The 57,671-nt window shown below is 75.5% G+C and carries 52 protein-coding genes (1 of these 52 running past the window's edge); 21 read left to right on the plus strand and 31 right to left on the minus strand.

The features are described from left to right. The first annotated feature begins 408 nt into the window (after positions 1 to 408). Positions 409 to 4,353 (plus strand): ABC transporter ATP-binding protein, encoded by a 3,945-nt coding sequence (locus PGB27_RS00005; RefSeq protein ID WP_408629994.1) that lies wholly within the window; start codon positions 409 to 411, stop codon positions 4,351 to 4,353. A gap of 4 nt (positions 4,354 to 4,357) precedes the next feature. Here PGB27_RS00005 and PGB27_RS00010 read toward each other — a convergent pair whose 3' ends face one another. Together PGB27_RS00010 and PGB27_RS00015 are read right to left on the minus strand one after the other, a co-directional pair. Further along, on the minus strand, positions 4,358 to 4,999 hold the full coding sequence (locus tag PGB27_RS00010; RefSeq protein WP_274198284.1) for a class F sortase: 642 nt from the start codon (positions 4,997 to 4,999) through the stop codon (positions 4,358 to 4,360). Positions 5,000 to 5,016: 17 nt separating this feature from the next. Continuing rightward, entirely contained in the window at positions 5,017 to 5,730 is a 714-nt protein-coding gene (locus tag PGB27_RS00015; protein ID WP_274198285.1) for a CHRD domain-containing protein, read from the minus strand. A 242-nt stretch (positions 5,731 to 5,972) separates the two neighbouring features. On the opposite strand from PGB27_RS00015, the gene PGB27_RS00020 reads away from it, so the two are divergent. From PGB27_RS00020 to PGB27_RS00035, 4 genes are all read left to right on the plus strand, one after another. After that, on the plus strand, positions 5,973 to 6,539 hold the full coding sequence (locus PGB27_RS00020; RefSeq protein ID WP_274198286.1) for a sigma-70 family RNA polymerase sigma factor: 567 nt from the start codon (positions 5,973 to 5,975) through the stop codon (positions 6,537 to 6,539). Continuing rightward, positions 6,536 to 7,321, plus strand: coding sequence for a zf-HC2 domain-containing protein (locus tag PGB27_RS00025; protein ID WP_274198287.1), 786 nt, complete (start codon positions 6,536 to 6,538; stop codon positions 7,319 to 7,321). Before PGB27_RS00020 ends, PGB27_RS00025 begins: the two co-directional genes overlap by 4 nt. Before the next feature lie 217 nt (positions 7,322 to 7,538). Continuing rightward, complete coding sequence (locus PGB27_RS00030; protein ID WP_274198288.1) at positions 7,539 to 11,471, plus strand: multifunctional oxoglutarate decarboxylase/oxoglutarate dehydrogenase thiamine pyrophosphate-binding subunit/dihydrolipoyllysine-residue succinyltransferase subunit; 3,933 nt, start codon at positions 7,539 to 7,541, stop codon at positions 11,469 to 11,471. An 18-nt stretch (positions 11,472 to 11,489) separates the two neighbouring features. Further along, positions 11,490 to 11,666 carry a DUF6104 family protein gene (locus PGB27_RS00035; protein WP_274191560.1) on the plus strand — a complete coding sequence of 59 codons (177 nt, stop codon included), beginning with the start codon at positions 11,490 to 11,492 and terminating at the stop codon, positions 11,664 to 11,666. A gap of 9 nt (positions 11,667 to 11,675) precedes the next feature. Here PGB27_RS00035 and PGB27_RS00040 read toward each other — a convergent pair whose 3' ends face one another. Further along, complete coding sequence (locus tag PGB27_RS00040) at positions 11,676 to 13,487, minus strand: sigma-54-dependent Fis family transcriptional regulator (protein WP_274198289.1); 1,812 nt, start codon at positions 13,485 to 13,487, stop codon at positions 11,676 to 11,678. A 128-nt stretch (positions 13,488 to 13,615) separates the two neighbouring features. On the opposite strand from PGB27_RS00040, the gene PGB27_RS00045 reads away from it, so the two are divergent. Together PGB27_RS00045 and PGB27_RS00050 are read left to right on the plus strand one after the other, a co-directional pair. After that, complete coding sequence (locus tag PGB27_RS00045) at positions 13,616 to 14,560, plus strand: alpha/beta hydrolase (protein ID WP_274198290.1); 945 nt, start codon at positions 13,616 to 13,618, stop codon at positions 14,558 to 14,560. 35 nt (positions 14,561 to 14,595) lie between these two features. Next, positions 14,596 to 16,230 carry a flavin-containing monooxygenase gene (locus tag PGB27_RS00050; RefSeq protein WP_274198291.1) on the plus strand — a complete coding sequence of 545 codons (1,635 nt, stop codon included), beginning with the start codon at positions 14,596 to 14,598 and terminating at the stop codon, positions 16,228 to 16,230. 62 nt (positions 16,231 to 16,292) lie between these two features. On the opposite strand, the gene PGB27_RS00055 is transcribed toward PGB27_RS00050, so the two are convergent. The 8 genes from PGB27_RS00055 to PGB27_RS00090 form a co-directional block, all read right to left on the minus strand. Beyond that, a complete protein-coding gene (locus PGB27_RS00055; RefSeq protein WP_274198292.1) occupies positions 16,293 to 17,291 on the minus strand; it encodes a CobW family GTP-binding protein in 999 nt (332 codons plus the stop codon). 104 nt (positions 17,292 to 17,395) lie between these two features. Further along, a complete protein-coding gene (locus tag PGB27_RS00060) occupies positions 17,396 to 18,322 on the minus strand; it encodes an ABC transporter substrate-binding protein (protein WP_274198293.1) in 927 nt (308 codons plus the stop codon). After that, positions 18,319 to 19,056, minus strand: a complete 738-nt coding sequence (locus tag PGB27_RS00065) for an ABC transporter permease (RefSeq protein WP_274198294.1) — start codon at positions 19,054 to 19,056, stop codon at positions 18,319 to 18,321. The genes PGB27_RS00060 and PGB27_RS00065 overlap by 4 nt, the downstream gene beginning before the upstream one ends. Positions 19,057 to 19,059: 3 nt before the next feature. Continuing rightward, complete coding sequence (locus PGB27_RS00070) at positions 19,060 to 19,695, minus strand: ABC transporter permease (RefSeq protein ID WP_274198295.1); 636 nt, start codon at positions 19,693 to 19,695, stop codon at positions 19,060 to 19,062. Then, complete coding sequence (locus PGB27_RS00075; RefSeq protein WP_274198296.1) at positions 19,692 to 20,807, minus strand: ABC transporter ATP-binding protein; 1,116 nt, start codon at positions 20,805 to 20,807, stop codon at positions 19,692 to 19,694. The genes PGB27_RS00070 and PGB27_RS00075 overlap by 4 nt, the downstream gene beginning before the upstream one ends. A 137-nt stretch (positions 20,808 to 20,944) precedes the next feature. Continuing rightward, positions 20,945 to 23,665 (minus strand): putative bifunctional diguanylate cyclase/phosphodiesterase, encoded by a 2,721-nt coding sequence (locus PGB27_RS00080; protein WP_274198297.1) that lies wholly within the window; start codon positions 23,663 to 23,665, stop codon positions 20,945 to 20,947. Positions 23,666 to 24,149: 484 nt separating this feature from the next. After that, positions 24,150 to 25,397, minus strand: coding sequence for an NAD(P)-dependent malic enzyme (locus PGB27_RS00085; RefSeq protein ID WP_274198298.1), 1,248 nt, complete (start codon positions 25,395 to 25,397; stop codon positions 24,150 to 24,152). Positions 25,398 to 25,635: 238 nt separating this feature from the next. Then, positions 25,636 to 25,998, minus strand: coding sequence for a S26 family signal peptidase (locus PGB27_RS00090; protein ID WP_274198299.1), 363 nt, complete (start codon positions 25,996 to 25,998; stop codon positions 25,636 to 25,638). A gap of 92 nt (positions 25,999 to 26,090) precedes the next feature. Here PGB27_RS00090 and sodN point away from each other — a divergent pair, with 92 nt between their 5' ends. Together sodN and PGB27_RS00100 are read left to right on the plus strand one after the other, a co-directional pair. Beyond that, positions 26,091 to 26,504 carry a superoxide dismutase, Ni gene (sodN, locus tag PGB27_RS00095; protein WP_274198300.1) on the plus strand — a complete coding sequence of 138 codons (414 nt, stop codon included), beginning with the start codon at positions 26,091 to 26,093 and terminating at the stop codon, positions 26,502 to 26,504. Between the two features lie 120 nt (positions 26,505 to 26,624). After that, on the plus strand, positions 26,625 to 27,263 hold the full coding sequence (locus tag PGB27_RS00100; RefSeq protein WP_274198301.1) for a histidine phosphatase family protein: 639 nt from the start codon (positions 26,625 to 26,627) through the stop codon (positions 27,261 to 27,263). A gap of 24 nt (positions 27,264 to 27,287) precedes the next feature. Here the strand turns inward: PGB27_RS00100 and PGB27_RS00105 are convergent, their stop codons facing one another. Then, positions 27,288 to 27,845, minus strand: coding sequence for a class I SAM-dependent methyltransferase (locus PGB27_RS00105; RefSeq protein ID WP_332843723.1), 558 nt, complete (start codon positions 27,843 to 27,845; stop codon positions 27,288 to 27,290). A 68-nt stretch (positions 27,846 to 27,913) separates the two neighbouring features. Continuing rightward, positions 27,914 to 28,261, minus strand: a complete 348-nt coding sequence (locus PGB27_RS00110; protein WP_274198303.1) for a hypothetical protein — start codon at positions 28,259 to 28,261, stop codon at positions 27,914 to 27,916. Positions 28,262 to 28,372: 111 nt separating this feature from the next. On the opposite strand from PGB27_RS00110, the gene PGB27_RS00115 reads away from it, so the two are divergent. Both PGB27_RS00115 and PGB27_RS00120 read left to right on the plus strand, forming a co-directional pair. Then, the gene (locus PGB27_RS00115) at positions 28,373 to 29,293 is read left to right on the plus strand and encodes a diacylglycerol/lipid kinase family protein (RefSeq protein WP_274198304.1); all 921 of its coding nucleotides are present in this window, start codon (positions 28,373 to 28,375) and stop codon (positions 29,291 to 29,293) included. A gap of 482 nt (positions 29,294 to 29,775) precedes the next feature. Beyond that, positions 29,776 to 30,030, plus strand: a complete 255-nt coding sequence (locus PGB27_RS00120) for a WhiB family transcriptional regulator (RefSeq protein WP_274198967.1) — start codon at positions 29,776 to 29,778, stop codon at positions 30,028 to 30,030. 187 nt (positions 30,031 to 30,217) lie between these two features. Here the strand turns inward: PGB27_RS00120 and PGB27_RS00125 are convergent, their stop codons facing one another. Continuing rightward, entirely contained in the window at positions 30,218 to 31,735 is a 1,518-nt protein-coding gene (locus PGB27_RS00125) for a sensor histidine kinase (protein ID WP_274198968.1), read from the minus strand. Between the two features lie 124 nt (positions 31,736 to 31,859). Here PGB27_RS00125 and PGB27_RS29385 point away from each other — a divergent pair, with 124 nt between their 5' ends. Then, the gene (locus tag PGB27_RS29385; RefSeq protein ID WP_378034828.1) at positions 31,860 to 31,934 is read left to right on the plus strand and encodes a 50S ribosomal protein bL37; all 75 of its coding nucleotides are present in this window, start codon (positions 31,860 to 31,862) and stop codon (positions 31,932 to 31,934) included. 72 nt (positions 31,935 to 32,006) lie between these two features. On the opposite strand, the gene rsrA is transcribed toward PGB27_RS29385, so the two are convergent. Together rsrA and PGB27_RS00135 are read right to left on the minus strand one after the other, a co-directional pair. After that, positions 32,007 to 32,345, minus strand: coding sequence for a mycothiol system anti-sigma-R factor (rsrA, locus tag PGB27_RS00130; RefSeq protein ID WP_274198305.1), 339 nt, complete (start codon positions 32,343 to 32,345; stop codon positions 32,007 to 32,009). Further along, positions 32,342 to 33,019, minus strand: coding sequence for a sigma-70 family RNA polymerase sigma factor (locus PGB27_RS00135; protein WP_274198306.1), 678 nt, complete (start codon positions 33,017 to 33,019; stop codon positions 32,342 to 32,344). The genes rsrA and PGB27_RS00135 overlap by 4 nt, the downstream gene beginning before the upstream one ends. 318 nt (positions 33,020 to 33,337) lie before the next feature. On the opposite strand from PGB27_RS00135, the gene PGB27_RS00140 reads away from it, so the two are divergent. After that, complete coding sequence (locus tag PGB27_RS00140; RefSeq protein ID WP_274198307.1) at positions 33,338 to 33,868, plus strand: aminoacyl-tRNA deacylase; 531 nt, start codon at positions 33,338 to 33,340, stop codon at positions 33,866 to 33,868. On the opposite strand, the gene PGB27_RS00145 is transcribed toward PGB27_RS00140, so the two are convergent. Continuing rightward, entirely contained in the window at positions 33,865 to 34,992 is a 1,128-nt protein-coding gene (locus tag PGB27_RS00145; protein ID WP_274198308.1) for an epoxide hydrolase family protein, read from the minus strand. The genes PGB27_RS00140 and PGB27_RS00145 overlap by 4 nt on opposite strands. Before the next feature lie 63 nt (positions 34,993 to 35,055). Here PGB27_RS00145 and PGB27_RS00150 point away from each other — a divergent pair, with 63 nt between their 5' ends. Further along, positions 35,056 to 36,015, plus strand: coding sequence for a helix-turn-helix transcriptional regulator (locus PGB27_RS00150; protein ID WP_274198309.1), 960 nt, complete (start codon positions 35,056 to 35,058; stop codon positions 36,013 to 36,015). A 33-nt stretch (positions 36,016 to 36,048) separates the two neighbouring features. Here PGB27_RS00150 and PGB27_RS00155 read toward each other — a convergent pair whose 3' ends face one another. After that, complete coding sequence (locus PGB27_RS00155) at positions 36,049 to 37,083, minus strand: NAD(P)-dependent alcohol dehydrogenase (protein WP_274198310.1); 1,035 nt, start codon at positions 37,081 to 37,083, stop codon at positions 36,049 to 36,051. 93 nt (positions 37,084 to 37,176) lie between these two features. Between PGB27_RS00155 and PGB27_RS00160 the strand changes: the two genes are divergently transcribed. Next, positions 37,177 to 37,752, plus strand: a complete 576-nt coding sequence (locus PGB27_RS00160) for a TetR family transcriptional regulator (protein ID WP_274198311.1) — start codon at positions 37,177 to 37,179, stop codon at positions 37,750 to 37,752. A 4-nt stretch (positions 37,753 to 37,756) separates the two neighbouring features. Here PGB27_RS00160 and PGB27_RS00165 read toward each other — a convergent pair whose 3' ends face one another. Then, complete coding sequence (locus tag PGB27_RS00165; RefSeq protein ID WP_274198312.1) at positions 37,757 to 38,398, minus strand: alpha/beta hydrolase family protein; 642 nt, start codon at positions 38,396 to 38,398, stop codon at positions 37,757 to 37,759. Then, on the minus strand, positions 38,395 to 39,183 hold the full coding sequence (locus PGB27_RS00170) for an SOS response-associated peptidase (RefSeq protein WP_274198313.1): 789 nt from the start codon (positions 39,181 to 39,183) through the stop codon (positions 38,395 to 38,397). The genes PGB27_RS00165 and PGB27_RS00170 overlap by 4 nt, the downstream gene beginning before the upstream one ends. A 59-nt stretch (positions 39,184 to 39,242) precedes the next feature. Between PGB27_RS00170 and aroA the strand changes: the two genes are divergently transcribed. Together aroA and rsgA are read left to right on the plus strand one after the other, a co-directional pair. Continuing rightward, positions 39,243 to 40,559, plus strand: coding sequence for a 3-phosphoshikimate 1-carboxyvinyltransferase (gene aroA, locus PGB27_RS00175; protein WP_274198314.1), 1,317 nt, complete (start codon positions 39,243 to 39,245; stop codon positions 40,557 to 40,559). A 6-nt stretch (positions 40,560 to 40,565) separates the two neighbouring features. Continuing rightward, positions 40,566 to 41,591 (plus strand): ribosome small subunit-dependent GTPase A, encoded by a 1,026-nt coding sequence (gene rsgA, locus PGB27_RS00180; protein ID WP_274198315.1) that lies wholly within the window; start codon positions 40,566 to 40,568, stop codon positions 41,589 to 41,591. A 37-nt stretch (positions 41,592 to 41,628) separates the two neighbouring features. Here rsgA and PGB27_RS00185 read toward each other — a convergent pair whose 3' ends face one another. Beyond that, positions 41,629 to 42,240, minus strand: coding sequence for a nucleoside/nucleotide kinase family protein (locus tag PGB27_RS00185; RefSeq protein ID WP_274198316.1), 612 nt, complete (start codon positions 42,238 to 42,240; stop codon positions 41,629 to 41,631). 36 nt (positions 42,241 to 42,276) lie between these two features. Between PGB27_RS00185 and PGB27_RS00190 the strand changes: the two genes are divergently transcribed. Next, positions 42,277 to 43,527, plus strand: a complete 1,251-nt coding sequence (locus PGB27_RS00190) for an FAD-binding domain-containing protein (protein ID WP_274198317.1) — start codon at positions 42,277 to 42,279, stop codon at positions 43,525 to 43,527. 87 nt (positions 43,528 to 43,614) lie between these two features. Next, the gene (locus PGB27_RS00195) at positions 43,615 to 44,661 is read left to right on the plus strand and encodes a DUF5710 domain-containing protein (RefSeq protein ID WP_274198318.1); all 1,047 of its coding nucleotides are present in this window, start codon (positions 43,615 to 43,617) and stop codon (positions 44,659 to 44,661) included. A 4-nt stretch (positions 44,662 to 44,665) separates the two neighbouring features. Here the strand turns inward: PGB27_RS00195 and PGB27_RS00200 are convergent, their stop codons facing one another. The 9 genes from PGB27_RS00200 to PGB27_RS00240 form a co-directional block, all read right to left on the minus strand. Further along, positions 44,666 to 45,427, minus strand: coding sequence for an SDR family oxidoreductase (locus PGB27_RS00200; RefSeq protein ID WP_274198319.1), 762 nt, complete (start codon positions 45,425 to 45,427; stop codon positions 44,666 to 44,668). Between the two features lie 32 nt (positions 45,428 to 45,459). Next, positions 45,460 to 46,605: an RNA polymerase sigma factor gene (locus PGB27_RS00205; RefSeq protein ID WP_274198969.1), complete on the minus strand. Its 1,146-nt coding sequence runs from the start codon at positions 46,603 to 46,605 to the stop codon at positions 45,460 to 45,462. 136 nt (positions 46,606 to 46,741) lie between these two features. Next, positions 46,742 to 47,149: a YciI family protein gene (locus PGB27_RS00210; protein ID WP_274198320.1), complete on the minus strand. Its 408-nt coding sequence runs from the start codon at positions 47,147 to 47,149 to the stop codon at positions 46,742 to 46,744. 115 nt (positions 47,150 to 47,264) lie between these two features. Continuing rightward, entirely contained in the window at positions 47,265 to 47,702 is a 438-nt protein-coding gene (locus PGB27_RS00215; protein WP_274198321.1) for a VOC family protein, read from the minus strand. Positions 47,703 to 47,930: 228 nt separating this feature from the next. Continuing rightward, positions 47,931 to 49,946 carry an HNH endonuclease signature motif containing protein gene (locus tag PGB27_RS00220; protein ID WP_274198322.1) on the minus strand — a complete coding sequence of 672 codons (2,016 nt, stop codon included), beginning with the start codon at positions 49,944 to 49,946 and terminating at the stop codon, positions 47,931 to 47,933. A gap of 100 nt (positions 49,947 to 50,046) precedes the next feature. Then, positions 50,047 to 50,841 carry a hypothetical protein gene (locus tag PGB27_RS00225; RefSeq protein ID WP_274198323.1) on the minus strand — a complete coding sequence of 265 codons (795 nt, stop codon included), beginning with the start codon at positions 50,839 to 50,841 and terminating at the stop codon, positions 50,047 to 50,049. Between the two features lie 73 nt (positions 50,842 to 50,914). Continuing rightward, positions 50,915 to 51,418, minus strand: a complete 504-nt coding sequence (locus PGB27_RS00230) for a DUF6912 family protein (RefSeq protein ID WP_274198324.1) — start codon at positions 51,416 to 51,418, stop codon at positions 50,915 to 50,917. Continuing rightward, positions 51,415 to 52,371 (minus strand): patatin-like phospholipase family protein, encoded by a 957-nt coding sequence (locus PGB27_RS00235; protein WP_274198325.1) that lies wholly within the window; start codon positions 52,369 to 52,371, stop codon positions 51,415 to 51,417. The genes PGB27_RS00230 and PGB27_RS00235 overlap by 4 nt, the downstream gene beginning before the upstream one ends. Continuing rightward, positions 52,368 to 53,807, minus strand: a complete 1,440-nt coding sequence (locus tag PGB27_RS00240) for a WS/DGAT/MGAT family O-acyltransferase (protein ID WP_274198326.1) — start codon at positions 53,805 to 53,807, stop codon at positions 52,368 to 52,370. The genes PGB27_RS00235 and PGB27_RS00240 overlap by 4 nt, the downstream gene beginning before the upstream one ends. 66 nt (positions 53,808 to 53,873) lie before the next feature. Here PGB27_RS00240 and PGB27_RS00245 point away from each other — a divergent pair, with 66 nt between their 5' ends. Both PGB27_RS00245 and PGB27_RS00250 read left to right on the plus strand, forming a co-directional pair. Then, on the plus strand, positions 53,874 to 54,677 hold the full coding sequence (locus PGB27_RS00245) for a TrmH family RNA methyltransferase (protein WP_274198327.1): 804 nt from the start codon (positions 53,874 to 53,876) through the stop codon (positions 54,675 to 54,677). 112 nt (positions 54,678 to 54,789) lie between these two features. Further along, positions 54,790 to 55,488 (plus strand): Rv3235 family protein, encoded by a 699-nt coding sequence (locus tag PGB27_RS00250; RefSeq protein WP_274198328.1) that lies wholly within the window; start codon positions 54,790 to 54,792, stop codon positions 55,486 to 55,488. A gap of 12 nt (positions 55,489 to 55,500) precedes the next feature. Here the strand turns inward: PGB27_RS00250 and secA are convergent, their stop codons facing one another. Continuing rightward, positions 55,501 to 57,671 carry the 3' portion of a preprotein translocase subunit SecA gene (secA, locus tag PGB27_RS00255; protein ID WP_274198329.1) on the minus strand. It continues 1,006 nt past the right edge of the window, so the window shows 2,171 of its 3,177 coding nt (coding positions 1,007-3,177); the start codon falls outside the window, past its right edge — the gene reads right to left on this strand; its stop codon occupies positions 55,501 to 55,503.

Consider the following 57,671-nt stretch of genomic DNA (forward strand, 5'->3'; position numbering starts at 1 on the left):
GGGGGGGGGGGGGGGGGGGGGGGGGGGGGGGGGCGGGGGGGGCGCGGGGTGGTCGACCACGGCGGTCACGGGACTGGTCCTCCGGAGGTGCGGGCGTCCGCGCACGCACGTCACCGGCCGGCGTCGGGGCCGACCTGGAGGAGCGGGTGCGGTGCGCGGGCGAGGGACGTCGCGGCCGGTCGGCACGCGACGAGGCTCGTCAGGCCCGGCGACACCACTGGTCGAACAGGTGCGCACGACGGCTCTCCCACAGGGGGCCGAGGAGGAAGTGCTGCACGGGCACATTGGACCACGCCGACCGGGGGGCGTCACCTCCGGGTCGTGGCGTGGTCGTGGCGTGGTCGTGGCGTGGTCGTGGCGTGTCTGCGTCGTGCGCTCGGCCCGGCGGGCTGTCGGTGGGCCGACCTACTGTGGAGGGGCTCGCCGCACCGCCACACTCCGGAGGACACCACGGAGCGCACCACCGAGCAGGCCCATCCCACCCGGGGCTGGGTCCGCCGTCTCGCCCGCGACTGCTGGCGTCGCCCCACCCTCACCGTCGCCTCGCTCACCGCGTCCGTCCTCGGGGTCAGCCTCGAGGCGGTCGGCCCGCTGCTCATCGGCACCGCCGTCGACCGCGCCGTCGCCGGCTCCACCGAGGGGCTCGGGCTGCTCGTCACCGCGATGGTCGTCATCGCGGTCGTGCGCTTCGGCGCGGCGTTCCTCCGGCGCTACCTGGGCGGGCGCCTGTCGCTCGGCGTCCAGCACGACCTGCGACGCCGCGTGTTCGGGTCGGTCTCGCGCCTCGACGGCCCCAAGCAGGACGCGCTGCGCACCGGGCAGGTCGTGTCGCGCGCGAACTCCGACCTCCAGCAGGTCCAGGGCCTGCTGGGCATGGTCCCGCTGGTCGCGGGCACGCTCGGGCAGCTCGTCGTGTCGGTGGCGATCATGCTCTGGCTCTCGCCGCTGCTCACGGTGGTCTCGCTCGTGGTGCTGCCGATCGGCGTGGTGTTCACCGGGCGGATGCGCCGGAAGCTCTTCCCCGCGACGTGGTCGGCGCAGCAGCGCGCGGCCGAGGTCGCCCAGCACGTCGAGGAGACCGTCACCGGCGTGCGCGTCGTCAAGGGCTTCGGCCAGGAGGCGCGCGAGGTCGGGCGGCTGCGCGCGGCGGCGCACCGGCTCTACGCCGAGCGCCTGCGCGCGGCGTGGCTCAACGCCAAGCTCACCCCCACGCTCTCGGCGCTGCCGACCGTCGGCCAGCTCGTCGTCTTCGCCCTCGGTGGCGCGCTCGCGGTGGGCGGGCAGATCTCGCTGGGCGTGTTCATCGCCTTCACCGCCTACGTCGCCGCGCTCGTGGGGCCCGCACGGCTGGTGGCGGGGCTCGTCGTCATGGGCCAGCTCGCCCGCGCCGGCGTCGAGCGGGTGTACGAGCTCATCGACTCCCAGCCCGAGATCGTCGACGCCCCGGACGCCCGCGCGGTGCCCGACGGCCCGCTGGGCGTGCAGCTCGACGACGTGCGGTTCGGCTACGCGCGCAGCGAGCCGGTGCTCGACGGGCTGTCGCTGGACATCCGGGCGGGCGAGACGGTCGCGCTGGTCGGCACGGCCGGGTCGGGCAAGTCGACGGTCGCGCTGCTCGCACCGAGGTTCTACGACGTGCAGGGCGGCGCGTTGCGCATCGGCCCGTCCGACGACCTCGCGGACGTGGAGCGCAGCGGAGGCGGACCAGCGATGGTCGACGTGCGCGACCTGCGGCTCGACGAGCTGCGGCGCGCGGTCGGCGTGGTGTTCGAGGAGGCGTTCCTCTTCTCCGACACGGTGCGCGCCAACATCGCCTACGGGTGCCCGGACGCCACCGAGGAGCAGGTCCGCGCCGCGGCGGTCGCGGCCCAGGCCGACGGGTTCATCACCGCGCTGCCCGAGGGCTACGACACCCGGGTCGGCGAGCGGGGGCTCACGCTCTCGGGCGGTCAGCGCCAGCGCGTCGCCCTGGCCCGGGCCCTGCTCTACGACCCCCGGGTGCTCGTCCTCGACGACGCCACCTCCGCGGTGGACGCCACGACCGAGGCGGCCATCGGCGAGACCCTGCGCCGGGTCACCGCGCAGCGCACGACGCTCGTCATCGCCCATCGGCGCTCCACGCTGGCGCTCGCCGACCGCATCGCCGTGCTCGACGGCGGCCGCGTCGTCGACGTCGGCACCCGCGCCGAGCTCGAGGCCCGCTGCCGCCTGTTCCGCGAGCTCCTCGCCGGGCCGTCGGAGCGCATCGACGAGACCGGCCGGGTGGACGAGGACGGCCGGGTGGACGAGGACGGGAACGGGGACGCGGACACGCTCGCCGCGGACGGCACCGGTCCCGGCGAGCCGACCCCCACCATCACCCGCGCCCTCTGGCCCGACGACCCGGCGCCCGACCGTCCGGTGCCCGCGCCCGCCCCCACGGTGGTGGCGCCCGGGTCGGAGGCGCTCGCGGGCGGCGTCGACGGCGGCGCGTCGCCCGAGATGCGCACGCAGATCGACCGGCTCCCGCCCGCCACCGAGGAGCCCGACCTGCACGGCGAGGACCCGACGGCGCCCGATCCGGGCTTCCGCCTCGGCCGGCTGCTGCGCCCGGTGCGCTGGGCCCTGGCGGTCGTGGTGGTGCTCATCGGGCTCGACGCCGCCGCCACGGTCGCGTTCCCCTCGCTGGCGCGGCTCGCCGTCGACGGTGGCATCCAGTCGCGCTCGCTCGACGTCCTGTGGCTCGCGGTCGGGCTCGGCGTGGTCGTGGTGGCCGTCGACTGGCTGGTCGTCGCCGCGCAGACGGTGCTCACCGCGCGGATCGGTGAGGGCCGGCTCTACCTGCTGCGGACCCGCAGCTTCGCCCACCTGCAACGCCTCGGCCTCGACTACTACGAGCGCGAGCTCGGCGGCCGGATCATGACGCGGATGACGACGGACGTCGACGCCCTGTCGTCGTTCCTGCAGACCGGGCTCGCGCAGGCCGTCGTCTCCCTCCTGACGATCATCGGCGTCGCGGTGGCCCTGCTCGTCACCGATGTCGAGCTCGCCCTGGTGGCGCTCGCGGTGATGCCGGTGCTCGTGGTGGCGACGGTGATCTTCCGGCGCCTGGTGTCCGTGGCCTACGCCGAGGCGCGCGAGCGGGTCAGTGTCGTCAACGCCGACCTGCAGGAGAACGTCGCGGGCCTGCGGGTCGCCCAGGCGCACACCCACGAGGCGATCTCGGCGGCCACGTTCGCCGACAACAGCGACGCCTATCGCCGGGCCCGGTTGCGCGCCCAGCGCCTCATCGCGACGTACTTCCCGTTCGCGGCGATGCTCTCGGACCTCGCGCAGGCCGCGGTGCTCGGCGTCGGGGCCGCGCGCGTGGCCACCGGCGGCCTGTCTCCCGGCGTGCTCGCCGCGTTCCTGCTCTACCTCGCCATGTTCTTCGGCCCGGTCCAGCAGCTCTCGCAGGTGTTCGACGGCTACCAGCAGGCCCGCATCGGACTCCTGCGCATCGGCGAGCTGCTGCGCACACCGACGTCGGTGCCGGCCCCGGAGCACCCGGTGGTGCAGGGCGAGATGCGCGGCGAGGTCGAGCTGCGCGACGTCGGCTTCTCCTACGCCGGCGCCGAGACCCCGGCGCTCTCCGACTTCTCGCTGCACGTGCCGGCCGGGCGCACCGTCGCGCTGGTCGGCGCCACGGGTGCGGGCAAGTCGACGGTGGTCAAGCTGGTCGCGCGGTTCTACGACGCCACCTCGGGCACGGTGCTCATCGACGGCGTCGACGTCCGCGACCACGACCTGGCGACGCTGCACCGGCACCTCGGCGTCGTCCCGCAGGAGGCCCACCTGTTCGTCGGCGACGTCGCCTCGAACATCGCCTACGGCGACCCCGACGCCACCCCGGCGCGCATCGAGCAGGCCGCGCGCGACGTCGGGGCGATCGACATGATCGGCACCCTGCCGGGCGGCTTCCGGCAGCCCGTCGGCGAGCGCGGCGGCGGCCTGTCCGCCGGGCAGCGCCAGCTCGTCGCCCTCGCCCGCGCCGAGCTCGTCGACCCGCGCCTGCTCCTGCTCGACGAGGCCACCGCCGCGCTCGACCCGGCCACCGAGGGCGCCGTGCTGGCCGCCGGCGAGCGGCTCGCGGCGCCGCGGACGACGTTCGTCGTCGCCCACCGCCTCGCGACCGCCGCGCGCGCCGACCACATCGTCGTGATCGACGGGGGCCGGATCCTCGAGGAGGGCACGCACGACGAGCTCCTCGCCCGCGACGGTGCCTACGCGCGGCTGTGGCGCGCCGGGGCCGGGACGGTCGACGACGCGGTCGGCGAGGGCGGGCTCGCCGGGCCGGGCGCCGACGCGCCGGACGACCTCGCCCGCGTCGGCTGACCGGTCACGCCCGGCGGGCGTGCACCACGAGGTTGTCGGTGTAGCTGCGCGCGTCGCGGTCGAACGCGCCCGCGCAGGTCACGAGGCGCAGCACGTCGTCGGGCGTCGCCCCGAACACGACGAAGGTCGGGAAGCGGTCCTTGGCGACCTGCTCGGTGCGCTCCACGACGTAGCGCGCGACGCCCCCGCCGGCCGTCCCGACCTCGATCCCGTCGCCGGGGCGCAGGTCGCGCAGGCGGTGGAACACCGCCGGGCCGGTGCGGGAGTCGACGTGACCGAGCAGCACGGTCGGCCCGCGCGCGCCGGGGACGGGGACGCCACGCGTGGGGTCGAACCAGCCGATGCGGGCGTAGTCCTGCGGGACCTCGACCGTCCCGTCGGGCGCGACGCCGAGCGGGACCACCACGTCCTCGTCGACCCCGATCGCCGGCACGCGCACGCTCGCGGGCAGGACCCGGGCGTCGGCCGGAGCCGGCGCGCCGGTGTGCCCGACGGCGGGATCGGTGGTGGCGGACCCGGCCGCGGGCCCGGCGGGCGTGCCCGCCACGGGCGCCCGCGGGTCGCCGGCGCACCCCGCGAGGAGCGCGGCGAGCAGGACGAGCGCCGCGGCGCCCCGGGCACGGAGCCCGGGACGCCCCGGCCCCACGACGAGCCCGACCGCCGTCAGGAGCGCGCCCCGCGCCGGCGCGCCAGCGCGACACCGGCACCGACCGCCGCGAGGACCCCCGCGCCCACCGCGCCGGCCGTGACCGCCGGACCCGCGTCGTCGCCGGCCGTCGCGGTCGCGCCGGCACCGGTCTCGACGCCGCCCATGGGCACCCGCGTCAGCTGCCCGCGGACCGCGCCGGCCGTGTACTCGGCGGTGTGGGTGTCGCCGAAGAACGCCGCCGGGTCCTCCTCGATCTGGCGCAGCGAGAACCCGGTGCCGGTGTCCTGCCCGTTCGCCATCACGCCGGTGGTGAAGGGGCCCTGGAGGCAGCCGGAGCTGGTGCGGGTCTCGCCCTCGCCCTCCGGGTTCGGGAAGGCGATGCGCGGCGGGCCGGACATGCCCGGCTGCGCCTCGTGGATGTGCGTCGCCGTGCGGGCCGGGCTCTGGTACTCGCCGGTGACACCGCGCAGCGTGAGGTCGTAGCAGATGATCTCTTCGTCGCTGTTGATGCGGTAGTTGAACGTCCCGCTGGCCCCGGGCTGGCCGGGCGCCGGCTGGTCGTTCGTCCCCACGACCATGTCCGGGGTCGCCATCACGGTGAACATCGAGGTGAAGCTGTCCGGCTCGGGCACCTCGGTGTCGGCCGCCAGCGCGGCGCCCGACGAGAGGGCGACCGCACCGGCGGTGAGGACGGACAGGACGGCGAGCTTCGGGAGCGCACGGCGCACGGGGGCCTCCTGGAGGGCGAGATGGCCGAAGTGCCCGTCTCTACGGACCCCGTGCGGTGGGCGTTCACCGCGTCCCGCACGAACTCCTCGACATCCCGGTGAACGCCGGAGGGGTGGACGCCGTACCGACCACCGTGATCCGCGCCGACCCCGTCGCCGTCCCGACGGCTCGCGACGTCACGACGCGGTCACACCGGGTCGGCGAGGATGCTCCGGACGCCGGAACGGTGCGGGGAGAACGGGTGAGCGAGGCAGCGGGGACGGCGCGCGCGCCGGTCGACCTGCGACGGATCGAGGACCTCGAGGCCGCCTACCACGCCCACGCCGGTGAGCTCGAGCGCTTCGCCCTGCGGCAGCTGCGCGACCCCGGCGCCGCGGCGGACGTCGTGCAGGAGGTGTTCGTCCGCGCCTGGCGCCACGCCGGCCGCTACGACGCGGCCGTCGCGAGCCTGCGCGTGTGGCTGTTCTCGATCGCGCGCAACGTCGTGGTCGACACCGTGCGGCACGCCCGCGCCCGCCCGGGCACGCCGACCGCACCCGGGGACCTGTCCGTCGTCGCGGACCGGGACCCGGCCGGCCGGGGCCCCGACTTCAGCGACGACATCGTGACGACCTGGTTCCTCGAGGAGGCCCTCGCCGGTCTGGCCGCCGAGCAGCGCAGCGCCATCGTCGAGACCTACGTGCGCGGGCGGCCCTACGCGGAGGTCGCCGCCGAGCAGGAGGTGCCCGTCGGCACCCTGCGCAGTCGAGTGTTCTACGGCTTGCGCAACCTCCGGACCATCATGGACGGCATGGGAGTCCCGCTGTGACCACCGGACCCGGCGGCCCCCTCCACGACCGCCTGCGCGAGCAGCTGGGCGCGTACGCGCTGGGGCAGCTCGAGGGCGCCGAGCGCGACGAGGTCGCGACGCACCTGGACACCTGCCCCGCCTGCCGCGCCGAGCTCGCGGCCCTGGCCCCGCTCGCCGGCCCGCTCGCCCGCATCGATCCCGACGCGCCGCATGCCGTCGCCGACGAGCCCACCGCGGCCCGACCCGGCGCCCCCGACGGGTTCGCCGGCGTCCTCGACCGCCTGCGTCGCGAGCCCGGGGACGAGGCCGGGCTCCGGGACGACGTCGACGGCGAGGCGGGCGACGGCCCCGGCGCGGTCTCCCCGGCGGTGCCGCTGCACGCCCGCGGGACGGCCACGCGGCGACGTGCCGTACGACCGGTGCTCGCCGCGGCGGCCGCCGCGGTCATCGGGCTCGCCGGGGTCGGGATCGGGCTCGCCGTCGCCGGGGCGGGCGAGCCCGACGTCGAGCCCGTGACGGTGCAGGCGCTCGACCCCGCGGTGCGCGCCAGTGCGGGCACCATCGACCACACGTGGGGCGTGGAGATGGTGCTGACCGGCTCCGGGTTCGCCGAGGGGCAGGTCTACGAGGTCACGGTCCTCGACAGGGGCGGCCGACCCGTCCCCGCCGGGGCGTTCCGCGGGACCGGACCGACCGAGATGGTGTGCCGGCTGAACTCGTCGGTGCTCCGCGAGCAGGCGGGCGGCTTCGTCGTCACCGACGCCGACGGCGACGAGGTGCTGCGCTCGCAGTTCTCCTGACCGTCGGATCCGCACGGACCGCCCCGGTCGACCGCCGAACGCATGAACTCGCGGACGCATCGTGCCGAGCGGATGGCGCAGCGACCCCGAAACGGTGCTCCGGAGACACATGGACCGGTGCAGTAGGCGACAGGGCACCGACCCCGCGCGGTGTCAAGCGCTAATCTGGACACGCTCCCGACGCCACCGCGACGACTGATTGAGGCGATCCCTAGTCGTGTCGAGTAGTAGCCCGACCGCCCAGTTCGGACCCAACGAGTGGCTGGTCGACGAGATGTACCAGCGCTACCTGGCCGACCCCGACTCCGTCGACGCCGCGTGGCACGACTTCTTCGCCGACTACAGCCCCGACACCGCCCCCGACGAGGCGGGCGCCCACACGAGCGCCGGCAACGCCGCGAACGGCTCCCGGCCGCTGTCCGCCGAGTCGGCCGAGTCGGCCGAGTCGGCGGCGGGCGACCAGGACACCGGCGACGACGCCGGGCCGGCGCGTGCCGAGGCGCCCGCACCGTCCAGCTCGCCGTCGTCCAGCTCGTCGTCCACCGGCACGTCGTCCACCGCGTCGTCGTCCACCGCGTCGTCGACCGGCACGTCGTCGACCGGCACGGGCAGCGCGTCGGGCACGTCCTCGAACGCCTCGTCGAACGCCTCGTCGAACAGCAACCCGCGCTCCGCCACGCCCACCTCGACCCCGACGGGCGACCGGGAGGCGGCGAGCAAGCCCGCGGCGGGCACGACGAGCCCGGCGAAGTCCGCGCAGCCCGGCGCCTCCGACGGCGCGGTGGAGAGCACCAAGCCGCTGCGCGGTGCCGCGAACGCGATCGCCAAGAACATGACGGCGTCGCTGCAGCTGCCGACGGCCACCAGCGTGCGTGCGGTGCCGGCGAAGCTGCTGGCCGACAACCGCATCGTCATCAACAACCACCTGCGGCGCACGCGCGGCGGGAAGGTCTCGTTCACCCACCTGCTCGGCTACGCGATGGTGCGCGCCCTCGAGGCGTTCCCCAACATGAACCGGCACTTCGGCGAGGACGAGAAGGGCAAGCCCGCCGTCGTCGACCCCGGGCACGTCAACCTCGGCCTGGCGATGGACCTGCCGGGCAAGGACGGCTCGCGCTCGCTCGTCGTCGTGGCCCTCAAGGGCTGCGAGAACATGAGCTTCGCGCAGTTCTGGGCGGCCTACGAGGACATGGTCCGCAAGGCCCGCACCGGCTCGCTGACCAGCGAGGACTTCGCGGGCGTCACCATCTCGCTGACCAACCCGGGCACCATCGGCACCAACCACTCGGTGCCGCGCCTGACCGTCGGCCAGGGCACCATCGTCGGCGTCGGCGCGATGGAGTACCCCGCCGAGTTCCAGGGGGCGAGCGAGGAGAAGCTCGCCGACATGGGCATCAGCAAGATCATCACGCTGACGTCCACGTACGACCACCGGATCATCCAGGGCGCCGAGTCCGGCGACTTCCTGCGCCGCATCCACCACCTCGTGCTCGGCGAGGAGGGGTTCTACGACGACATCTTCGCGTCGCTGCGGATCCCCTACGAGCCGATCCGCTGGCGCCAGGACCTGCCGTCGTCGCAGATCGACCGCACCGCGCGGATCATCGAGCTGATCGACGCGTACCGCACGCGCGGCCACCTCATGGCCGACACCGACCCGCTGTCCCACCCCCAGCGCAAGCACCCCGACCTCGACATCGCGTCGCACGGTCTGACGCTCTGGGACCTCGACCGCGAGTTCCCCGTCGACGGGTTCGCCGGGCGGGGGTGCATGAAGCTGCGCGACGTCCTCGGCGTCCTGCGCGACTCGTACTGCCGCACCATCGGCGTCGAGTACATGCACATCCTCGACCCCGAGAAGCGCGCCTGGCTGCAGGAGCGCATCGAGCGTCCGCACGAGAAGGTGCCGGTCGCCGAGCAGAAGTACATCCTCTCGAAGCTCAACGCCGCCGAGGCGTTCGAGGCGTTCCTGCAGACCAAGTACGTCGGGCAGAAGCGCTTCTCGCTCGAGGGCGCCGAGACCGTGATCCCGCTGCTCGACGCGGTGCTCGACACGGCCGCGGCGCACGAGCTCGACGAGGTCGTCATCGGCATGCCCCACCGCGGGCGCCTCAACGTGCTGGCCAACATCGTCGGCAAGCCGGTCTCGCAGATCTTCCGCGAGTTCGAGGGCAACCTCGACCCGGGCCAGGCGCACGGCTCCGGCGACGTGAAGTACCACCTCGGCGCCGAGGGCAAGTTCTTCCGCATGTTCGGCGACGGCGAGACGACGGTGTCGCTGACGTCGAACCCCTCGCACCTCGAGGCCGTCGACCCCGTGATGCAGGGCATCGTGCGGGCCAAGCAGGACGTGCTGGACAAGGGCCCGGAGGGCTTCACCGTCCTGCCCGTCGCCCTGCACGGCGACGCCGCGTTCGCCGGCCAGGGCGTGGTCGCCGAGACGCTGAACCTCGCGCTGCTGCGCGGCTACCGCACCGGCGGCACCGTGCACGTGATCGTCAACAACCAGGTCGGCTTCACCACCGCGCCCGAGCACACCCGCTCGACGCACTACTGCACCGACGTGGCGAAGATGATCGACGCCCCGGTCTTCCACGTGAACGGCGACGACCCCGAGGCCTGCGTCTGGGTGGCGCGGCTGGCCGTCGAGTTCCGCGAGCGCTGGAACTCCGACGTCGTGATCGACATGATCTGCTACCGCCGCCGGGGCCACAACGAGGGCGACGACCCCTCGATGACCCAGCCGGAGATGTACGACGTCATCGACGCCAAGCGCTCGGTGCGCAAGACCTACACCGAGTCGCTGATCGGCCGCGGCGACATCTCGCTGGACGAGGCCGAGCACGCGCTGCGCGACTACGGCAGCCAGCTCGAGCACGTGTTCAACGAGGTCCGCGAGCTGGAGAAGGCCGACCCCGAGCCCAGCCCGTCGGTCGAGTACGAGCAGGCCGTGCCGAACTCCCTGCAGACGGCGGTGCCGCTCGACGTCATCCAGCGGATCGCGCGGGCGCACACCGAACTGCCCGAGAACTTCGCGGTGCACCCGCGCGTCAAGCCGGTCCTCGACCGGCGGGGCAAGGCCGCGGCGACCGACACCGAGGAGGGCATCGACTGGGCGTACGCCGAGCTGCTGGCGTGGGGCTCGCTGCTCATCGACGGCAAGCTCGTGCGGCTGTCCGGCCAGGACTCCCGGCGCGGCACCTTCGTGCAGCGCCACTCGGTGCTCATCGACCGCCACGACGGCTCCGAGTACGTGCCGCTGCGCCACCTGACCGCCGACCAGGGCAAGTTCATGCCCTACGACTCGGCGCTCTCGGAGTTCGCGGCGGTGGGCTTCGAGTACGGCTACTCGGTGGCGAACCACGACGCGCTCGTGCTCTGGGAGGCCCAGTTCGGCGACTTCGTCAACGGCGCCCAGTCGATCATCGACGAGTTCATCTCGTCCGGTGAGGCCAAGTGGGGCCAGACCTCCGACGTCGTGCTGCTGCTGCCGCACGGCCACGAGGGCCAGGGCCCGGACCACACCTCGGGGCGCATCGAGCGCTTCCTGCAGCTGTGCGCCGAGGGGTCGATGACGGTCGCGCTGCCGTCGAGCCCGGCGAACTACTTCCACCTGCTGCGCCGCCACGCCACCGACGGCGTGCGCCGCCCGCTGGTCGTCTTCACGCCGAAGTCGATGCTGCGGAACAAGGCGGCGGTCAGCCCGGTGGAGGAGTTCACCTCCGGCGGCTACCGGCCGATCCTCGACGACCCCGCGTTCGCGGGCGGCGGCACCGACGGCGTCACCCGCCTGCTGCTCTGCGCCGGCAAGATCTACTACGAGCTGGTCGCCGCGCGCGAGAAGGCGGGCCGCACCCACGACACCGCGATCGTGCGGATGGAGCAGCTCTACCCGCTCGCCACCGAGGAGCTCGCGGCCGTCCTCGACCGCTACCCGAACGCCGGCGGCGACATCCGCTGGGTGCAGGAGGAGCCGGCCAACCAGGGCGCCTGGCCGTTCCTGGGCCTGTGGCTGCCGGAGCGGATGAACGGCAAGCTGCCCTCGCTCAAGCGCGTCTCCCGGCGGCGCATGGCCGCCCCGGCGGCCGGCGTGGCCAAGGTGCACGAGGTGGAGCAGAAGGCGCTCATCGCCGAGGCGCTGGCGGATTGATGGCGCAGGACTGATCCGGTGTACTTCACCGACCGCGGGATCGAGGAGCTCGAGGACCGGCGGGGCGAGGAGGAGGTCAGCCTGGCGTGGCTGGCCGACCGCCTCCGCGCCTTCGTCGACGCCCACCCCGAGCACGCCGGGGCGGCCGACCGGTTCGCGACGTTCCTCGCCCGCGACGACAGCGACGACGAGTAGCCGCGCGCCTCAGTCGAGCCCGAACTCGCGCAGCTTGCGGTAGAGCGTGGTGCGCCCGATCCCGAGCGCTCGGGCGGCGTGGCTGCGGTTGCCGCCGGCGTCGCGCAGGGCGGCGACGACGGCGTCCCGCTCCGCGCGCTCGAGCAGGCCCGACGACCGGGTGCCGGCGCGGAGCTCGGCGGGCAGGTCGGCCGGTGCGACCACGCCGCCGCGGGCACGGCGAGCGAGCGCGACGACCGTCGTGCGCAGCTCGGCGACGTCGCCGGGCCAGGGCCACGCGGCGAGCAGGTCCCACGTCGCGGGCGCGAGGCGGGTCGCCCGCTCGGGCTCGGGCAGGTCCGCCAGCACCGCGCGCACGAGCCCCGGCAGCTGCCCGCGGCTCTGCGCCAGTGACGGCAGCCGCACGACCGTCGCGAGCCGCCGGACGAGGCCCAGGACGGCGGGGGCGGCCCCGTCGGCGTCGAGGGTGAGCGCGACCGGTGTGTTCGGTGCCGCCTCGACCAGCGCGGCCAGGTGCGCGACGTCGTCGGGACCCAGGAGGTGGACCCGCCGGACGAGCACGGCGTGGCCGCCGGCGAGCGCGGCGTCCACGACCGACCGCCAGCCGACTTCCTGCGCGGGGTCGACGACGATCGGGGCGGCCGCCCCCTGTCGGCGCAGCACCCGGGTGGCGACGGTCCGCTTGCCGGTGCCCGCGGCGCCGGCGACGGCGACGTGCTCGCCGTGGCGCAGCGCCGCCTGCAGCTCGCGGTCGACGTCGGGCACGTGGTGCAGCGGGGCGGGGAGCGGCCGCGGGGCCGGCGGGGCGTGGACCCGCTCGATGTGCCGCTCGGGGAGCAGCCGCACGCTGAACGCGGTCCGGGCGCCCTCGCGGATGGGCTCGACGAGGGCATCGCGGGACCCGTCGGGCAGCGGGACCGTCATCCGCGTGCGCCGGTGCGGCGCGTGTTCGACGAGGTGGCGCCAGAGCAGCGGGTGCAGGTCGGGCCCGGTGTGGACGAGGCCCTGCCGGTTGGCGAGGACCGTCTCCTCGTCGACCACGAACGCCCCGTCGGCGGCGCCGTCGACCGCGAGGTAGGACCGGACCAGGCGCCGTCGGCGCTCCCCCGCCTCGTCGAGCAGCCGCTCCTCGATCTGGCGGCCGATGTCGGACGTCATCACGGTCATCAGGGGGTGGACGTCACGCAGCGCGCAGGCCAGCGAGAACGACCCGAGCATCCGCCCGGTCCACGGTTCGACGATCGGTGTCCCGGCGCAGGTGAGGTTGTCCAGGCGCGGGTTGTAGTGCTCCGGGCCGCGCACGAGCACGGGCCGCCGCTCGACGAGCACGGTGCCGAGCCCGTTGGTGCCGACGGCCTGCTCGGAGAAGTCCGAGCCCTCGATCGCGCTCGCGCGGTCCATGGCCGTGCGCTGCCGCCGTTCCTCGGCGTGCCGGACGACGATCCGTCCGGTCTCGTCGGAGAGCACCATCGCGACCGGGACGTCCGCGAAGCTGTCACGCAGGCGGTCGAGGACGGGGGCGGCGGCCCGGGCGAGCGCGGGCGACACGTCGTCGGTCGGGCGGTAGGGGATGTGGTCGGGGTCGACGGGCACGCCCTCGCCGACGCAGCGCCGCCAGCTCGTCTCGATCAGCGACGGCACCCCGGTGCGCCCGGGCGGGACCACCAGCACACCCTCGTCGACGAGGGCCTCGCGGCTGCGCCGCGTCCGGCGCACCTGCTCCGAGGACAGGACCGGCCGGTGACCCTCGCTCCGCTGCATCGTCGCCTCGCACTCCGGTCGCGCCCCGACCGCGCGCACCCGCCCCTCACCGTGCCCCACGTCACACCGCGGCGCCAGCCCGTCACGCCGAGTCGTCCGGTCCGGGGGTGTTCCGGATCGGCACACCCGCGACACCGGCACCGTCGGGGACCGTCCGGGGAGGCGATCGGAGTGCGAGGAGGCACCTCATGGCGGAGACGACGGCGACGGCAGCGACGACGACGGCGACACCCACCGGCTCGGCGGAGGCGGATGCGCTGCGCGCCCTCTACGCCGACTGGACCGAGATCATCTCCTCGACGCCCGACCTCACGACCCGCCTCTTCCGCAGCATCTTCGACGAGTGGCACCAGGCGACCCGCGAACCGGAGGACGTCACGTACGCCGAGGACACCGTCGGCGGGGTGCCCGGCCTCTGGACGCTGCCCATCGGCGCGGACCGCAGCCAGGTCCTGCTCTACCACCACGGCGGGGGGTTCGCGGTCGGCTCGGCGTCGAGCCACCGCAAGCTCGCCGGGCACGTCGCCAAGGCGCTGGGCGTCACCGCGTTCGTGCTCGACTACCGGCGGGCCCCCGAGCACCCGCACCCGGCCCAGGTCGAGGACGGCGTGGCCGCCTTCGTCGGCCTCACCGAGCGCGGCATCCGGCCCGAGGACATCACGACGATCGGCGACTCCGCCGGCGGCAACCTCGCCGTCGCCGTCCCGCTGGCGCTGCGGGAACAGGGCCGGCCGCTGCCCGGGCGGATCATCGCGTTCTCGCCGTGGCTGGACATGGAGAACACCGGCGAGAGCCTCGTGACGAACGCGGCCACCGACGCCCTGGTCACCGTCCCGCTGCTCGAGAGCATGATCGCCGGCGTCCTCGCGGAGGGCGCGATCCACCCACGCACGCCGCTGGCGAACCCGCTGCACGCCGACCTCACCGGCCTCCCGCGGCTCTACGTCAACGCCGGGGACGCCGAGTCCCTGCGCGACGACGCCGTCCGGCTGGCCGCCCGCGCCGAGGCGGCGGGCGTCGACGTGACGCTCTGCGTCGTCGACGACATGCAGCACGTCTTCCCGTTCCTGGCCGGCGCCGCGCCCGAGGCCGACGCGGAGATCGCCGCGATCGCCGCCTGGTACCGGCGTTGAGCGCCCGTCCGACCCACGCCCCGGAGGAGACCCCCATGAGCACGGGCACCACCACGGACCTCGACGCCGTCGTCATCGGCGCGGGCTTCGGCGGCATCTACATGCTCCACCAGCTGCGCGACCGCCTCGGCCTGCGCGCCCGCGCCCTCGAGAAGGGCGGCGGGGTCGGCGGCACCTGGTACTTCAACCGCTACCCGGGCGCGAAGTCCGACACCGAGGGCTTCGTCTACCGCTACTCCTTCGACCGCGACCTGCTCGCCGACTACGACTGGAGCACCCGCTACCTCGACCAGCCCGACGTCCTCGCCTACCTCGAGCACGTGGTCGAGCGCTTCGACCTGGCGCGGGACATCCAGCTCGACACCGAGGTGACCGAGGCCGTCTTCGACGAGGAACGCGCGCGCTGGCACGTCACCACCGCCGCCGGCGACCGCTTCACGTGCCGCTACCTCGTGACCGCGCTCGGGCTGCTCGCTCGCACCAACATCCCGGACATCCCCGGCGCCGGCGACTTCGCGGGCACGCTCGTCCACACCAACGCCTGGCCCGCCGACCTCGACATCACCGGCCGGCGCGTCGGCGTCATCGGCACCGGGTCGACCGGGACGCAGTTCATCGTGGCCGCCGCCCCGATGGCCGAGCACCTGACGGTCTTCCAGCGCTCGGCGCAGTACGTCGTGCCGTCGGGCAACGGGCCGGTCGACCCCGACGAGGTGGCGCGGACCAAGGAGGACTTCGACGCGATCTGGGAACAAGTGCGCGGGTCGGTCGTCGCGTTCGGCTTCGAGGAGAGCGACGTGCCGGCGATGAGCGTGTCGGCGGAGGAGCGGGAGCGGGTGTTCCAGGAGAACTGGGACAAGGGCAACGGCTTCCGGTTCATGTTCGGCACGTTCAACGACATCGCCACCGACCCGGACGCCAACGCCGCGGCGGCCGCGTTCATCCGGTCCAAGATCGCCGAGATCGTCGACGACCCCGAGACGGCCCGGAAGCTCACGCCGACCGACCTCTACGCCAAGCGCCCGCTGTGCAACGAGGGCTACTACGAGGTCTTCAACCGCGACGACGTGACGCTGGTGTCGATCAAGGAGAACCCGATCGAGCGGATCACCCGGAGCGGGGTGCGCACCGCCGACGGGGTCGAGCACGAGCTCGACGTCCTCGTGCTCGCCACCGGGTTCGACGCCGTCGACGGCAACTACCGGGCGATGGAGCTGCGCGGACGCGGTGGGCAGCACATCGACGAGCACTGGGCGGACGGCCCGACCAGCTACCTGGGCGTGTCGGTGGCCGGCTTCCCGAACATGTTCATGATCCTCGGGCCGAACGGTCCCTTCACCAACCTGCCCCCGAGCATCGAGGCGCAGGTGGAGTGGATCGCGGAGCTCGTGCGGCAGGCCGAGGAGTCCGGCGCCGCGGCGGTGGAGCCCACCCAGGACGCCGAGGACCGCTGGACGGACACGTGCCGCGAGATCGCGGACGCGACCCTGTTCCCCAAGGCCGACTCGTGGATCTTCGGCGCGAACATCCCGGGCAAGCGCAATGCCGTGATGTTCTACATGGCCGGGCACGCCGCCTACCGTGAGCAGCTCGCCGAGGTCGCGCAGGCCGGCTACGAGGGGTTCACGATGGCCCGGACGCCGGAGCGAGCGGGGAGTTCGAGCGCATAGAGGCAGCGGGATACCCGTTCGCTGCTCCCGAGCGGGTCGCCCTGGGTGATCAGGACGCCCGGTCAGACGGCGTCGACCCGCTCGGACTCCTCGTAGCGCAGCACCGGCAGCAGCGACGGCTCGCCCGCGGCGGGGTCGGCGGCGCAGGCGTCCACCGCCGCCTGCAGGCCCGCCGCGTCGAGGCCGACGCCGAGGAACACCAGCCGGGCCCCGGCGACGTCGACCGACCGGGGCGCCGGGCGGACCCGGATCGCCGTGCCGACGGTCTGCACCACGAACGGGGCGGCGCCGGGGAACCGGACCACGCCCTTCGAGCGGAACACCCCCGCCGGGCCCGCCTCGAGGAACGCGGCGAACCGCGCCGGGTCGAGCGGGGCGTCCCGCTCGACCGCGACGCTGTCCCAGGCGGCGTGGGCGTGCTCGTCAGCCGGGTGCTCCTCGCGCAGCAGGGCGTCGAACGACAGCTGGCCCGACCGCGGCGGACGACGGCGGGCCGGCGGGTCGACGAGCAGCGCCGGGTCGAGCGCCCCGCGGACCACGGGGAGCACCGGACCGGGCGCGACCGCCCGCAGCGACGCCAGCAGCGGAGCCGGGTCGTCGACGCGGTCGACCTGGTTGAGCACCACGAGGTCGGCGAGGCGGACGACGCCGTCGTGCTCCCCCGACCCGGCGTCGACCACCACCACGAGCCCGCCGTACGCCGCGTGCCGCGCCTCGCCCCCGATCGCGTCGAGCAGCAGGCGCACCAGCTCGCGGGGCTCGGCGAGGCCGCTGGCCTCCACGACGACGAGGTCGAGGCGTGCGGAGGGCGCCGTCAGCTCGGCGAGCAGGCCGGCGAGGCCGTTGGCGTCCGTGGTGCAGCAGAGGCACCCGTTCGCCAGCGACGTCACCGCGCTGGCCTGGCCCGCCACGAGCATCGCGTCGATCCCGATCGCGCCGAAGTCGTTGACGACGACGCCGATCCGGACCCCGTCGGCGCGGCGCAGCAGGTGGTTGACCAGCGTCGACTTGCCGGCCCCGAGGCGACCGGCGACCAGCACCACGGGGACGCGACGGGGCACGCGGACACCCTCGCACGCCGAGCGGCGGGCCCCGCACCCGGAGCGAACGGGGAGTTCGCGCGCGTAGAAGCAGCGAGATACCCGTTCGCTCCGGGGACGGCGCGCTACCGGATGCCCGCCTGGTTCAGCCAGTCGCGGGCGACCTGGGCCGGGTCGGGGCGGTCGGGGCCGGCGAGGCGCTGGTTGAGCGCGGTGAGCTGGGCGGTGTCCATGCGCTGGGAGATCTGGTTGAGGGTGTCGGTGACGCGGGGGTCGGCCGCCTTCGCCCGGTTGACCAGCGGGACCACGTTCTGCGCCGCGAAGTTCGACCGCGGATCCTCGAGGATGACGAAGTCGTTCTCGGGGATCGAGGCGTCGGTGGTGAACAGGTCGGCGGCCTGCACGGTGCCGTCACGCAGCGCCGCGACCGTCAACGGGCCGCCCGCGTCCAGGGCCCGGAACTCGCGGAACGTGCAGTTGTAGAGCCGCTGCAGGCCCGGCACGCCGTAGGAGCGCTGCTGGAACTCCGGCGGGCCGCCGAAGGCGATCGTCGGGCACAGCGGGGCGAGGTCCTCGATCGAGCGCAGGTTGTTCTGCGTCGCGAAGGCGCGGGTGACGACGACGGCGTCCTTGTCCTCCGCGGCGCTCTGCTCCAGCAGCTGGAGCTGCTGCGGCAGGCGGCCCGTGATCTGCTGGTAGACCTGGTCGGACGCGGTGGCGGTGGTCTGCGGATCGAGGAACTGCAGCAGGTTGCCGGTGTAGTCGGGCACGAGGTCGATCTCGCCGCGCTCGAGGGCCGGGTAGTAGGTCTCGCGGCTGCCGATGCCGAAGCGCCGCTCGACGGTGACGCCGCGGGTCTCCAGGGCCGTCGCGTAGATCTCGGCGAGCAGCCGGTTCTCGGTGAAGTTCGCCGAGCCGATGCGGACCGTGCCCTGGGCCGAGGGGCCGGCGGGGGCGGTGGCGAGCGGGTCGGAGTCGCCGCCGCAACCGGCGAGGAGCACGCCCACGGCGGCGATCGCCGCCAACAGGAGTGCGCGAGGAGAACGGATCACGGTCGGACCTCTCTGGAGGACGGGGCGGGAGAAGGGGAGACGGGCGGGGCGGGCGGGCCGTCGGCGTGCCGGCGCAGCCGGAGCCGGTCGGGCCCCGGGGTGACGAGGCGCCCGAGGCCCTGCAGGACGAACTCGACGACGATCGACAGCACGGCGACGATCACCGCGCCGCCGAGCATCTGCGGGAAGTCGCGCACCGAGAAGCCGTCGATGATGAAGCGGCCGAGCCCGCCGAGCCCGACGTACGCGGCGATCGTCGCGGTGGCGATGACCTGCAGCGTCGCGAACCGCAGGCCGCCGAGGACCAGCGGCACGGCCGCGGGCACCTCGACCTGCAGCAGGACCTGGTGCTCGCGCATGCCGATCCCGCGCGCAGCGTCGACCGCGCCGGGGTCGGCGCCGGCCACCCCGGAGTAGGCGCCCGCGAGCAGCGGCGGGATCGCGAGCAGCACCAGCGCGAGCGTCGGCGGCAGCAGACCCAGGCCCAGGAGCAGCACGAACAGCACCAGCACGCCGAGCTCGGGCAGGGCGCGCAGGCCGTTGGCGACGCCGACCACGGCGAGCCCGCCGCGGCGGGTGTGCCCGATCAGCGCGCCCAGGGGCAGCGCGATCACCGCCGCGATGGCGACGGCGAGGGCGGTGTAGCCGAGGTGCTCGAGCACGCGGGCCGGGATGCCGGCCGAGCCGCTCCAGCGCGTCGGGTCGGAGAACCAGTCGCCGAGACGTCCGAGCACCGCCTACACCCCCGTCCGCGCGCGCGTCCACGGCGTCAGGGACCGCCCGAGGGCGAGCCACAGCGCGTCGAACAGGAAGGCCAGGACGACCGAGCCGACGATGCCGGTGACGACCATGGCCGTGTAGTCCTGCTGGAAGCCGTCGGTCATCAGCGTGCCCAGCGACGGGATGCCGACGAGCGCGCCCACCGTGACCAGCGAGAACGCCGACACCGACGCCACCCGGAGCCCGGCGGTGAGGACGGGGACCGCGAGCGGGAGCTGCACCCCGAACAGCAGCCCGGCGGACCGGTAGCCCACCGCGATCGCGGCGGTGGTGATCGTGTCCGGCACCGCGTCGAGCGCCTCGGCGACGCTGCGCACCAGCAGCGCGACCGTGTAGACGGTGAGCGTGATCCCGACGTTGACCGGGCTGAGGATCGGCGTGCCCAGCACCACCGGGATGAACACGATGAGCGCCAGCGACGGCACCGTGTAGAGCGCGCCCGAGAGCGGCACGAGCACCCGGCGCGCGGGCCGCGAGCGGTGGGCCCACCAGCCCAGCGGCAGCGCGACGAGGAGCCCGACCAGCACCGGGACGACCGCGAGGAGCACGTGCGCGATCACCAGCTGGTCGATGTCGTACCCGAACGCCCTCACCGCCGGGTGTCCCCGGGCCGAGCCACGCTGCGCTCCGTCTCCCGGCCGCGGTCGAGCAGCGCCAGGACGTCGTCCGCCTCGACGCCGCCGCGGTAGCGGCCCTGGCCGTCGACCGCGACGCCCCGCCCGGCGGGGGAGCTCAGCGCCGCGTCGAGGGCCCCGCGCAGGGTGCCGGCCCCGTCGGAGGCGGCGTCGTGGTCGTCGGTGACGTAGAGCGAGCCGAGGTCGTGCCGCGCGCCGTCCGGGCCCAGCCAGGCCGCGGGCCGCTCGGCCCCGTCGAGCAGGACCGTCCACTCCTCCGGGACGCCGGAGCTCCCGTTCGCGTCGGCGCGCGTGGGCAGGTCGACCAGCCGCAGCGCGGTGGCCGGCACGAAGCCCAGCCGCCGGTAGCCGCGGTCGCGACCGACGAAGCCGGCGACGAAGTCGTCGACGGGGGCGGCGAGCAGCTCGTCGGGCGGCGCGAACTGCGCGAGCCGCCCGCCGACCCGCATCACCGCCACCCGGTCGCCCAGCCGGATCGCCTCGTCGATGTCGTGGGTGACGAACAGGATCGTCTTGCCGAGGTCGGCCTGCAGGCGCAGCAGCTCGTCCTGCAGCTCGACGCGCACCACGGGGTCGACCGCGGAGAACGGCTCGTCCATGAGCAGGACCGGGGCGTCGCCGGCGAGGGCGCGCGCGACGCCGACGCGCTGCTGCTGGCCGCCCGAGAGCTGGGCGGGCCAGCGCTGCGCGAACGCCTCGAGACCGACCCGCTCGAGCACCTCGGCCGCCCGCGCCCGGGCCTCCCGCCGCGAGAGGCCCTGGAGCACCGGCACCGTGGCCACGTTGTCGATCACCCGGCGGTGCGGGAAGAGCCCGGCCTGCTGGATGACGTAGCCGATGCCGCGCCGCAGCTCCGCGGGGTCGGCCGCCGCGACGTCGCGGCCGTCGAGGTGCACCGACCCGGAGGTGATCTCGACCATCCGGTTGACGGTGCGCAGCGAGGTGGTCTTGCCGCACCCCGAGGGCCCGACGAGCACCGTGATCTCGCCCGCGCGCGCCGTCAGCGTCAGCGACTCCAGCCCCACCGTGCCGTCGGCAAAGCGCTTCCCCACGTCCCGGAACTCGATCACGCGCAGGCTCCCGGGATCCGCCGATGGCTCAGGGTCGACCACCGGATCGAGGCGTGAATGTAATCGGGCCCCCCGACGGCCGCGACCGATCACGGGCGCGCGGCACCGACCGGTGTGACCCCGGTCTCCGCAAGCTGTCAGCCCGCCGCGCGGTCCGCCGGCGTCAGCGGCCCGCGGCGCAGGAGCTGCGTGAACGCCTCGCCCGGCATCGCGCGGGCGAACAGCCAGCCCTGGTAGGCGTCCACGCCGAGGTCGCGCAGCACCGCGAACTGGTCGGCGTCCTCGACCCCTTCGGCGACGCAGACCTGGCCGATGGCCGCGGTGAGGTCGACGACGGCGCGGGCGACGGCGCGGTCGGACTCGCCGGTCGCGACGCCCCGGACGAAGCCGCGGTCGAGCTTGACGATCTGCGCCGGCAGCCCCGTGAGGCGCGACAGCGACGAGTAGCCGGTGCCGAAGTCGTCGACCGCGAAGCGCACGCCCGCCGCGATCAGCTCGTTCATCTCGCGCAGCGTCGTGGCGGGCAGGTCGGCGAGGCAGGTCTCGACGAGCTCGAGCACCAGGCGGTCCCACGGCAGACCCGCGTCGGTGACGGCCTCGTGCACGGTCTCGAGGAAGTCGGGGTCGCCGGGCAGCAGCCCCGCGAGGTTCACCGCGACCGACGGCGGGGTGCCGTCCGGCCCGGCCGACGGCCACACCGCGGCCTCGCGCACCGCCGTGCGCAGCACCCAGCGGTCGAGCTCGCCGAGCAGGTCGGCGGCCTCGGCCACCGGCAGGAACTTGTCCGGGAAGATCAGGCCCTGCTCGGGGTGCTGCCAGCGCACCAGCGCCTCGGCGGTCTGCACCCGCCCGTCGGCGCCGACGACGGGCTGGAAGTGCAGCACGAGCTCGTCGTTGACCATCGCCTCGCGCAGCTGGGTCTCCATCCGCAGCGCCTCGTCGGCGCCGCGCATGATGGCCTCGTCGGCGAGGGCGAAGCGGCCGTTGCCGCCGCTCTTGGCCTCGAACAGGGCCGCGTCGGCGAAGCGCATGAGGTCGCCGGTGCCCGGGTGGACCGGGGCGGGCTCGAGGCCGGCGAGCTCGGTGGCGCGCTCCTGGCGCAGCACCTGCTCCACCGGGTCGCCGGTGGGGTCGATGTCGGGCTGCGTCGGGTCGGTGCTGACGTCGGACGCCCCGAGCCCCACCGTCGCGCCGACCGCGGCCCCGACCGTGGCCGAGATGCGCACGAGCTGGCCGTGCACCGGGATGGCGGTGCGCAGGATGCCCGCGACCGTCGCCGAGAGGGCGTCCAGCCCGCCGTGCAGGTCGACGTCGGCGCACACGACGACGAACTCGTCGCCGGCGCTGCGCGAGGCGGCGCAGCCGGCGGGCAGCCGGTCGCGCAGGCGCTGGGCGAGCTCGACGAGCAGCTCGTCGCCCGCGTCGTGGCCGAGCGAGTCGTTGACGCGCTTGAAGTTGTCGAGGTCGCAGAACAGCAGGCCCGTGCGCCGCGCCGTCGGGCCCGCGAGCAGCCGCGACACCGTCGTCTGCAGCGCGCGGCGGTTCGGCAGGCCGGTGAGCTCGTCGTGCATCGCCTGGTGGCGCAGGCTCGCCTCGACCTTGCGGGCGTCGGTGACGTCGGTGAACACCACGAGGTGGGTGACGCCGCCGTCGTCGTGGACCGAGACCGACACGTGCAGCTCGCACCACACCGGTTCGGCGTCGGCGCCGCCCGCGCCCCGCTCACGGCGCCGCAGGGCCCGCGGGGTGCACGACCAGCTCACCGACCCCGCCGAGCCCGCGGGCCGCGCGAGCAGCGGCGTCGCCGGGCCCGCACCGGCGGCGGCCTCGGCGCCGAGGTCGAGCAGCTCGTCGGCACGCCGGCCGCGCAGCGCTTCCGGGCCCTGTCCGAGCAGCCGGCACAGCGCCTGGTTCGCCTTGACCAGCCGCTCGTCGTCGTCGAACAGCGCGATGCCGACGGGGGCGACGGCGAGCAGGTCGGTGAAGCGCTGGGTCAGGGCCCGCAGCCGCTCCTCGGCCTGGCGGCGGCCGGTGACGTCGGCGGCGGTGCCGAGGACCGTGCGGTCGGGGCGCCGGGCGGCGTGCACCTGCAGGATGCGCCCGCTGCCGTCGCCGAGACGCACCTCGGCCTCCAGCGCCACGCCCTCGCCGACCAGGGCCTCCCACCGGCGCACGAACCCGCCGCGGTCCGCGGGGTGCAGCGCGGCGAGCAGGCCCTCCGCACGCCACTGGGGGCGGGGGTCGAGGCCCAGCAGCTCGGTGAGCACCGGCGAGAGCCACGCCGAGCCCGTGACGAGGTCGACCTCCCAGTGCCCGAGACCCGCGATGCGCTCGACGTCCGCGGCACTCGGCCCCGCCAGCGGCTCGGTCGGCGGCTCGAAGGCCTGCGGGCGGTCGCCGGCGGGATCGGGATCCGGGGTCGACCCGGCCTGCGGCACCAGCACGAGGACCGCGCCACCCGTCCGGTCCGGCCACACGACCACCTGGACCGGCAGCGACGCCGCGCTGACGCGGCGCACCCGCGCGGCGAGGAGGCCCTCGGGGGCGCCCTCGACCGCGTGGACGTCGGCCAGCACGTCGGTGACCTTGCGGCCGAGCATGTGGCGGGGCTCCAGGCCACCGGACGGGTCGACCAGGCGGGCGACGGCGTCGCGGACGGCGACGAGGCGGCCGCAGGCGTCGTGGCGCAGCGCGGCACCCGGCGGCAGCGTCGCCCCGCCGGCGCCGTCCGTGCCGTCGGGACCGACGGCCCCGTCGGCGCCGGGCAGGACCGCGAGCGCCTCGGACCGGCGGCCCCCCGTCGTCCCACGGACGACGGCGAGGCCGCGCGAGCCCGGCACCGGCACGGCACTGCCCACGTCTGCGCTCCTCGCTCGCGGGGACCCCGCCGTTCCGATGGTGGAACGGTGCGTCCGCGTCTGTCTCAGGCAACGAAGGAAACGCGAGGGGGGTCCGGGTGGATCACCCCGTGGAGGGACGGCACGCGGCGACCGCGAGTCCGCACGCGTTCTGCTGCACGACACGGACGATCGACCTTGAGGACACCGACCGGTCGTCGCGCCGAAGCGGACGGCGTCCACGACGAACGGCACACGGCCTACGCCCGCTGCGCCGATCGTCCGTGTCGTCACCCACGTGCGGCTCGGCGGCCTACCGACGGTGGGTCCGGTGAGCCACGAGCGGTCCGGATCATGCCGCGAGCGCTCGGCAACCACCGATCGGTGGACTTCGGATGGTCCGCGCGAGCGACAGCAATACGTCGGACCACTGGCCGCTGTCCCGGTACCCCACGTGTCGGCGCGCTACACCATCGTGGGCGGCCGGACTCCTCGAGGGGCCGGCTCAGTGGTGCTCGGCCGCGACCTCGGCGACGTGGCGGCGCACCACGCCCTCGTCGGCGGCGGCCTGCGCCACGGCCGCGGCCACGGCGGGCGCGACGCGGGGGTCCAGCGCGCTCGGCACGATGTGGTCGGCGCCGAACTCCTCGTCGCCCGCGGCGATGTCGGCGATCGCGTCGGCCGCGGCGAGCTTCATCGCCTCGGTGATGCGCCGGGCCGCCGCGTCGAGGGCCCCGGCGAAGACCCCGGGGAACGCGAGCACGTTGTTGATCTGGTTCGGGTAGTCGCTGCGCCCGGTGGCGACGACCGCGGCGTGCTTGCGCGCGACGGCCGGGTCGATCTCGGGGTCCGGGTTGGACAGCGCGAACACCACGCCGTCGTCGGCCATCGACGCGATCACCGACTCGGGCACCGTCGAGCCCGAGAGGCCCAGGAAGACGTCGGCGCCCGCGACGGCCGCGGCGAGGTCGCCGCGCACCCCGCGAGGGTTCGTCTGCTCCGCGAGCGCGATCTTCTCGACGTTCATGCCCTCGCGGCTCTCGTGGATGACCCCGCGGGAGTCGAGGACGACGACGTCGCTCGCCCCCGCCGAGAGCAGGATCTTGGCGCAGGCCACGCCGGACGCCCCGGCGCCGCTGACGACGACCTTGAGCGAGGCGAGGTCGCGGTCCAGGACGCGCGCGGCGTTGCGCAGGGCCGCGAGGACGACGATCGCGGTGCCGTGCTGGTCGTCGTGCATGACGGGGCAGTCGAGCGCGTCGACGAGCCGGCGCTCGATCTCGAAGCAGCGCGGCGCCGCGATGTCCTCGAGGTTCACGGCGCCGAAGCTCGGGCGCAGGTGCACGAGCGTCTCGACGATCTCGTCGACGTCGGTGGTCTCGAGGACCAGCGGGATGGAATCGAGGTCGGCGAACGCCTTGAACAGCGCCGACTTGCCCTCCATCACCGGCAGGGACGCGCGGGGACCGATGTCGCCGAGCCCGAGCACCGCGGTGCCGTCACTGACCACGGCCACCAGGCGGTGGGTCCACGTGTAGCGGGCGGTGAGGGCCTTGTCGTCGGCGATCGCGCGGCACACCTTCGCGACGCCGGGGGTGTACGCGATGGCGAGGTCACGGCGGCCGGAGAGCCCGACCGTCGGGGCGATCGAGAGCTTGCCGCCCTCGTGCGCCGTGAAGACCTCCTCCTCGGTGATGTCGCGGCCGTCGAGGGAGGGCTGGTTGGTGGGCGTGTCGGCGTTCGCGTCGCTCACGGGGACTCCAAGCGAGATCGAGGGGTCGCGGCACTGCGGCAGTCTCGCGGCACCGGGGTACCCCGGACGGGAGGACGTGGTGGGGGCGCCCGCGGTCGGCGGGCGCCGGGCGGGCCGTCGGCGCGGGTGGGCGCCCGGCCCGGGTCAGGACTCCTGCGCCCGGTGCGGGCGATCCTCGCGCGTCCGTGGGGGTCGTGTCTGCGTCCCCGGTCACCCGGCGCGCCGCGCCCGCGCACCCTCACCGTGCGTGCAGCCGCCCCGGGTGGGGCCAGAGCCGCCAGCGCACGGGCCCGACGACCTCGGCCGGGCCGAGGGTGCGGGAGTCGGTGGACGCCGCCGGGGCGTCACCGACGGCGAACCAGCCGTCGTCGAACGCCAGCGCCGCCCGCTTGACCGAGAGCTGCCCCGGACGCGACGCCCACCGCACGAGCGCGAGCTCCCCCGGCCGCACGGTGGCGCCCGGCAGCGCGAGGACGACGTCCCCGTCACGCAGCGTCGGCGCCATCGACCCGCCCCGCACGAGGACGCGGCGGGGACGACGTCCGACCAGCCACCCGACCCGTCGCGCGACCGTGACCAGCAGCTCACGGGGGGTCCTCACCGGCGGCGCTCCACGTGTCGGTGCCCGGTCACAGGGGTACGTTCTCTGACGTCGGAACGATCACCATTCCCCATGAGGAACAGGGAGGCGAGATGGGACTGCTCTCCGGCGTCCTGCGCCCGCGTCTGGAGGCCACCGCGCACTGCGACCTCCCCTGCGGCGTCTACGACCCGGCCCAGGCCCGGATCGAGGCCGAGTCGGTCAAGGCGATCCAGGAGAAGTACCAGGCCAACGAGGACCCGGCGTTCCGGGCCCGCGCCATCCAGATCAAGGAGGAGCGCGCGGACCTCGTCAAGCACCACCTGTGGGTGCTGTGGACCGACTACTTCAAGCCGCCGCACTTCGAGAAGTACCCGCAGCTCCACGAGCTGTTCAACAAGGCCACGAAGGCCGCCGGCGGCGGTGAGGGCGGCGCCAAGTCGTCCATGGATCCGCAGAGCGGACAGCAGGTGCTCGACTACATCGCCGAGATCTCGGACATCTTCTGGGAGACCAAGAAGGGCTGAGACCCCGACACGCACGACCCGACGCGCCCGTCCCTGCCAGCCAGGGGCGGGCGCGTCGTCGTGTGGGCCCGACGTGGCGTCACCGCGTCGGCACCGGCGCCCCGGGGTACCTGGCCCGCCGTGAGCCAGAGCCCCGCCGGACGCCTCTACCTCCTGCGCCACGGCGAGACCGAGTGGTCGCGCGACGGCCGGCACACCAGCCGCACCGACCTCCCGCTGACCGAGGCCGGCGAGGCGGCGGCGCGGAGCGCCGGGCGCCTGCTGGTCACGCTGCGCGGCGCCGACGTCCCCGCGCCCGAGGTCTGGACCAGCCCGCGGCGCCGCGCCGTCGACACGGCCCGCCTGGCCGGGCTCGAGCCGTCGACGACCCGGGAGGACCTCGTCGAGTGGGACTACGGCGCCTACGAGGGCCGCACGACCCCCGAGATCCGCGAGGACGACCCCGGCTGGACGGTCTGGACCCACCCCAGCCCGGGCGGCGAGACCGCGCCCGAGGTGGCCGAGCGCCTCGACCACGTCATCGCCGACGCCGAGCGGGTGTTTGCCGAGCGCGACCTCGTCATCGTCGGCCACGGCCACGCCGGCCGCGTGCTCATCGCCCGCTACCTGGGCCTCGACGCCACCGCCGGGGTCGGGTTCGCGTTCGACGCCGCGTCGGTGACGGTGCTGGGCCACGAGCGGGGCGTGCCGCGCGTCGACCTGCTCAACGCCCCCGGCGGCCTCGTCGCGGCCCCGCCCCCGCCGGCGGACCGGCACTGAGCCGACCGACGACGAGGCCCGGGGTCACCGCTGCGCCCGGAAGCGGAACGACCGCTCCCCCGCGTCGGCGATGGCCTCGTGGAACCCCGCGCCCTGCAGGCGGTCGGGCAGGGTCTCCGGGTCGACGACGACCATCGTGTCGCCGACGTGCAGCAGCCGGAAGCGCAGGCTGCGCCGGCTGTCCGAGCCCGCGAACACCCCACCGGGACGCAGGACGCGCGCCGCCTCGGCGAAGACGCGGTCCTGCTGGGCGGGCGAGGGCACGTGGTGGAGCACCGTGAAGCACACGACGGCGTCGAAGCGCGCGTCGGCGAACGGCAGCCGGGTGCCGTCGGCGGTGCGCACGTCGACGCGCTCGCCCATCGTGCGGCCCAGGTCCTTCGCCAGCCGCGGGTCGACCTCGGCGGCGGTCAGCGCGCCGGCGCGCTCGACGAGCCAGCGCGTCGTCACGCCGTAGCCCGGCCCGATCTCCAGGACGTCGCCGGCGAGGTCGACGCCCTCGAGCGCCCACGGCAGGACCTCGCCGTGCATCCGCGCGGCCCAGCGGTCGGAGCGGCACAGCCGGCGGTGCAGCGCGTTCATCGGCACGTCCGTGGACGCTAGGTCGCCGTCGCGGGCTCCGACAGGCCGCGCGGCGAGTGTGCTGCTCCCTACTGCTCCGCCCACGCGCGCGCGGGCGCGCACAGGAGGCCGTAGAGCACCACCGCGGCGGCGAGGAGCACCGGCACGCCCCACTCCGGGCGTCCGGAGGGCACGGCGGCGTAGAAGGCGCAGCCGATCGTCAGCAGCTGGGCGACGAGCGCCGGGCCACGGGCGCCCCGCTGGCCGCGCAGCAGCGCCACGGCCACGACCACCAGCCCGACGGCGAGCAGCACGACGAAGCCCCACACCGAGAACACCACGCCCGCGGCCACGAGGAGCGCCGCGACGACGACGCCGACCACCCCTTCGGCGAGCACGCCGAGTGCGGCGAGGCGCACGGGACGGGGTGGTGTCACGCCGATCAGGGTAGGCCGCGGACCCCCGTGTCCCTCGGTCGGCCGAGAGATCGGCGACATCGAGGGACCGCACCCCCCGACCGGAGTGGGAGTGCCGTCTACGGTGAGCGCGTGCGTGCGCTGCTCGTGGCCAATCCCTCGGCCACCACGACGACGGCGGCCGGTCAGGACGTCATCGCGCACGCGCTCGCCAGCGAGATCAAGCTCGACGTCGTCGCCACCCGCTACCGGGGGCACGCCGCCGAGCTCGCGGCCCGCGCCCGCGCCGAGGCCGTCGACCTCGTCGTGGTGCTCGGCGGCGACGGCACGGTGAACGAGGCCCTCAACGGCCTGCTCGCCGACGGGCCCGGCGAGCACGTCCCCGCGCTGGGCGTGGTGCCCGGCGGGTCGGCGAACGTCTTCGCCCGCGCCCTGGGCGTGCCCCGCGAGCCGCTGGAGGCCACCCACACGCTGCTGGGCGCCATCGCCGAGGGCCGCTCGCGCACCGTCGGGCTCGGGCGCGCCGACGAGCGGTGGTTCAGCTTCAACGCCGGGCTCGGGTGGGACGCCGACGTCATCGCGTCGATGGAGCGCGCCCGCGGGCGGGGCCGGGAGGCCACCCCGACCCGCTACGTCGCCACCTCGATCCGCCGCTGGACGCGCACGCGCCTCGACCCGCCCGACCTCACCGTCGAGATCGACGGCGAGGAGCCGGTGCCCGGCGTCCGCCTCGCGCTCGTGTCCAACACCGACCCGTGGACCTACCTCGGGGCCCGGCCGGTGCGCACCAACCCCGGCTGCTCGTTCGACAGCGGCCTCGGCCTCTTCGCGCTCCGCTCGGTGGGCCTGCCGACGGTGCTGCGCCTCGTGCAGCAGGTCCTCAGCGCGCAGGGCGCGAGCGGCCTGAGGTCGGTCGTGCGGCGCGACGACGTGCCCGCGCTGCGGATCACGAGCGAGGAGCCGGTCAACCTCCAGGTGGACGGCGACCACCTCGGCCGGCGCAGCGACGTCGAGTTCGTGGCCGTCCCGGATGCCCTCCGCGTGGTCGTCTGAGGGCCCGAAACGTGCCGGGCGTCAATTCGGTGTGAGCCGTGACGGACGGTCGGCGGGCTTCTGAATCGAGCCCAGCTGCTGACCGCTCGTCGTGGACTCCCGGACGGGTGGACGGTTCGTCGTGCTGTGGTCGTCGCTCGTCGCAGCCGGACGGTCATGACGGTCCGCGCTATTCCACTCACCGACCGAGTTCGCCCGTCGAGCCGCTTGGCACTCGATCTCCTCGGTCACGTCCTGCAGATTGTTTCGCATCCCCCGCGAATACCGGGAAGGACGCGCCGCCCGTGAGGGTCGCGAGTTCGGACCGGATGGGTCCGCCGTCGTGAAAGAGAGCGACCGGCGGGCGGGAGACAGGGCGACAGCGATGGTCCCCGGTCTCCACCGGCAGGTCGCGGGCCCGCCACGGGCCCGCGGCGACGTCGAGAAGACGACGACCACGACGGGTGCGCACCCCGAAGCGCCCCACCGAGGAGCTCAACAAGATGGACTGGCGGAACGACGCTGCTTGCCGCGACGAGGACCCGGAACTGTTCTTCCCCGTCGGCACGAGCGGCCCCGCGCTCTCCCAGATCGCGCGCGCGAAAAGCGTCTGCCGGCGTTGCCCGGCGATGACCGAGTGCCTGAAGTGGGCGCTCGAGTCGGGTCAGGACGCGGGTGTCTGGGGCGGTGCGAGCGAGGACGAGCGCCGTGCGCTCAAGCGCCACGGCATCCGGCCCGAGGTGCACACCGGCTTCTGATCGCCGACGCCACGCTCCCCGGCGTCGCGATCGCGGGCCGTGTCGGACGCTCGCTCCCCACGCGTCCGGCACGCACCGGCCCGACGACAGCACCACCCAGCACCACCCAGCGAGACACGCGAGGCCCCGGTCCCGTCCACGGACGGACCGGGGCCTCCGTGCGTCCGGGGGCCTGCTCGTCGCCGTCTCAGCGCCCGCGGTGCTGCAACGGCACCCGCAGCACGGCCCGCGTGCCGGCCTCGTCCCCCGGGCGCAGGCGCAGGGTGCCGGCCAGCTCGGAGTCGACGAGCGTGCGCACGATCTGCAGGCCCAGGCCCGTGGCCCGCTCCAGCGAGAACGTCTCGGGCAGGCCCCGCCCGTCGTCGCGGACCTCCACCTCCAGCTGGGCGGCGGTCCGCGACGCCGCGATGACCACCGAGCCCGACGCCCGCTCGGCGAACCCGTGCTCGAGGGCGTTGGACACCAGCTCGGTCAGCACCATCACCAGCGGCGTCGCCATGACCGCCGGCAGCACCCCGACCCGGCCCTCCCGCCGCATGTCGACGCGGGCGCCGGGGCGGGCGAGGTCGTTCATCATCGGCAGGACGCGGTCGAGCACCTCGTCGATGTCGACCTTCTCGTCCACCGACGCCGCGAGCGCCTCGTGCACCAGGGCGATCGACGCCACCCGGCGCACCGACTCGGTGAGCGCCTCCTGGGCCTCCGTGTGCGGCGTGCGGCGGGCCTGCAGGCGCAGGAGGGCCGCGACGGTCTGCAGGTTGTTCTTCACGCGGTGGTGGATCTCGCGGATCGTCGCGTCCTTGCTCAGCAGGGCCCGGTCGCGGCGCCGGACGTCGGTGACGTCGCGGGCCAGGACGAGCGCGCCGCTGGGCACGCCGCGCGGGTGCAGCGGCAGGGCCCGCAGGACGGCGGTGGCGCCGTGACCGGTCAGTTCGGCGCGCTGGGAGGGGGTGCCGGCCAGCGCGCCCCGCACGTGCTCGGCCGCCTCGCCGCCCTCGAAGGCGTCGTCGGCGACCTCGCGGACGACGGCGGCCAGGTCGGCGCCCACGAGCTCCTCGCTCCAGCCGAGGCGGTGGAACGCCGACGCCGCGTTGGGGCTGGCGTAGAGCACGCGACCGCTCGTGCTGATGCGCACCAGCCCGTCGCCCACCCGCGGCGACGAGCGGCCCTCGTCGTGCCCCTCGGCGGTCGGGAAGGTGCCGTCGGCGATCATCTGGCACAGGTCGGTGGCGACGGCGAGGTACGAGATCTCGAGGGTGCTCGGGACGCGGGGCGCGGCGAGGTTCGTGTCGCGGCCCAGGACGGCGACGACGCCGCCGCCGGGCTCGCGCACCGGCACCACCTCGCGGCGCACCGACCGGCCCCGGTGCCAGCGCGGCTGGTCCTCCCGGCGCAGCGTGGCGTCCTGCAGCGCCCGCTCGAGCTGGGGGCGCTGGCTGGCCGAGGCGGCCGCGCCGACCATGTCCTCGGGGTGGGCGGTCGCCGTCGTCGTCGGGCGGCACTGGGCCACGCACAGGAACTCGACCTCGTCGATGGGACCAGCTCCGCTGCGCTCCGTGTTCCGCGCCACCGGCACCCACAGCAGGAAGTCCGCGAACGACAGGTCGGCCAGCAGCTGCCACTCGGCGACCACGCGCTGCAGGTGGGCCGCCGCGGCCCCGGAGAGCGCGGTGTGGGCCGCGAGCAGGTTCTGCAGTGTCGACACCGGTCGTGCGCGGTTCCCGCTGCCGACACTGCCCATGGGGATCATCCAACCACCGCGCCGGGAGACGGAGCGGAGCTCGACCCATAGGGAGGGGCACGAACCCCCGACGTGGGACGATGGGGGCATGTCGAAGCGCGCGCGCCAGAAGCGGGACCGCAAGAAGAAGGCCAGCAACCACGGCAAGCGCCCCAACAGCTGAGCGCCTGCCCCGCACGCACGAAGGGCCCGTCCGCGACGATCGCGGGCGGGCCCTTCGGCGTCCTCGGGGTGTCTAGCTGCGCCAGGACTCGACGCGGGTCTGGTTGACCTCGACGACGGTGCCGGCCGGGCTGCGCTCGATGGTGACCTCGGCCTGCTCGAGCACCGCGGCGCGGATCTGCTCGCGCAGCCGCTGGTGCAGGCCCTCGGGGGCGTGCTCGCCGCCGCAGCTGCGCCCGAGCAGCGTCTTCACCTTCTCCTCGAGGCCGTAGCGCGCGAGGCACGGGCCGCACTCGTCGAGGTGGCGGCGCAGCTGGGCGTCGCGGGCCTCGTCGCATTCGTGGTCGAGCAGCAGCCACACCTCGGCGAGGACCTCGGAGCAGTCGGTCTCGTGGGGCTTCCCGCAGCTCATCGTCCGGCCCCCTCTCGGGTGGTCACCCGGTCCGCACCGTCGCGGACCGCGCCGTCACGGGACGCGCCGTCACGCGCCGCACCGTCACCGCTGCCCAGGCCGTCGCGGATGAAGCCGCGGTCGCGGGCGGTGTCGGTGAGCGCCTCGCGCAGCTGCCGGCGTCCCCGGTGCAGCCGCGACATCACCGTGCCGATGGGCGTGCCCATGATCTCGGCGATCTCCTTGTAGGCGAAGCCCTCGACGTCGGCGAGGTACACCGCCATCCGGAAGTCGTCGGGCAGGCTCTGCAGCGCGTCCCGGATGTCGGTGTCGGGCAGGTTCTCCAGCGCCTCGGCCTCGGCCGAGGGCAGGCCGGCCGAGCTGTGCTCACCGGCCTGGGCGAGCTGCCAGTCGGTGATCTCCTCCGTGGGCGACTGCTGGGGCTGGCGCTGCCGCTTGCGGTAGGTGTTGATGTAGGAGTTGGTGAGGATGCGGTACAGCCACGCCTTGAGGTTCGTGCCGGGCGTGAACGAGGCGAACGACGAGTACGCCTTGAGCACCGTCTCCTGCACCAGGTCCTCGGCGTCGGCGGGGTTGCGCGTCATCCGCAGCGCCGCCGCGTAGAGCTGGTCGACCATCGGCATCGCGTCGCGCTCGAAGCGCTCCGCGCGCTGGGCGGGCGTCTCGGACGCCACGTCGACCTGGTCGCTCTCGTCAGGGCTCTCGTGAGGTGGAACAGCCCTCGCCGCGTCGGCCACGGGGCTCCCTTCGGGCCGCGCCCTCGGCGCGGTCGGGACGTCGATGAATCCCGCGGAGACTACCCGCGCCGGGCGCAGGACATCCCGACCCGCGGACGACGTCACGCCGTCGTACGGCGTCGCGTCGGCCGGGACAGCCGTCCCGGCCTCCGCCATCGTCATCACTGCTGGCATGTCCGGCTCAACGCGGCGGCGGGGTCCGCGATTCCCCTGCCGAGGGCGGTGCGGGCACAGCCCGGACTACCCTCGGTCGCCGTGGCGCGACGAGCGGCGGCGGCGACCCCGGCCCTGGCCGCGCTCGACGACGCCGGCGTCGCGTACACGACGCACCCGTACACGGCTCCGGGCCGGACCGCCTCCCCGTCGGGTCGAGCTCCGCTGCGCTCCGTCTCCTACGGCACCGAGGCCGCCGAGGCCCTCGGCCTCGACCCGGCCCGGGTGTTCAAGACGCTGGTCGCCGAGGTGGACGGGACGCCGGTGCTGGCGATGGTGCCCGTGGCCGGGACCCTCGACCTCAAGGCCCTCGCCGCGGCCCGCGGCGGCAAGCGGGCGGTGATGGCCGACCCGGCCGTGGCCCAGCGGCTCACCGGCTCCGTGGTCGGCGGCATCGCCCCGCTCGGCAGCCGCCAGCCCCTGGACGTCGTGATCGACCTCTCGGTGGCCGACCACGGCACCGTCTTCTGCTCGGCAGGCCGCCGGGGGCTGCAGGTGGAGCTGGCCCCCGACGACCTGGTCACCGCGACGGGCGGGGACCTCGCCGAGATCGCCTCGGGTCAGGACGCCTAGGCCCGGCCGAAGAACACCCGCAGGTCGGCGACGATCGCCTCGGGCACCTCCAGCGCGGCGAAGTGCCCGCCCCGGGAGTGCCGGCTCCAGTGCACGACGTCCGTGTTGTCCCGCTCGGCGAACACCTTGATCGTCTGGAAGTCGTCGGCGAACACCTGCACCCCGGTCCGCGCCGCGCTGACCCGCGGTTCGGCGCCGGCCTGCGCGTCCTCGCGGTAGAAGCGCACGGCCGTGGACGCGGTGTTGGTGAGCCAGTAGAGCGAGGCCTGGGTGAGGATCTGGTCCTCGGTGACCAGGCTCGTCCCGTTGCCGAAGGCGTTGAACAGCTCGTCGTAGGCGAGCTGCGCGACCGGCGAGTCGGCGAGCCCGACGGCCACCGTCTGCGGGCGCGAGGCGTTCATCGTGTTGTAGCCGCCCACCTGCTGGAACCACTGCATGTGCTCCAGGCCGGCGTGGTCGGACGGCTCGAGGCGCTCGAACTCCGACGGGTCGCCCGAGGGGAAGCTGAACAGCTGCAGGACGTGCAGGCCGAGGAAGCCGGGCGGGTCGAGCAGGCCGATCTCGCGGGCGATCATCGCGCCGGCGTCGCTGCCGTGGGCGCCGTAGGCGTCGTAGCCGAGGCGGCGCATCAGGGCGTCGTAGGTGCGGGCGATGCGGGCGGTGGTCCAGCCGCGCTCGTCCAGCGGCGTCGAGAAGGCGAAGCCCGGCATCGAGGGCACGACCACCGAGAACGCGTCCTCGGCCCGCCCGCCGTGGGCGACGGGGTCGGTGAGCGGGCCGACGAGGTCCAGGAACTCGGCGAACGACCCCGGGTAGGTGTGCAGCAGGAGCAGCGGGGTGGCGTCCGCCTCGGCCGAGGGCACGTGCACGAAGTGGATCGTCTGGCCGTCGATCTCGGTGAGGTACTGCGGCACGGCGTTCATGCGCGCCTCCTGGGCGCGCCAGTCGAAGGTGGTGCGCCAGCGCTCGACCATGCCGGCGAGGTAGTGGTTCGGGGTGCCGTAGTCCCAGTCGTCCCCCGGCGCCGGGCGCGGGAGGCGGGTGCGGGCGAGCCGGTCGGCGAGGTCGTCGAGGTCGGCCTGCGGGACCTCGATGGTGAAGGGGGTGATCTCTGCGCTGCTCATGAGGAGAACGGTAGGGAGCAACCAGGCACCGATCGTTCCTCGTTCTACGGCATCCTCGCCGTCGTGCGCGACACCGCGGCCCGGATGCTGGCCCTCCTCTCGCTGCTGCAGTCCCGGCCCGACTGGCCCGGTCCGGAGCTCGCCGAGCGCCTCGGCGTCGGCGTGCGGACCGTGCGCAACGACGTCGCGCGGCTGCGCGAGCTCGGCTACCCCGTCGACGCCGAGACCGGGCGGGCCGGTCACTACCGGCTCGGCGTCGGGGCGTCGCTGCCGCCGCTGCTCCTCGACGACGACGAGGCCGTCGCCGTGGCCCTCGGTCTGCGCGCCGGCACCGGGCTCGCCGGTACGCAGGAGGCGGCGGGGCGCGCGCTGACCAAGCTCGAGCGCGTCCTCCCCCACCGCCTGCGCCGCACCGTCGCCGCGCTCACCGCCGCCACCACCGCGGGCCCCGAGAACACCGTCTCCGACGCCCCCGACCCCGAGGTCGACCCCGCCCTGCTGCGCACCGTCGCCGAGGCGATCCGGGACCACACGGCGCTGCGGGTGGCCGTCGCCGATGGGCCGGCCGGTCCTGCCCGGGTCCTCGAGCCCTACCGCCTCGTGAGCTGGGAGCGCCGCTGGTACGTCGTGGTGCGCTCGCCGGACCGCGGGACGTGGACCGTGCTGCGGGCCGACGGCCTCGAGCTGCGCACCCCGGGCGGTCCGCGCTTCACCCCCGTCGAGCCGCCCGAGGACCTCACCGACCTGGTGCTGCGCGAGGTCGCCGTCCGGGGCTGGACGGTGCACGCCCGGATCCTCGTCCACGCGCCGGCCGCGGCGGTGCTGGCGAGGATCAACCCCGCGGTCGGGGTGGTCGAGGCCCGCGACGCGCGCACCTGCGTGCTCGTCACCGGCGCCGACAGCGTCGCCACCCTCGCGGCCTACGTCGGCATGCTCGACCTGGACTTCCGCGTCGAGGGCCCGCCCGAGCTCGTCGCCCAGCTGCGGACGACGGGCGAGCGCTACCTGCGAGCCGTCCGATGATCTGGGTCGAGCTCCGCTGCGCTCCGTCTCCCGCTACGGCATCTCCACCACGAACCGGAACCGCACGTCCCCGCGCCCGAGCCGGTCCAGCGCCTCGCCGAGCCGGTCGGGCGTGACGACCTCGACGTCGGCGACGATGCCGTGCTCCGCGGCGACGTCGAGCATCTCGCGGGTGGCGGGTACGCCGCCGCTGCCGGTGCCGGCGATCCGCTTCTCGCCGACGACGAGGCTCATCGGGTCGATCTGCAGGGGCCGCGGCGGGATGCCGGCGAGGACGTAGGTGCCGTCGACCGCGAGCGCGTCCAGGTAGGGCGCGGGGTCGAGCGGGTGACCCGTGGTGTCGAGGAGCAGGTCGAAGCGGCGGGCCTGGCGCGCGAGGGCGTCCGGGTCGCGGGTGAGGACGACGTCGTCGGCACCGAGGGCCTTGGCGGCGTCGGCCTTGGCCTCGCTGGTGGTCAGGGCGACCGTCTCGGCGCCCAGCGCGTGAGCGAACCTGATGGCGAGGTGTCCGAGCCCGCCGACCCCGACGACGCCCACGGTCGTCCCCGGGCCGGCCCCGAAACGGCGCAGCGGCGACCAGGTCGTGATCCCGGCGCACAGCAGCGGGGCCGCGCCGGCGGGGTCGAGCCCCGCGGGCAGCGCGTGGACGAAGTGGCGGTCGACGACGATCTCGGTGGAGAACCCGCCCTGCGTCGTGCCGCCCGAGACGCGGTCCTCGCCACCGTAGGTCAGGGTCGGGAAGGCCTCGCAGTCGTTCTCCCGCCCGGCGCGGCACGGCACGCAGGTGCGGCACGAGTCGACGATGTTGCCGACCGCGACGCGGTCGCCGGGGCGCAGGTCGGTGACCTCGTCGCCGACCGCCTCGACCACACCGGTCATCTCGTGGCCCGCGACCAGCGGGAACGCCGCGGGGTCGCCGGAGGCGAGGGCGTGACGGTCGGTCGCGCAGACGCCGCAGTGGGTGACGCGGACGACGACGTCGACCGGGCGCGGGTCGCGCCGGGCGAACGACCACGAGCGCGGGGCCTCGCCCGGGGTGTGGGCGGCCCATCCCGTGACCTGGCGCATGGTGGTCCTCCTCGAAACAAACCGTTTGGTTACGTCCTCACCGTAGGACGGTGTCCGGTGGATCGCAACTGAACGGTTGGTTAGGATCGCGGCATGCCGAAGGACGGAGCCGCCACCCGCCGCCGGCTGCTCGACGCCGCGACCGCCGAGTTCTCGCGCTACGGCATCGCCGGGGCCCGCGTGGACCGGATCGCCGACGCCGCGGAGGCCAACAAGGCGCAGATCTACGCGTGGTTCTCGTCCAAGGACGGGCTGTTCGACGCGGTGTTCGCCGAGCACCTCGCGCTCATCGTCGACCTCGTCCCCTTCGACGCCCGGGACCTCGCGGGCTACGCGGTGCGGCTCTACGACGCCTACCTGGAGAAGCCGTCGGTGATCCTGCTCGCGACCTGGGCACGCCTCGAGCGGGTGCCGACGGGCGACCTGCTCACCTCCGTCGGCGACGTCATGGGCGAGAAGCTCGACACGATCCGCTCCGCCCAGGCCGCCGGGCTGGTCGACCCCGACCTGGCGCCCGCGGACGTCTACTCGATGGTGATCGCGTTGTCGATGTCGTGGTCGCCGGCGGCCACCGTGGTCACGGCCGCGCCGGACGACCCGGCCGCCGACCACCAGCGGCGCCGCACGGCCCTGCACACCGCCGCGCGCCGGGCGTTCCGGCCCGGCTGACCCCTCACACCGCCGCGGGAGCCAGCACCCGCTCCAGCCACGGGCCCACGGCCGCGGCGACCGGGCCGCGGGCGCGCAACGAGTGGTCGCCGGCGAGGACGACGACCTCGCGCGTGGCGGTCTGCTCGGGGATGCCGAACCGGTCGTTCGCCCCCGACACGGCGAGCACGGGCACCGTCACCGCGTCGATCTCGGGGCCGCGGTCGGGACGCGTGCCGTCCTTGCGGGCCGGGGCGAGCAGCGGGAAGGCCAGCGCGAGGACCCCGACCGGCGCGAGGGCGGCCGCGCCCCGGCAGGCCACGCGCGCGCCGGAGGACCGCCCGCCGTGGACCTGGGGGACGCCGGGCAGCCGGTCGCGCAGGTGGGCCACCACCGCCGCCCACGCGGCGTCGAGCTGCGCGGCCGGGGCGGGCGCCTTGCGACCGGCGACCCGGTAGGGCTGGAGGACGCGGGCGACGGCGAGCCCGGCCTCGCGCGCGGCCGAGCGGGCGCCCATGAGGTCCGGCGCCTCGACGCCCCCGCCGGCGCCGTGGCCGAGGACGAGCAGCCCGCGCGGGGCCCCACCGTCGTCGATGCCGGCCTCGTCCAGGTGCACCGCCGCCGGGCCGTGGGGGGTCTCGACGGTGATCGGGTCGCGGTCGGTCACTGTGTCGCCGAGACGTCGGCGTCCAGGTCGAGGTCGAGCCCCACCTGCTCGGGCTCGTCGTGGCGCTCCTCGATCAGCTCCGGCCCGTGGTTCTGCACGTTGTTGACCATGGTGGACACCTGGCGCAGCTCGAACGACGTCAGCAGCTCGGGCGGGGGCGGCTCGAGGAGGTCGGTCGGGTCGTCGTTGTCGGGGTCGAGCCAGGCCCGCCAGCGCTCGGCCGGCAGCACGAGCGGCATGCGGTGGTGGATCGCGGTGAGCGGCCCGGCGGCGTCGATGGTGACGACGGTGGTGCTGATCAGCGGCGCCGTGCCCTTCGGGGCGTCCTTCGGCCGCCACGTCTCCCAGAGCCCGGCGAAGGCGATCGACTTCCCGCCCGGCAGCGTGATGAAGTACGGCACCTTGCGCCCGCCCGGCCCGTCGCGCTGCCACTCGTACCAGCCGTCGGCCGGGAGCAGGCAGCGCCGGCCCCTCACCGCGCGGCGGAAGGCGGGCTTGCTGGTCAGCGAGTCGGACCGCGCGTTGATCATGCGACTGCCGATCTTCGGGTCGTCCGCCCAGCCCGGCACCAGGCCCCAGCGCATGGCCCGCAGGCTGCGCTCGAGACGCTGCGGGTCGGCCCTGCCCCGGTCGTCGCGCGGGTGCCGGTCGACCACGCCGATCACCGTCGTGGTCGGCGCGACGTTGTACTCGGGGCCCGGCCAGGCGCCGTCGGTGGCGTCGACGGCGTCGAACTCCTCGGCGAGGATGGCCGGGTCCTTCGCCTGGCTGTAGCGGCCGCACATGCCCCCATCCTGGCACCGGGGTCCGACACCATCCTGCGCGAACGCGAGAGGATGGCCCCATGAGCGATCAGCCCTGGGCAGCACCGACCGCGGACGGGCCGGTGCACGGCACGGTGTCGGTGCCGGGGTCGAAGTCGGTGACCAACCGGGCGCTGGTCCTCGCCGCGCTGGGCACCGACGGCGTCACGCGCCGGGTGCGGGGGGCGGCGCGGTCGCGCGACACGACGCTCATGGCCGGGGCGCTCGCCGCGCTGGGGGCGACCGTGACCACCACCGACGGCCGCGCCGGCACCCTCGACCTCGCGATCACCGCCCCCGCGACGTTCCACGGCGGCCACGTCGACTGCGGGCTCGCCGGCACCGTCATGCGCTTCGTCCCGCCGCTGGCCGCGCTGGCCGACGGCCCGGTGGTGCTCGACGGCGACGAGCGCGCCCGCGAGCGACCGATGAGCGGCATCGTGGCGGGACTGCGCGGGCTCGGGGTGGAGGTCTCCGGCGAGGCGCTCCCGCTGACCGTCACCGGCGGCCCGCACCCGCCCGGCGGCGAGGTGACCGTCGACGCGTCGGCGTCGAGCCAGTTCGTCTCGGGCCTGCTGCTCTCCGGCGCGCGCTACGCCCGCGGCGTCACCGTCACCCACGCCGGCGAGCGGGGCGTGCCGTCACTGCCGCACGTCGCGATGAGCGTGGCGATGCTGCGGGACGCCGGGGTGGTGGTCGACGAGTCCCCGAGCCGCTGGCACGTCGGCCCCGGCCCCGTCACCGCGCCCGCGGTGCTCGACGTCGAGCCCGACCTCTCCGGCGCGGCGGTGTACCTGGCCGCCGCGCTCGCGACCGGCGGTGCCGTCACCATCGCCGGCTGGCCCGACACCGACCTGCAGCCGGGCGGCGTGGTGCGCCGGGTGCTCGAGGCGTTCGGGGCGCGGGTGTCGCTCGACGCGGACGGCCTCACCGTGCGCGGTCCCGACCGTCTCGACGGCGTCGACGTCGACCTGCACGAGGTCAGCGAGCTCACCCCGACCGTCGCCGCCCTGGCCGCCCTCGCCGCGCGCGACGGGGCGCCGTCGCGGCTGCGGGGCGTCGCGCACATCCGCGGCCACGAGACCGACCGCCTCGCCGCGCTCGCCGCCGAGCTCGGCACCGTCGGGGCGCGGGTCACCGAGACCGAGGACGGGCTCGCGATCGCCCCGAGCCCGCTGTCGGCGCCGACGCGGCCGTGGCGGGCGTACGCCGACCACCGGATGGCCACCGCCGGCGCGATCGTCGGGCTCGTCGTCCCCGGCGTGACGATCGACGACGTCGCCGCCACCACCAAGACCCTGCCCGACTTCGCCGACGACTGGCCGACGCTCGTCGCGGGCGCCGGGGTGGGGGTCTGAGGACCGGTGACACGCGGCGGCGGGCGGGGACAGACCTCGCGGCTCGACGAGTCCGACGTCCGCGTCCGCCCGGGCCGGGGCACCCGGCCGCGCAGCAAGCGCCGTCCGGAACACGCCGACGCCACGCCCGCCATGGTCGTGGGTGTCGACCGGGGCCGTTGGACCTGCGCGCCCGACGAGGACCCGGAGCGCCGCGTCGTCGCCATGCGGGCCCGCGAGCTGGGGCGCACGCCCGTCGTCGTCGGTGATCGGGTGGGCCTGGTGGGCGACGTCTCGGGCGGCGACGACTCGCTCGCGCGCATCGTCCGGGTCGCCGACCGGTCCTCCGTGCTGCGCCGCACCGCCGACGACACCGACCCCTACGAGCGGGTGGTCGTCGCCAACGCCTCGCACCTGGTGATCGTCACCTCCCTGGCCGACCCGCCGCCGCGCACCGGGTTCGTCGACCGCGCGCTCGTCGCCGCCTACGCCGGCGGGCTGGAGCCGGTGCTGTGCCTGACGAAGGCCGACCTCGCCGACCCCGAGCCGTTCGCGGCGCAGTACGCCGAGCTCGACCTCCCGCGCGTCGTCACCCGGGCCGGCGAGGACCCGGCGGCGCTGCGCGAGGTCGTCGCCGACCGCGTCACCGCGCTCGTCGGGCACTCCGGGGTGGGCAAGTCGACGCTGGTCAACCAGCTCGTGCCCGACGCCGACCGGGCCGTCGGCGAGGTGTCGGGCGTCGGGAAGGGGCGGCACACGTCGACGTCGGCGGTCGCTCTCGCTCTCCCCGGCGCCCGCGGCTGGGTCGTCGACACCCCCGGCGTGCGCTCGTTCGGCCTCGCCCACATCGCCCCCGACGACGTGGTGGCCGCGTTCGGGGATCTCGCCGCGGCGATCGAGGAGTGCCCGCGCGGCTGCGGCCACCTCGGCCCGCCGGCCGACCCCGAGTGCGCGCTGGACGGCGAGGTCGCCGCCGGGCGCCTGTCCCCCGCCCGGCTGGAGGCGCTCCGGCGGGTCCTGGAGGCGCTGCGCACCCCCGCGTGGGAGACGTGAGGCCCGGATAGGCCCCGGGTCGTGGTGCGCGGGTCGGTCAGGTCCCGCGCAGCACCCGGTCCGCGCGCTGCGCCGTCGCCGCGATCATCCTGGCGTTGGCGGCGTCGCTGCCGTCGGCGCGGGCGACCGCCTCGGCGTGGCTGCGGCCGTGGCGCTCGTGGCGGGCGACGAGCCGGGCGCGGCGCACCTCCTCGTCGGGCTCGAGGAACCACACCTCGTCGAGCAGGGCCCGGACGCCGTCCCACGGCGGCTCCTCGAGCAGCAGGTAGTTCCCCTCGGTGACGACGACGAGCGCGTCGGGCGGGACCTCCAGCGCCCCGGCGATCGGCTCCTCGATCTCGCGGCGGAACTCCGGCGCCCAGACGGTCGCCGCCCGCGAGCGCACCCGCTCGAGGAAGGCGAGGTAGCCCGGGGCGTCGAACGTGTCCGGGGCGCCCTTGCGCTCGCGGCGGCCCAGGCGGTCGAGGACGGAGTTCGCGAGGTGCCAGCCGTCCATGCCCACGACCGCCACCCCGGGCCCGGCGAGCGACGCGGCGAGCGTCGACTTCCCCGCGCCCGGTCCCCCGACGATGCCGAGGACGCGGCGGCGCCCGTCCGCGCGCGCGGCGTCGAGGAGGTGGGCGATGCCCGGGTCGGAGCTCGGCGTCACGCCACGCATGATCGCCCATCAGCCGGGTACGGCTGCATGGTGCAGCTGCCCGTGCCCGAGCCCGGTCCCGACGCCGCGGTGGCCTTCGTACGGGAGCACCTCGCCGACCTCGCCTGCGACACCCCCGCCGCGTCGACGTCGATCCGGGGCGGGCAGACCGAGGCCGACGCGGCCCTGGCGGCGCTGGACGTCACCGGCTACGCCGGACGTCGCAACCAGGTGTGGCCGCCGGAGCGCCGCGGGGCGTCGAAGATGTCGCCGTACATCCGCTACAACCTCGTCGCGCTGCCCACGCTGTGGGACCACGTCGCCGACGCCCCGGCGAACGACCGCCGCAAGTACCGCGACGAGCTCGCCTGGCAGGAGTACACCCGCCACCTCTACGCGCGCTTCGGCCGGGACGGCGGGGCGGCGCTGGGCACCGAGCTGCGCGCGCACCCGCCGAGCCCGCCCGAGCCGTGGGACGAGCCGTGGCCCCGGGACATGGAGTGCATGGACACGACCGTCGGGGAACTGCACGCCGACGGCTGGCTGGTCAACCAGACGCGGATGTGGCTCGCGAGCCAGTGGACGGTGCGGGCGGGCGCGCGGTGGCGCGACGGCGAGGAGGAGTTCTTCACCCACCTGCTCGACGGTTCGCGGGCGGCCAACCGGCTGAACTGGCAGTGGACCACCGGCGCCGGGAACGGCAAGGCCTACGCGTTCGCGCGCTGGCAGGTCCAGAAGCGGGCGCCCGCGCTGTGCCGGCGGTGTGTGCTGCGGGACGCCTGCCCGGTCCAGGACTGGCCCGACCAGCGCACGACCCGCGCCTCGATGTCGGAGCTCCTGCGCGACGACCCGGACCCGTCGGTGACGTCCGGCCCGCTGTCGCGCTCCGGTGAGGGTGACGTGGAGGCGGTGTGGCTGACCGCGGAGTCGCTCGGCGACGCCGACCCCGCCCTGGCCGCCCACCCCGACGTCCCGGCGGTGTTCTGCTTCGACGAGCCGCTGCTGCGCCGGCTCATGCTCTCGGGCAAGCGGCTGGTGTTCCTCACCGAGACCCTCGCGGACCTCGCCACGCGGCGGCCGGTGGCGATCCACCGGGGCCGGGTGACCGACGAGCTGGCCGGACGGCGCCTGGCCGTCACCTTCGCGCCGGTGCCCGGCTTCCGGCGGCGCGCGGCGGCGCTCGAGCCGGCCGTCGTGCACCCGTACCCGTGGCTCTTCCGCCCGCGGGCGGGCCGGATGCAGTCCTACACCGCGTGGCGCAAGGGCATGCCCGCGCAGCCGGACCGGGTCGCGGCGTGACGGCACCACCCGCACCATCCGCACCACCTGCCCCGCAGGGCGTGCGGCGGTGTGGCGGCCCGGCCGCCGGTGCGGTTCGACGAGCCGGTGACCGTGCAGCACGACCTCGTGCTCGCGCGGGCGGAGGCCGGGCACCTGTGGCGACGCGCGCTGTCGGGGGTGCGTGCGAGGGTGGCTCTCGGCGTCGGAGGGCGTGAGGGGGCCGTCGTGGTGCGCGAGCAGCAGCCGTGGCTGGACGTGCCGTTCGGGGAGAAGGACGAGGCCAAGGCCGCCGGCGCGCTGTGGGACTGGCGCGCCAGGCGCTGGTACGCGCCCCGGCCCGGGATGGCGGAGCTCGCGCGGTGGCTGCCGGCGCCGCGGACGCCGGGTGCCGCGGCGGCCGAGGCGGCCGAGGCGGCCGAGGCGGCGGAGGCGGCAGAGGAGGAGGACCGGGCGGACGGGGCACCGGAGCTCGCTGAGCACGCCCGGCATCGTGCGGACGGGTCCGCGCGGTCGGCTCCGCCGGTCGGGGCGCCGGTCGGGACGCCGGTCGGGACGCCGGTCGGGACGCCGGTCGGGACGCCGGTCGGGACGCCGGTCGGGACGCCGGTCGGGGCATCGGTCGGGGCATCGGTCGAGGTGCGGCTCGCGGAGGCGCTGGACCGGCTCACCGAGCCGGGCCGGCTGGCGCGGTGGGCCCGGCGCCGGCCGCCGTGGCGGGTGCTGCACGGGGTGCCCGTCGACGCCGGGCGCGGGGAGGTGGACCACGTGCTGGTGGGCCCGCCCGGCGTCGTCACCGTGCGGACCGCGCACCACCCCGGCGCGGCGGTGCGGGTCGACGGCGACCACCTGACCGTCGACGGCCGGGTCGTCGACCACGTCCGCCGCGCCCGCGCCGAGGCCGAGCACGCGAGTCGGCTGATCGCCGCCGCGCGGGGCGATCCCGAGGCCCCGCCGGCGACGGCCGCCCTCGCGGTCGTCGCCGCGTCGGTGGCCACGGCACCGGGGGGCACCTGGCCGCGCGGGGTGCTGGTGGCGGCGCCCGCGAACCTGCCGCGGCGGATCACGTCGCTGCCGACCGCGCTGGCCGACGACGAGATCGACGAGCTCTACGCCGTCGCGCGGCGCCTGGGCACGTGGACGCGCGGGCTCTGAGCGATCAGGGCAGGCCGCCGGTGGCGCGCAGCGACTGCCCGGTGATCCAGCGACCGTCGGGACCGCAGAGGAACGCGACGACGGCGGCGACGTCGTCGGGGCGGCCGAGGCGTCGCAGCGGGGTGAGCGGGGCGAGGGCGGCCTCGAGGTCGACGCCGGGGTTGTTGGTGCGCAGGAGGTCGGTGTCGGTGGCGCCGGGCAGGACGGTGTTGACGGTGACGCCGCGGGCGCCGAGGTCGCGGGCCGCGCAGGCGGCGAACTGCTCGACCGCGGCCTTGCTCGCGGCGTGCACGGCGACGGCGGCGGTGGGCGCCACCGTGTTGAGGGTCGAGACGTTGACGATGCGCCCATCGTCGCGCAGGCGGGTGTAGGCCTCGCGCATGAGCGCGAACACCGACCAGGTGTTGACGCGCATCAGCCGGTCGTAGTCCTCGTCGGTGGTCTCGTCGATCGGCACGGGTCGTACGGACGAGCCGGCGTTGTTCACGAGGACGTCCAGGCCCTCGAGGCGCTCCTCGGCGGCGTCGTAGAGCCGGCGCGGGGCGTCCCGGTCGGTGAAGTCGGCCTGCTCCGCCCAGGCCCGCCCGTCGGCGGCCTCGACGGCGGCCAGCACGGCGTCCGCGGCGGCCCGGTCGGTGGCGTAGCTGAACACCACCGACGCCCCGTCGGCTGCCAGGCGCTCCACCACCGCCCGCCCGATCCCGCGCGACCCGCCCGTGACCAGGGCCGTCCTCCCTGCCAGCGGTGATCTCGTCGGTGACGTCACGGGGGCAGCGTGGCACGCCGGGGTCGGGGTGCTCAGGGGCCCAGCAGCTGGCGGACGCGCGCGGCCTCGCGGGTGAGGTGGTCGCGCTCGGGCACGCTGGTCGCGACGCGCGCGGCCTCGGCGTAGAGCTCGGCGGCCCGGGCGAGGTCGCCGGCGCGTTCGTGCAGGTAGGCCGCGGCCGCGGTGCGGCGGGGCAGGCCGGGGTCCACCTCGGCGAGCGCCGTCAGGCCGGCCTGCGGGCCGTCGGCCTCGCCGACAGCCACGGCGCGGTTGAGCCGCACCACCGGGCTGTCGGTGATCGCCAGCAGCTCGTCGTACCACTCGACGATCTGCACCCAGTCCGTCTCCTCGGTGCTCGGGGCGTCGGCGTGCAGGGCCGCGATCGCCGCCTGGGCCTGGTACTCGCCCAGCCGGTCGCGGGCCAGGGCGGCCTGGAGGATCGCGACGCCCTCGGCGATCAGGGCGGTGTCCCAGCGCGACCGGTCCTGCTGCGCGAGCGGGACGAGCCGCCCGCCGGGCCCCGTGCGGGAGGCGCGCCGGGCCTGGTGGAGCAGCATGAGCGCGAGCAGTCCCGCGACCTCGGGCTCGTCGGTGAGGGCGGCGAGCTGGCGGGCGAGACGGATCGCCTCGCCCGCCACGTCGACGTCGCCGCCGTAGCCCTCGTTGAAGACGAGGTAGAGCACCCGGAGCACGGTGGCGAGGTCGCCGGGCTGGTCGAGGGGCAGGTCGGCGATCCGCCGCTTGGCGCGGCTGATCCGCTGCGCCATGGTCGCCTCGGGCACGAGGTGGGCGGCCGCGATCTGCCGGGTGGTCAGGCCGCCGACCGCCCGCAGCGTGAGCGCGACGGCCGCGGCCGGCGGCAGGGTGGGGTGGGCGCAGAGGAAGTAGAGCCGCAGCGTGTCGTCCGTGGCGGGCGCGGGGCCGGCCGGCGGCTCGGCGTCGACCGCCAGCTCCCGCCCCTGCCGCGACGACTCGGCGCGGACGGCGTCGAGGAACTTCCGCCAGGCGACGGCCACCAGCCACGCCTTCGGGTCCCGCGGCGGGTCGTCGGGCCAGGTGTCGAGGGCGCGGATCAGCGCCTCCTGCACCGCGTCCTCGGCCGACGCGAAGTCCGCGCCCCGCCGGCCGAGGACGCTGATCACCGCGGGCACCAGCTCGCGCAGCAGCGCCTCGTCCACCCGGACGGTGCCGGCCGTCGCCTCCCCCACGTGGACCACCTCCTCCGCGTGGTCCGACGACCCGCTGCTCGCCACGTCGTCTGCGCTGCCCGCCACGTCGCCCACCTGCCGTGTCTCGCGCCTCTCGTCGGCCGGCTCAGTCCGTCCCGCCGGGCACCCCGGTGAGGAACGGCCGGACCTCGAGCCACTCGTGGATCGGCTCCCCGCCGGCGCCGGGTGCCGCGGAGAGCTCGCCGGCCAGCTCGACCGCGCGGTCCCAGGACTCGACGTCGATGATCATCCAGCCCGCGATGAGGTCCTTGGTCTCGGCGAAGGGACCGTCGGTCACCGGCGGACGGCCCTCGCCGTCGAAGCGCACGAACGCTCCCTCGGACGACAGCGCCTGGCTGTCGACGAACTCGCCGGTCTCCTGCAGGCGGGAGGCGAAGTCGCTCATGTACTGCATGTGGGCGTCGACCTCCTCCGGCGTCCACTTCTCCATGGGCGTGAACTCGACGGCCGGGGCCGGGCCGCCGCGGTAGTGCTTCAGGAGCAGGTACTTCATGGTCGGTCTCCTCCGTGGTCGCGCGGTCCGGGCCGGTCGCTCGGGCCGCTCGTACTCCTGGGACGGTGCCGGTGCGGCGTTCTCGACAGCTCCGGCGAGAATCTTCTCCTCGTCCTCAGCGGAGCTCCTCGGCGAGCGCGACGATGATCCCCTCCGGGCCGCGGACGTAGCAGAGCCGATAGATGTCCGCGAACCGCGCGATCTCGCCGACGAGGTCGTAGCCGATCGCCCGCAGCCGCGCCACGGTGGCGTCGACGTCGTCGACGGCGAACATGAGGCGCCGCAGGCCGACGGTGTTGGCCGGGGCGTGGGGCTCGGCGGTGGTGGCCTCCGGGGTGTCGAACCTCGTCAGCTCCAGGCGGTCGCGGCCGTCCGGGGTCTGCACGAACGCGATCTCGACGCGCACGCCCTCGAGCCCGACCACGCGGTCCACCCACTCGCCCTCGACCGGCCCCCGGTCGCCCAGCTCCAGCCCGAGCTCCAGGAAGAACGCGATCGCGTTCTCGAGGTCGTCGACGACGACACCGACATGGTCCAGGCGCTGCACGGCCATGGCTGTCCTCCTTCGTCCCGCGGCCCCGGCGGCCGCTCGTGCTCCGGGGACGGAGCCCGCGCCACGACCTCGACGACCACCGGAGGATTCCGGAGCCGGCGCGACTCGCCGGGTCGGCGACGTCTCGGGGCCCGGCCGCATCCCCGTGCGGTGCGGGAGGCGCGCGGGTGCAGAGGAGGCGCGCGCGGGTGCAGGAAGTCCGCGCCCTCGACGGAGGGCCGGCGCTCCCTAGAAGGGCGGCGGGTCGGGGTCCTCGAGCGGGCCCTGAGCCGGCGTGGCAGGGCAGGGCGGGGTCGGCGAGGTCGGCGAGGTCGGCGAGGTCGGCGAGGTCGGGTCGGGAGCGGAAGGCCCGCGGGGACGCGGGTCGTCGTCCCACGCCGGGCCGTCGTCGGCGTACTGGTGGGGCTCGGTGCTCGACGGGACGGTGGGCGGACGGGGTGCCGGCAGCTCGTCGACCACCGGGCGAGGCGGTCGCTCGTAGGTGTGGCCGGTCGGGCTGGTCCAGCGGAACCACCCGGGTCGCGGCTGGGTGAGGGTCCAGCCACGGTCCTTGAGGTCGTGGTCGTGACCGCACGCGGGGCCGAGGTTCTCGACGAGCGTGAGGCCGCGGTCGAGCACCGACCGGGTGTGGTCGATCTCCGCCTCGAGCGCCGAGGCACCGCAGGGAGGGAAGACGCACGACCGGTCGCGCATGGTGATCCACCGCCGCAGCGCCGCGGACGGGAAGCGTGCGAGTGCTTCGCGGGCGCGCCGTCGCCGGCGCGCGGCGACCCGCGCCCAGGTGTCGGCATCCATCCGTGAGGAGCGAGTGCGCTCGTCCTCGACCCGCTGCTCCGCTCGCCGGGCGGCCTCGTCCTCGGCGCGGGCCGTGCGCCACTGCTGGAGCTGGTGCTGGAGATCGGTGAGGAACCGCTGCCAGCCGGGATGGTCGCCCGGGTGGAGGCGGTCGAGCAGGGCCGCGTCGACGTGCAGCTCGACCACCGGGCGGGGAGCACCCGGCATCGCCGGCTCCTGCGGCGTCGTGGTGGTCTCGGCGGGGCGGTGGCGGGTGATGAGGGCGGCGACCAGGGCGCCGTCGGCGTCGGTGACCGCCACCCGCCACTCGCCGTCGGCGTGGGCCGCGGCGAGCTCGCGCGCCACCCCCGCGGTGACCACGCCCCAGCCCGGCAGGCGAGCGGGTCGTTCGTCGAGCCGGAGCAGCGTGCCCAGCCCCACCCGCAGCTCGAACCGCGACTGCCGCGTCGGCCGCCGCGCACCACGATCGGCGGCCGGGGCGTCGCTGTCCGGCCCGTCTTCAGGAGCGCCGCCGCCACCACCGTCATCCGTCGCGTCGGCACCCGCGGCCTCGTCAGCCCCGGCCTCGTCCGCCCCGGCCTCGCCAGCCCCGGCGCCGTGATGCCAGGCGTCCTCGCAGGCAGTGCCGTCACCGGGCGCCGCCGGCGGCGCGTCGGCGGGGTCGGGCGCGCGGCGCGGCCGCGGGTCGTCGGGCTGGGCCGCGGCGAGCACGGCCGCGACGAGCTGGGCGTCGGAGGCGCCGGCGTTGTCGGGATGGAAGACGGCGAGGAAGACGTCGGCGCGGATGGTCTCGATCAGCCCGGGGTGCCCCGCCGCCTGGGCCCGGGCGGCGAGGACGTTGATGCGCCGCACGGTGCGCACCCCGCCCTCGAGGGGCAGGTCCATCGCGGAGAGGTTGACGGTACCCGCCTCGGTGCACCGCGCACGGACGCGACGCTGGCGGCGGTGCTGGCGGTAGAGCTTCTCCGCCCACGCCGGGTCGAGGGCCTTGGCGAGCGCCTGGATGCGGTCGATCAACCGCGAGGGCGTCAGCGTCGCCGCCTCGTCCACCAGCTCGCCGATGACGGTGGCGGCGTGCTCCTGCGCCAGCGCCGTGGTCCAGCGCACGAGGATCGCGACCCGCTGCTCGTCGATCCGCCCCTCCCGCCACGCGGCGCCGAGTCGGGGGTGGTGCTCCGCGGCGTCGGCGAGGTCGAGCACCCGGGCCACGGCCGTGCGGGACGCCGCGAGCACGATGCGCAGCTCGCCGCCCGCCTCCGGCACGTCCCTCTCGGCCCGCCCGCCCGGCTCGCCCGGATCGGCCAGGGCGGCCTCGCGGGCGCACGCGTGGAAGCAGGCCTGCTGGTGGGCGACCTGGCGGCGCTGGGCGGCCACCAGGCGCACCGTGTCGGACGGCGACACCCGCCGCGGATCGATCCGCTCGAGGACGGCTCCCAGCGCGGCGGCCACCGGCGGGGGTCTCCTCGAGCCCCGCCGGCACCTCCTGCCAGCCATCGTCGAACACGTGTTCGAGTCTAGCGAGCACCCCCGACACGCGGGGCCACGTCGGTCAGATCTGCTGGACCCACGCGACCACGAGCAGCACCGCACCCAGCGCCACCAGCACCGACCCCGGTACGACCCACCCCCGCCGACCCCGCCCGAGCAGCTGCTCGCCGAGCGCCACGTGCAGCGCTGCGAGCCCCCACCAGGCCGGCGCCAGCACCACCAGCACCCCGACCCACACCCACGCGTGCGCCGCCCACGCCCCCGCCAGGCCCGGGCCGCCCCAGGCGTCGTCGTACGGGCCCTCCACGACGAACCCGTAGAACGGGCCCCGCGCCGTCGCCACCAGCGCCACCCAGGTCAGCCACCAGAACACCAGACCCTGCAGCAGGCCCAGCGCCCCGTGCAGCGAGACCCGCCAGCCGGGCACGCGGTCGGCGCCGACGGTGGTGGTCCGCACGCCGCCGCTCGCGAGGTGGCGCCGGGCGGTGTCCACGCCGCCCGCCGGGCCGCTGACCGCGACGGCCATCAGCTCGCCCGCCGACGCCGGCACCAGCCCGAGCCCGAACCCGAGCCGACGTCCGGCCCGGCGCCAGGCACCCCCGCCGGCTCGAGAGCCGCCCGCGGCCGCGGGACGGCCGCCACGGGCGAGACCCCCGGCCCGCGCGGCCGGCACCTCGACCGCCACCCCCACCGGCCCGTGGGGCGACGACACCGACGGCACCGACGGCCCGGCCGACCCGGCCTGCTCGGTCGGCTCGGTCGGCTCGGCCCCGACCGACGCCGTCCCACCCCCGGGCCCACCCGGCGACGTCATGGCCAGCACGGACAGCGGCGCGGGGAGCGGGGCGTGGCTCATGCCCCGGAACGCTAGGGATCACCGATCCCCGGCGAATCAGCCCGAGGGACCGGATCCGCCTCCCCCTGAGGTACTACATCAGCTCCAGCACGAAGGGGAGCTCCTGCACCCCGTACCAGGCGAGCTCGTGGTCCTCGGCCTCGCCGAGGGTGAACTCGGCGTCCGGGTCCCCCAGGTCGGCGGCGTCCACGACCGCGGCGGCGGCCCGCACCGCGTCGCCGGCCTCCTCCAGGTCGAGGTGCACGGCTGCCAGCCGGGCCATCGGGATCGGGCCGGCCACGCGCACCACGGCGTCGTCGAGGTCGGGCCGCAGGGTGACGTCGTCGACGTCCGCGCTGACGACGGCCCGGCGCGGCGGCGCCGACGGATCCTCGGCCAGCTCCGTCGCCAGCAGGCGCAACGACGCCCGCGCGGCCTCGGTCATCGCGACGTACTCGAGCTCCTCGTCGTCCCCCACCGCGTACGCCTCGCGCAGCCGCGGCGTCAGCGCGAACGCGGTGCCCGAGAGCGGCTGCAGCTGCTCGGTCTCGAGCAGGCGCCGCAGACCGGCCACCGTCGCCGGGACGTAGATCCTCACCGTTCCCCCGTCCTGTCCTCGCCCCACTTCGCCGCGGTCGTCCGCAGCGCCACCTGCGCGACCTCGGCCTGCTTGCGCGGGTCCATGACGTTCCACCCGGTGACGGCACGGTCCTCGGCGTCCGGGGCGTGCACGGTCACCGCGATCCCGGCCGCCCGCACCCGCGCCACCTCCTTGTCGGAGCGCCCGCCGATCAGCCCGCGCAGCCAGCCGTCGGTGGCGCCGACGGGATCCGACCACACCCTCGGCGCCGCCCCCGTCCGGGCCAGGGGCGCGAGCACGAGGGCCTCGTCGACGCGGGGCACGTCGGCGTCGAGCAGGAGGTCCGCCGACGTCGCCGAGCACACCCCGCCGTCGACGTACCGGCGCCCGCCGATCCGCACCGGCGAGAACCAGCCCGGCACGGCGCACGACGCCGTCGCCGCCTCCGCCATCGTCGCGGGCGGCGCACCGGTGCGGCCGAACGGGACGCGGGCGCCGCTGTCGTAGTCCATGGCGACGATCCGGACCTGCGGCTGCTCCGGCCACTGCTCGTGGGCCCACTTGCTGGCCCAGCGGTGCAGCCCGGTGGTGTCACCGCGACCGTTCGGCAGCAGCGCCGCCCCGAACGCCAGCGGCGGGAACCGCCCGGGTCGCCGGACGATCTCGCCCAGCAGCCGCAGCGACCCCGGCCCGACCCGCGGCATCGGTGGCAGACCCCGCCGCGCGGTCGACCTCGGGGCGCCCCGGGGTCGCGCCGGCGCGGGCGGCGGGTCGAGCAGCGACGCGAGCATGTCCGCCACCGGCACCCCGCTCGCCAGCGCCGCGGACACGACCGAGCCCGCGGAGGTCCCGACCATCACCTCGGCCTCCCGCGCGTCGCGCCCGGTGGCCCGCTCCCAGGTCGTCAGTGCGGCGACCATCCAGGCGTAGCCGAGCTGGCCGCCGGTGCCCAGCACCAGACCGAAGGTCACCGCGGCGCCGTCGCCCGCAGCTCGGCCAGGGACTCGGTGACGAGCTCGCCGAGCTCGTCGACGTCGGCCATGGAGTCGCGGTCGGCGTTGAAGCCGTAGAACACCCCGCCGTCGTACGACGTCAGCCCCACCGCCAGCGACTGCCCCTTGGCCAGCGGCACCACGGGGTACATCTCGAGCATCTTCGCCCCGGCCGCGTACAGCGGGTGCTGCGGGCCGGGGACGTTGGACACGACGAGGTTGAACAGCCGCCGCGCCACGCCGTTGGCGGCCCGCGCGCCGAGCGCGTGCAGGGTCGGCGGCGCGAACCCGCCGACGCGGACCAGCGCGTTCGCCCCCACCGACTGCCCCGACTCCCGGTGCTCGCGCATCGCGTGGGCCACGTGGTGCATCCGCAGCACCGCGTTGGGCTCCCCGACGGGCAGGTCGACGAGGAACGACGCGATCTGGTTGCCGAGCAGCCCGGCACCCGCGATCGACCCCGTCGTCTCCGCGTCGCCGCGCACCGACAGCGGCACCATCGCCCGCATCGTCGTCGTCGGCGACACCGTCGCGCCCCGCGAGAGCAGCCAGTTGCGCAGTGCCCCGGCGATCACCGCCAGCACGACGTCGTTGATCGTCCCGCCGTGGGCGCGGCGGACGGCGCGGTAGTCCTCGAGGTCGGTGCGGGTCATCGCGAAGCGGCGCTGGGTCGAGATCGGCACGTTGAGCGGACTCACCGGCGCCGGGCGGACCGCCGTCCGCACCGCCGAGAACAGGCCGCCGGCGACGCCCGCGACCTTGGTGACGGTGTCCGCTGCGTCCCGCACCGCGTCCCGGGCGGCCTCGACGGCGTTGCCCGGGCGGGAGACGTTCTCGCTGACGGCGTCGTAGATCAGTCGCCACGACGACGGCTCCCGGCGCGCGACCCACTCCTCGTCGGCCGTCGGACGCCCCGGGGCGGTGCTCCACTCACGGCCCGCCGCGGTGTCGTCGAGCACGACCTGCCCGATGTCGATCGACGCGACCCCGTCGACCATCGCCTGGTGGGTCTTCGTCACCAGCGCGACCCGGCCCCCGGACAGCCCGTCGACCAGGTACATCTCCCACAGCGGACGGGTGTGGTCCAGCGGCCGCGACATGAGGCGGGCGACGAGGTCGCACAGCGCCCGCTCCGTCCCCGGCGGGGGCAGCGCGGAGCGGCGCACGTGGTAGGTGACGTCGAAGTCGACGTCGTCGATCCACACCGGCCGGGCCATGCGCCCGGGCACCTCGCGAATCTTCTGCCGGTAGCGCGGGACCAGCCCGATCCGGCTCGAGATGAGCTCGAGGAGACCGTCGTAGTCGAACCCGGACCGGGGCTTGCGGAAGATGGACACGCTCCCGACGTGCATCGGCGTCGTCGGTTGATCCATGTAGAGGAACGAGGCGTCCAAGGCCGACAGGCGGTCCGGCATGGCCGCGATCGTCGCACAGTGCCGGACCCCGGGCCGGGGGTCGGGCGGTCTGCCAGGCTGGTCGTGATGTCGCCCTCACCCAGCTCACGGTCCGATCGTCCCGTCTCGCCCAAGGACGCGTTCGTGACGGTGTACGGGCGCAAGCCGGTGCTCGAGGCCCTGGGGGATCCGGCGCTGGAGGTCGACAAGGTGGTGCTCGCCGAGGGCGCCGACCGCGACGCCGTGCGCACCTTCACCGAGGCCGCGCGCGCCCGGGGGCTGGTGCTGCAGCGGGCGTCGGCGCAGCGGGTGAAGGTCCTCGCCGGCAACGGGCGCCAGGACCAGGGCGTGCTCGCCGACGTCGTCGCCCCGCGGATGCGGCCGATCGAGCACTTCCTCGCCGACCTGCCCGACGACGCGGACGCCCGCGTCCTCGTGCTCGACGGCCTGACGAACCCCGCGAACGTCGGCATGATCCTGCGCTCGGCCACCGGCGCGGGCCTCGAGGGCGTGCTCCTGCCCCGGCGGGGCGCGCCGGCCATCGACCCGCTGGTGATCAAGGCGTCGGCGGGCGTCGCCTTCCACGCGCCGGTCCTGCGGGCCCGCTCGGCCGCCGACGGCCTCGCCGCCCTGGCCGAGGCGGGGTTCGTGCTGGTCGGGCTGGACGGGCCGGGCGACTCCCGGGGGACGACGCCGCCGTCGCTGTTCGAGGCCGAGCTGCCGGGACGCGTGGCGCTGGTGGTCGGCGGCGAGACCGACGGGATCACCGACGACGTGCGCGGCGAGCTGCACGGGACGGTGACGATCCCGCTCGCGCCGGGGGTGGAGTCGCTGAACGCGGCCGTCGCCGCCTCGGTCGCGTGCTTCGAGCTGGCGCGTCGGCGGGGCTGACTTCACCGGATCGGCCTTCCCCCGGCCCGGCGGCGTGCCTAGGCTCGCCTCGTTCCCCGCGGACCGGCCTCCTCCCCCGGCGCCGCCGACCCCGTGTGCCGGGAGGACCCGCGTGACCGCGAGCCTGCGCAGCAGTGACACCGCCTGCACCGCCCCGGCGCGGGCCCGGCGGGTGGGCGAGGTGCCCGCCCCCCGCATCCGGCCGCTGGCCGAGGTGCTCGCCAGCGAGCCCCCGGCGCCGCGCACCGCGCCCGACCCGGACGCCCGCACCCGCCGGACCCAGGACGAGCTCGACCGCCTCGCCGCCGCGCTCCGGCCCCTCGCGGCGCGCCTGCTCACGGCGGTGGGCGACGTGCTGGCCGGGCGGCGGCCGGTCGCGCACCTGGAGGCCCTGCTCACGCCCGAGGCGCTCGCGGCCCTGGCCCGGGCGGCGGCGGGGGCCCGGGGGCCGGCCCGCGCGCCCGCGTCACGCGGCACCACCGGGCCTCGCGGCACCAGCGGGTCTCCCAGCACCACCGGGTCTCGCGGCACCACCGGGTCTCCCAGCACCACCGGGTCTCGCGGCACCACCGGGTCTCGCGGCACCACCGGGTCTCCCGGCACCACCGACCCCCGCGCCGGCACGGGCGGCACGCTGCGCGGGCTGCGGGTGTGCGCCGTCGGGCCCCGGGCCGTGGAGGTGGCCGCCGTGGTGCCCGGTCATGACCGCGGCTCCGACCGTGTTCGCGCCGTCGCCGCGCGCCTCGAGCGCACCGACGACGGCACCGCCCACCCCGGGCGCTGGCGCGTGGTGACGCTGTGCCCGGGGTGAGGGTGCGGCAGGTCAGCCCGGCGTGCGGGGCGGCGCCCCGTGGCACTGCTTGTACTTGCGTCCCGAGCCGCAGGGACACGGCGCGTTGCGCGACGGCGTGTCCGCGCGCCGGGCCTGCTGCGGGTTGGCCCGGGCGGCACGCCCACCGGCCGCCGCCCCGTCGCCCGCGGCGTGGCGGGCGGCGTGGCCGTCCTCGTCGGGACCGCTGTAGTTCAGCTCCTGCGGGCGCCGCCCGCCCAGGCCGGCGCCGCGGAACGCCTCCGGCATGGCGCCCTGGCCGAGCTGCGAGAGCGCCGGACCGGCGGCCGTCGCCGGGCCGCCGTCCTGCGCCTCGGGGACGGGCGCCGCGCGCTGGCCGTCACGCTGCGCGCGCCGACCGCCCCGCGGGCCGCCGGGGCGCTGGGAGCCCGGGTCGGGGCCGCGGGCCGGACGCCCGGGGCCGCCCTGGCCCGCCTGGCCACCCCGCGCGGCCGCCGGCTGCTGGGGCTGGGCCGGTGCCGCCGGTGCGCGCTGGGGCACCGGGATGGCGCTGGTCGGCGCGCCGGCCAGGCGCGGGTCGACCGGCAGCGGGGCCGCCCCCGACGTCGAGGGGGTCTGGCTCGTGCGCGGGTCGGGGGTCTCCGGCGTGATGGCCGCCTGGACGCTGGTGTCCGTGGTCGGGTTGGCGCCGGGCACGGCGTCGACGGGCGCCTGCTCCTCGACCTGGATGGTCAGGTTGAACAGGAACGCGACGGACTCCTCGCGGATGCCCTCCATCATGGAGGTGAACATCTCGTAGCCCTCGCGCTTGTACTCGATCTTGGGATCGCGCTGGGCCATCGCGCGCAGACCGATGCCCTGCTTGAGGTAGTCCATCTCGTACAGGTGCTCGCGCCACTTGCGGTCGAGCACCGACAGGACGACCTGCCGCTCGAGCTCGCGCATCCCGCCCTGCGGCGCGATGCGGTCGATCTCCTCCTCGCGGCGGGCGTACGCCGCGAGCGCGTCCTCGCTGAGCACGTCGATCAGCAGGTCGCGGTCGATGTCGTCGTGCTCCTCGACGAGGTCCTCCCACGAGACCCCGACGGGGTAGAGCTGCTTGAGCCCGTTCCAGAGCTTCTCGAGGTCCCAGTCCTCGCTGTAGCCCTCGGCCGTCGCGCCGTCGACGTACGCGGTGACCACGTCGACGATCATGTTCTGGACCTGCTCGGAGAGGTTCTCGCCCTCCAGCACGCGGTGGCGCTCGGCGTAGATCACCGTGCGCTGCTGGTTCATGACCTCGTCGTACTCGAGGATGTCCTTGCGGGCCTCGAAGTTCTGCTGCTCGACCTGCGTCTGCGCGCTGCGGATCGCCCGCGAGACCATCTTGGCCTCGATCGGCATGTCCTCGGGCAGGTTGAACCGGGTCATGATCGACTCGACCATCGCGCCGTTGAAGCGGCGCATGAGCTCGTCGCCCAGCGACAGGTAGAACCGCGACTCCCCCGGGTCGCCCTGACGTCCCGAGCGGCCGCGCAGCTGGTTGTCGATGCGCCGCGACTCGTGCCGCTCGGTGCCCAGGACGTAGAGGCCGCCGGCCTCCTTGACCTCCTCGGCCTCCCGCTCGACCTCGTCCTTGACCTCGGCGAGCGTCGCGTCCCACGCCGCCTCGTACTCCTCGCGGGTGTCGACGGGGTCGAGGCCCTTGGCCCGCAGCCGCTGGTCGGCGATGAAGTCGGGGTTCCCGCCGAGCACGATGTCGGTGCCGCGACCGGCCATGTTGGTGGCGACCGTGACCGCCCCGCGCCGCCCGGCCTGGGCGATGATCGAGGCCTCCTGCTCGTGGAACTTGGCGTTGAGCACGGAGTGCTCCACGCCCCGCTGCGTGAGCAGCTTCGCGAGGTACTCGGAGCGCTCGACGCTCGTCGTGCCGATGAGCACCGGCTGACCGCGCTCGTAGTGCTCCGCGACGTCGTCGGCGACGGCCTCGAACTTGGCCGGCTCGGTCTTGTAGACCAGGTCGGGCTGGTCGATGCGCTGCGGCGTGCGGTTGGTCGGGATGGTGACCACGCCGAGCTTGTAGGTCTTCGAGAGCTCCGCCGCCTCGGTCTGGGCGGTACCGGTCATCCCGCAGAGCTTGTCGTAGAGGCGGAAGTAGTTCTGCAGCGTGATCGTGGCCAGCGTCTGGTTCTCGGCCTTGATCTCGACGCCTTCCTTGGCCTCGA

The sequence above is a fragment of the Actinomycetospora lemnae genome, from assembly GCF_028737315.1.
Taxonomy (GTDB): domain Bacteria; phylum Actinomycetota; class Actinomycetes; order Mycobacteriales; family Pseudonocardiaceae; genus Actinomycetospora; species Actinomycetospora lemnae.

What these genes read in the sequence shown, in the direction of transcription:
- PGB27_RS00045 (WP_274198290.1), top strand. Translation starts at nt 13,616, where the DNA reads ATGGCGGAGACGACGGCGACGGCAGCGACGACGACGGCGACACCCACC.
- PGB27_RS00050 (WP_274198291.1), top strand. Translation starts at nt 14,596, where the DNA reads ATGAGCACGGGCACCACCACGGACCTCGACGCCGTCGTCATCGGCGCG.
- sodN (WP_274198300.1), top strand. Translation starts at nt 26,091, where the DNA reads ATGGGACTGCTCTCCGGCGTCCTGCGCCCGCGTCTGGAGGCCACCGCG.
- PGB27_RS00105 (WP_332843723.1), bottom strand. Translation starts at nt 27,845, where the DNA reads ATGAACGCGCTGCACCGCCGGCTGTGCCGCTCCGACCGCTGGGCCGCG.
- PGB27_RS00120 (WP_274198967.1), top strand. Translation starts at nt 29,776, where the DNA reads ATGGACTGGCGGAACGACGCTGCTTGCCGCGACGAGGACCCGGAACTG.
- rsrA (WP_274198305.1), bottom strand. Translation starts at nt 32,345, where the DNA reads ATGAGCTGCGGGAAGCCCCACGAGACCGACTGCTCCGAGGTCCTCGCC.
- PGB27_RS00145 (WP_274198308.1), bottom strand. Translation starts at nt 34,992, where the DNA reads ATGAGCAGCGCAGAGATCACCCCCTTCACCATCGAGGTCCCGCAGGCC.
- PGB27_RS00155 (WP_274198310.1), bottom strand. Translation starts at nt 37,083, where the DNA reads ATGCGCCAGGTCACGGGATGGGCCGCCCACACCCCGGGCGAGGCCCCG.
- PGB27_RS00160 (WP_274198311.1), top strand. Translation starts at nt 37,177, where the DNA reads ATGCCGAAGGACGGAGCCGCCACCCGCCGCCGGCTGCTCGACGCCGCG.
- PGB27_RS00170 (WP_274198313.1), bottom strand. Translation starts at nt 39,183, where the DNA reads ATGTGCGGCCGCTACAGCCAGGCGAAGGACCCGGCCATCCTCGCCGAG.
- aroA (WP_274198314.1), top strand. Translation starts at nt 39,243, where the DNA reads ATGAGCGATCAGCCCTGGGCAGCACCGACCGCGGACGGGCCGGTGCAC.
- PGB27_RS00190 (WP_274198317.1), top strand. Translation starts at nt 42,277, where the DNA reads ATGGTGCAGCTGCCCGTGCCCGAGCCCGGTCCCGACGCCGCGGTGGCC.
- PGB27_RS00210 (WP_274198320.1), bottom strand. Translation starts at nt 47,149, where the DNA reads ATGAAGTACCTGCTCCTGAAGCACTACCGCGGCGGCCCGGCCCCGGCC.
- PGB27_RS00215 (WP_274198321.1), bottom strand. Translation starts at nt 47,702, where the DNA reads ATGGCCGTGCAGCGCCTGGACCATGTCGGTGTCGTCGTCGACGACCTC.
- PGB27_RS00225 (WP_274198323.1), bottom strand. Translation starts at nt 50,841, where the DNA reads ATGAGCCACGCCCCGCTCCCCGCGCCGCTGTCCGTGCTGGCCATGACG.
- PGB27_RS00240 (WP_274198326.1), bottom strand. Translation starts at nt 53,807, where the DNA reads ATGCCGGACCGCCTGTCGGCCTTGGACGCCTCGTTCCTCTACATGGAT.
- PGB27_RS00245 (WP_274198327.1), top strand. Translation starts at nt 53,874, where the DNA reads ATGTCGCCCTCACCCAGCTCACGGTCCGATCGTCCCGTCTCGCCCAAG.